This window comes from Pseudorhizobium xiangyangii (assembly GCF_020531965.1).
In the GTDB taxonomy this organism is placed as follows: domain Bacteria; phylum Pseudomonadota; class Alphaproteobacteria; order Rhizobiales; family Rhizobiaceae; genus Neorhizobium; species Neorhizobium xiangyangii.
Genome location: NZ_JAJAWH010000032.1, coordinates 1 through 41,602, shown reverse-complemented (window position 1 = coordinate 41,602; position 41,602 = coordinate 1). Strand labels below are relative to the sequence as shown.

Annotated in this window: 62 protein-coding genes and 2 pseudogenes; 47 read left to right on the top strand and 17 right to left on the bottom strand. The window is 58.9% G+C overall.

The window, feature by feature from the left end; genetic code table 11:
- The 7 genes and pseudogenes from LH464_RS21510 to LH464_RS21480 all read right to left on the bottom strand — a co-directional run.
- Positions 1–477: pseudogene (locus LH464_RS21510) on the bottom strand (hypothetical protein); the annotation flags it as partial.
- A complete protein-coding gene (locus tag LH464_RS21505; protein WP_226788468.1) occupies positions 474–686 on the bottom strand; it encodes a helix-turn-helix domain-containing protein in 213 nt (70 codons plus the stop codon). The pseudogene LH464_RS21510 and the gene LH464_RS21505, both read right to left, overlap by 4 nt.
- Positions 683–1,090: an HNH endonuclease signature motif containing protein gene (locus LH464_RS21500; RefSeq protein ID WP_226788467.1), complete on the bottom strand. Its 408-nt coding sequence runs from the start codon at positions 1,088–1,090 to the stop codon at positions 683–685. The genes LH464_RS21505 and LH464_RS21500 overlap by 4 nt, the downstream gene beginning before the upstream one ends.
- Before the next feature lie 100 nt (positions 1,091–1,190).
- A complete protein-coding gene (locus tag LH464_RS21495; RefSeq protein WP_226788466.1) occupies positions 1,191–1,595 on the bottom strand; it encodes a hypothetical protein in 405 nt (134 codons plus the stop codon).
- The gene (locus LH464_RS21490) at positions 1,588–2,694 is read right to left on the bottom strand and encodes a recombinase RecT (protein ID WP_226788465.1); all 1,107 of its coding nucleotides are present in this window, start codon (positions 2,692–2,694) and stop codon (positions 1,588–1,590) included. The genes LH464_RS21495 and LH464_RS21490 overlap by 8 nt, the downstream gene beginning before the upstream one ends.
- A gap of 2 nt (positions 2,695–2,696) precedes the next feature.
- Entirely contained in the window at positions 2,697–3,692 is a 996-nt protein-coding gene (locus LH464_RS21485; protein ID WP_226788464.1) for a PD-(D/E)XK nuclease-like domain-containing protein, read from the bottom strand.
- A complete protein-coding gene (locus tag LH464_RS21480) occupies positions 3,679–3,936 on the bottom strand; it encodes a hypothetical protein (RefSeq protein ID WP_226788463.1) in 258 nt (85 codons plus the stop codon). Before LH464_RS21480 ends, LH464_RS21485 begins: the two co-directional genes overlap by 14 nt.
- A 94-nt stretch (positions 3,937–4,030) precedes the next feature.
- On the opposite strand from LH464_RS21480, the gene LH464_RS21475 reads away from it, so the two are divergent.
- The gene (locus tag LH464_RS21475; RefSeq protein ID WP_226788462.1) at positions 4,031–4,279 is read left to right on the top strand and encodes a hypothetical protein; all 249 of its coding nucleotides are present in this window, start codon (positions 4,031–4,033) and stop codon (positions 4,277–4,279) included.
- Between the two features lie 50 nt (positions 4,280–4,329).
- On the opposite strand, the gene LH464_RS21470 is transcribed toward LH464_RS21475, so the two are convergent.
- Both LH464_RS21470 and LH464_RS21465 read right to left on the bottom strand, forming a co-directional pair.
- The gene (locus tag LH464_RS21470; protein WP_226788461.1) at positions 4,330–4,677 is read right to left on the bottom strand and encodes a hypothetical protein; all 348 of its coding nucleotides are present in this window, start codon (positions 4,675–4,677) and stop codon (positions 4,330–4,332) included.
- A gap of 63 nt (positions 4,678–4,740) precedes the next feature.
- A complete protein-coding gene (locus tag LH464_RS21465) occupies positions 4,741–5,034 on the bottom strand; it encodes a hypothetical protein (protein WP_226788460.1) in 294 nt (97 codons plus the stop codon).
- Between the two features lie 156 nt (positions 5,035–5,190).
- Between LH464_RS21465 and LH464_RS21460 the strand changes: the two genes are divergently transcribed.
- Positions 5,191–5,613 (top strand): hypothetical protein, encoded by a 423-nt coding sequence (locus tag LH464_RS21460; protein ID WP_226788459.1) that lies wholly within the window; start codon positions 5,191–5,193, stop codon positions 5,611–5,613.
- Positions 5,614–5,845: 232 nt separating this feature from the next.
- Here LH464_RS21460 and LH464_RS21455 read toward each other — a convergent pair whose 3' ends face one another.
- A complete protein-coding gene (locus LH464_RS21455) occupies positions 5,846–6,553 on the bottom strand; it encodes a LexA family protein (RefSeq protein WP_226788458.1) in 708 nt (235 codons plus the stop codon).
- 48 nt (positions 6,554–6,601) lie between these two features.
- Between LH464_RS21455 and LH464_RS21450 the strand changes: the two genes are divergently transcribed.
- From LH464_RS21450 to LH464_RS21395, 12 genes and pseudogenes are all read left to right on the top strand, one after another.
- Complete coding sequence (locus tag LH464_RS21450; RefSeq protein ID WP_226788457.1) at positions 6,602–6,844, top strand: hypothetical protein; 243 nt, start codon at positions 6,602–6,604, stop codon at positions 6,842–6,844.
- A complete protein-coding gene (locus LH464_RS21445) occupies positions 6,841–7,311 on the top strand; it encodes a hypothetical protein (RefSeq protein ID WP_226788456.1) in 471 nt (156 codons plus the stop codon). Before LH464_RS21450 ends, LH464_RS21445 begins: the two co-directional genes overlap by 4 nt.
- A gap of 309 nt (positions 7,312–7,620) precedes the next feature.
- On the top strand, positions 7,621–7,866 hold the full coding sequence (locus tag LH464_RS21440) for a hypothetical protein (RefSeq protein WP_226788455.1): 246 nt from the start codon (positions 7,621–7,623) through the stop codon (positions 7,864–7,866).
- 150 nt (positions 7,867–8,016) lie between these two features.
- Positions 8,017–8,457 carry a hypothetical protein gene (locus LH464_RS21435; protein WP_226788454.1) on the top strand — a complete coding sequence of 147 codons (441 nt, stop codon included), beginning with the start codon at positions 8,017–8,019 and terminating at the stop codon, positions 8,455–8,457.
- Between the two features lie 5 nt (positions 8,458–8,462).
- A complete protein-coding gene (locus LH464_RS21430; RefSeq protein ID WP_226788453.1) occupies positions 8,463–9,014 on the top strand; it encodes a hypothetical protein in 552 nt (183 codons plus the stop codon).
- An 85-nt stretch (positions 9,015–9,099) separates the two neighbouring features.
- Positions 9,100–9,435 carry a hypothetical protein gene (locus LH464_RS21425; protein WP_226788452.1) on the top strand — a complete coding sequence of 112 codons (336 nt, stop codon included), beginning with the start codon at positions 9,100–9,102 and terminating at the stop codon, positions 9,433–9,435.
- Positions 9,432–10,085 (top strand): hypothetical protein, encoded by a 654-nt coding sequence (locus LH464_RS21420; protein ID WP_226788451.1) that lies wholly within the window; start codon positions 9,432–9,434, stop codon positions 10,083–10,085. The genes LH464_RS21425 and LH464_RS21420 overlap by 4 nt, the downstream gene beginning before the upstream one ends.
- On the top strand, positions 10,085–10,606 hold the full coding sequence (locus tag LH464_RS21415; RefSeq protein WP_226788450.1) for a hypothetical protein: 522 nt from the start codon (positions 10,085–10,087) through the stop codon (positions 10,604–10,606). The genes LH464_RS21420 and LH464_RS21415 overlap by 1 nt, the downstream gene beginning before the upstream one ends.
- Positions 10,603–12,075 (top strand): replicative DNA helicase, encoded by a 1,473-nt coding sequence (locus LH464_RS21410; protein ID WP_226788449.1) that lies wholly within the window; start codon positions 10,603–10,605, stop codon positions 12,073–12,075. Before LH464_RS21415 ends, LH464_RS21410 begins: the two co-directional genes overlap by 4 nt.
- A gap of 2 nt (positions 12,076–12,077) precedes the next feature.
- Positions 12,078–12,548 (top strand): annotated as a pseudogene (locus LH464_RS24905) (DNA cytosine methyltransferase); the annotation flags it as partial.
- Positions 12,549–12,582: 34 nt separating this feature from the next.
- Positions 12,583–13,341: a hypothetical protein gene (locus LH464_RS21400; protein ID WP_226788470.1), complete on the top strand. Its 759-nt coding sequence runs from the start codon at positions 12,583–12,585 to the stop codon at positions 13,339–13,341.
- 16 nt (positions 13,342–13,357) lie between these two features.
- Positions 13,358–13,552 carry a hypothetical protein gene (locus LH464_RS21395; RefSeq protein WP_226788448.1) on the top strand — a complete coding sequence of 65 codons (195 nt, stop codon included), beginning with the start codon at positions 13,358–13,360 and terminating at the stop codon, positions 13,550–13,552.
- A 182-nt stretch (positions 13,553–13,734) separates the two neighbouring features.
- On the opposite strand, the gene LH464_RS21390 is transcribed toward LH464_RS21395, so the two are convergent.
- Positions 13,735–13,944: a hypothetical protein gene (locus tag LH464_RS21390; protein ID WP_226788447.1), complete on the bottom strand. Its 210-nt coding sequence runs from the start codon at positions 13,942–13,944 to the stop codon at positions 13,735–13,737.
- Positions 13,945–14,015: 71 nt separating this feature from the next.
- Here LH464_RS21390 and LH464_RS21385 point away from each other — a divergent pair, with 71 nt between their 5' ends.
- The 6 genes from LH464_RS21385 (at position 14,016) to LH464_RS21360 (ending at position 17,335) form a co-directional block, all read left to right on the top strand.
- Complete coding sequence (locus LH464_RS21385; protein ID WP_226788446.1) at positions 14,016–14,318, top strand: hypothetical protein; 303 nt, start codon at positions 14,016–14,018, stop codon at positions 14,316–14,318.
- A complete protein-coding gene (locus LH464_RS21380) occupies positions 14,315–14,806 on the top strand; it encodes a hypothetical protein (RefSeq protein WP_226788445.1) in 492 nt (163 codons plus the stop codon). Before LH464_RS21385 ends, LH464_RS21380 begins: the two co-directional genes overlap by 4 nt.
- Complete coding sequence (locus LH464_RS21375) at positions 14,803–15,348, top strand: GcrA family cell cycle regulator (RefSeq protein WP_226788444.1); 546 nt, start codon at positions 14,803–14,805, stop codon at positions 15,346–15,348. Before LH464_RS21380 ends, LH464_RS21375 begins: the two co-directional genes overlap by 4 nt.
- A complete protein-coding gene (locus tag LH464_RS21370) occupies positions 15,345–15,794 on the top strand; it encodes a hypothetical protein (RefSeq protein ID WP_226788443.1) in 450 nt (149 codons plus the stop codon). Before LH464_RS21375 ends, LH464_RS21370 begins: the two co-directional genes overlap by 4 nt.
- Positions 15,791–16,417, top strand: coding sequence for a hypothetical protein (locus LH464_RS21365; protein ID WP_226788442.1), 627 nt, complete (start codon positions 15,791–15,793; stop codon positions 16,415–16,417). The genes LH464_RS21370 and LH464_RS21365 overlap by 4 nt, the downstream gene beginning before the upstream one ends.
- 606 nt (positions 16,418–17,023) lie before the next feature.
- The gene (locus LH464_RS21360; RefSeq protein ID WP_226788441.1) at positions 17,024–17,335 is read left to right on the top strand and encodes a hypothetical protein; all 312 of its coding nucleotides are present in this window, start codon (positions 17,024–17,026) and stop codon (positions 17,333–17,335) included.
- Positions 17,336–17,369: 34 nt separating this feature from the next.
- Here LH464_RS21360 and LH464_RS21355 read toward each other — a convergent pair whose 3' ends face one another.
- On the bottom strand, positions 17,370–17,546 hold the full coding sequence (locus LH464_RS21355; protein WP_226788440.1) for a helix-turn-helix transcriptional regulator: 177 nt from the start codon (positions 17,544–17,546) through the stop codon (positions 17,370–17,372).
- 211 nt (positions 17,547–17,757) lie between these two features.
- Here LH464_RS21355 and LH464_RS21350 point away from each other — a divergent pair, with 211 nt between their 5' ends.
- The 20 genes from LH464_RS21350 (at position 17,758) to LH464_RS21260 (ending at position 34,627) form a co-directional block, all read left to right on the top strand.
- Complete coding sequence (locus LH464_RS21350) at positions 17,758–18,096, top strand: hypothetical protein (RefSeq protein WP_226788439.1); 339 nt, start codon at positions 17,758–17,760, stop codon at positions 18,094–18,096.
- A 25-nt stretch (positions 18,097–18,121) separates the two neighbouring features.
- Positions 18,122–18,244 (top strand): hypothetical protein, encoded by a 123-nt coding sequence (locus LH464_RS24660; protein WP_255648564.1) that lies wholly within the window; start codon positions 18,122–18,124, stop codon positions 18,242–18,244.
- A complete protein-coding gene (locus LH464_RS21345; protein WP_226788438.1) occupies positions 18,244–18,447 on the top strand; it encodes a hypothetical protein in 204 nt (67 codons plus the stop codon). The genes LH464_RS24660 and LH464_RS21345 overlap by 1 nt, the downstream gene beginning before the upstream one ends.
- A 2-nt stretch (positions 18,448–18,449) precedes the next feature.
- Positions 18,450–18,941 carry a terminase small subunit gene (locus tag LH464_RS21340; protein WP_226788437.1) on the top strand — a complete coding sequence of 164 codons (492 nt, stop codon included), beginning with the start codon at positions 18,450–18,452 and terminating at the stop codon, positions 18,939–18,941.
- Entirely contained in the window at positions 18,889–20,430 is a 1,542-nt protein-coding gene (locus LH464_RS21335; RefSeq protein WP_226788436.1) for a terminase, read from the top strand. Before LH464_RS21340 ends, LH464_RS21335 begins: the two co-directional genes overlap by 53 nt.
- Positions 20,430–22,430, top strand: a complete 2,001-nt coding sequence (locus LH464_RS21330; RefSeq protein ID WP_226788435.1) for a portal protein — start codon at positions 20,430–20,432, stop codon at positions 22,428–22,430. Before LH464_RS21335 ends, LH464_RS21330 begins: the two co-directional genes overlap by 1 nt.
- A gap of 315 nt (positions 22,431–22,745) precedes the next feature.
- Entirely contained in the window at positions 22,746–23,636 is an 891-nt protein-coding gene (locus tag LH464_RS21325; protein ID WP_226788434.1) for a hypothetical protein, read from the top strand.
- A 38-nt stretch (positions 23,637–23,674) separates the two neighbouring features.
- The gene (locus tag LH464_RS21320) at positions 23,675–24,832 is read left to right on the top strand and encodes a phage capsid family protein (RefSeq protein WP_226788433.1); all 1,158 of its coding nucleotides are present in this window, start codon (positions 23,675–23,677) and stop codon (positions 24,830–24,832) included.
- A 63-nt stretch (positions 24,833–24,895) separates the two neighbouring features.
- On the top strand, positions 24,896–25,288 hold the full coding sequence (locus tag LH464_RS21315) for a hypothetical protein (RefSeq protein WP_226788432.1): 393 nt from the start codon (positions 24,896–24,898) through the stop codon (positions 25,286–25,288).
- 13 nt (positions 25,289–25,301) lie between these two features.
- On the top strand, positions 25,302–25,490 hold the full coding sequence (locus LH464_RS21310; RefSeq protein WP_226788431.1) for a hypothetical protein: 189 nt from the start codon (positions 25,302–25,304) through the stop codon (positions 25,488–25,490).
- Positions 25,491–25,505: 15 nt separating this feature from the next.
- Positions 25,506–25,760, top strand: coding sequence for a hypothetical protein (locus LH464_RS21305; protein ID WP_226788430.1), 255 nt, complete (start codon positions 25,506–25,508; stop codon positions 25,758–25,760).
- The gene (locus tag LH464_RS21300) at positions 25,747–26,088 is read left to right on the top strand and encodes a hypothetical protein (RefSeq protein ID WP_226788429.1); all 342 of its coding nucleotides are present in this window, start codon (positions 25,747–25,749) and stop codon (positions 26,086–26,088) included. The genes LH464_RS21305 and LH464_RS21300 overlap by 14 nt, the downstream gene beginning before the upstream one ends.
- A gap of 3 nt (positions 26,089–26,091) precedes the next feature.
- Positions 26,092–27,516 (top strand): hypothetical protein, encoded by a 1,425-nt coding sequence (locus tag LH464_RS21295; protein ID WP_226788428.1) that lies wholly within the window; start codon positions 26,092–26,094, stop codon positions 27,514–27,516.
- A gap of 153 nt (positions 27,517–27,669) precedes the next feature.
- Entirely contained in the window at positions 27,670–28,359 is a 690-nt protein-coding gene (locus tag LH464_RS21290; RefSeq protein ID WP_226788427.1) for a hypothetical protein, read from the top strand.
- The gene (locus LH464_RS21285) at positions 28,359–30,194 is read left to right on the top strand and encodes a hypothetical protein (RefSeq protein ID WP_226788426.1); all 1,836 of its coding nucleotides are present in this window, start codon (positions 28,359–28,361) and stop codon (positions 30,192–30,194) included. The genes LH464_RS21290 and LH464_RS21285 overlap by 1 nt, the downstream gene beginning before the upstream one ends.
- A gap of 2 nt (positions 30,195–30,196) precedes the next feature.
- On the top strand, positions 30,197–32,017 hold the full coding sequence (locus tag LH464_RS21280) for a hypothetical protein (protein WP_226788425.1): 1,821 nt from the start codon (positions 30,197–30,199) through the stop codon (positions 32,015–32,017).
- Between the two features lie 42 nt (positions 32,018–32,059).
- Positions 32,060–32,998: a hypothetical protein gene (locus LH464_RS21275; protein WP_226788424.1), complete on the top strand. Its 939-nt coding sequence runs from the start codon at positions 32,060–32,062 to the stop codon at positions 32,996–32,998.
- Between the two features lie 2 nt (positions 32,999–33,000).
- A complete protein-coding gene (locus tag LH464_RS21270) occupies positions 33,001–33,345 on the top strand; it encodes a hypothetical protein (RefSeq protein WP_226788423.1) in 345 nt (114 codons plus the stop codon).
- Positions 33,342–34,316: a hypothetical protein gene (locus tag LH464_RS21265; RefSeq protein ID WP_226788422.1), complete on the top strand. Its 975-nt coding sequence runs from the start codon at positions 33,342–33,344 to the stop codon at positions 34,314–34,316. Before LH464_RS21270 ends, LH464_RS21265 begins: the two co-directional genes overlap by 4 nt.
- Positions 34,313–34,627: a hypothetical protein gene (locus tag LH464_RS21260; protein ID WP_226788421.1), complete on the top strand. Its 315-nt coding sequence runs from the start codon at positions 34,313–34,315 to the stop codon at positions 34,625–34,627. The genes LH464_RS21265 and LH464_RS21260 overlap by 4 nt, the downstream gene beginning before the upstream one ends.
- A gap of 67 nt (positions 34,628–34,694) precedes the next feature.
- Here LH464_RS21260 and LH464_RS21255 read toward each other — a convergent pair whose 3' ends face one another.
- Both LH464_RS21255 and LH464_RS21250 read right to left on the bottom strand, forming a co-directional pair.
- Positions 34,695–35,591: a class I SAM-dependent methyltransferase gene (locus LH464_RS21255; protein WP_226788420.1), complete on the bottom strand. Its 897-nt coding sequence runs from the start codon at positions 35,589–35,591 to the stop codon at positions 34,695–34,697.
- Positions 35,591–35,905 carry a hypothetical protein gene (locus LH464_RS21250; RefSeq protein WP_226788419.1) on the bottom strand — a complete coding sequence of 105 codons (315 nt, stop codon included), beginning with the start codon at positions 35,903–35,905 and terminating at the stop codon, positions 35,591–35,593. The genes LH464_RS21255 and LH464_RS21250 overlap by 1 nt, the downstream gene beginning before the upstream one ends.
- Before the next feature lie 149 nt (positions 35,906–36,054).
- Between LH464_RS21250 and LH464_RS21245 the strand changes: the two genes are divergently transcribed.
- The 6 genes from LH464_RS21245 (at position 36,055) to LH464_RS21220 (ending at position 38,524) form a co-directional block, all read left to right on the top strand.
- Positions 36,055–36,765 carry a peptidoglycan recognition protein family protein gene (locus LH464_RS21245; protein ID WP_226788418.1) on the top strand — a complete coding sequence of 237 codons (711 nt, stop codon included), beginning with the start codon at positions 36,055–36,057 and terminating at the stop codon, positions 36,763–36,765.
- A gap of 22 nt (positions 36,766–36,787) precedes the next feature.
- Positions 36,788–37,111, top strand: a complete 324-nt coding sequence (locus LH464_RS21240) for a cell wall anchor protein (RefSeq protein ID WP_226788417.1) — start codon at positions 36,788–36,790, stop codon at positions 37,109–37,111.
- A complete protein-coding gene (locus LH464_RS21235) occupies positions 37,098–37,454 on the top strand; it encodes a hypothetical protein (RefSeq protein WP_226788416.1) in 357 nt (118 codons plus the stop codon). The genes LH464_RS21240 and LH464_RS21235 overlap by 14 nt, the downstream gene beginning before the upstream one ends.
- Positions 37,451–37,633, top strand: a complete 183-nt coding sequence (locus tag LH464_RS21230; protein WP_226788415.1) for a hypothetical protein — start codon at positions 37,451–37,453, stop codon at positions 37,631–37,633. Before LH464_RS21235 ends, LH464_RS21230 begins: the two co-directional genes overlap by 4 nt.
- Positions 37,633–37,872 (top strand): hypothetical protein, encoded by a 240-nt coding sequence (locus LH464_RS21225; protein ID WP_226788414.1) that lies wholly within the window; start codon positions 37,633–37,635, stop codon positions 37,870–37,872. The genes LH464_RS21230 and LH464_RS21225 overlap by 1 nt, the downstream gene beginning before the upstream one ends.
- Before the next feature lie 184 nt (positions 37,873–38,056).
- Positions 38,057–38,524, top strand: coding sequence for a hypothetical protein (locus LH464_RS21220; protein ID WP_226788413.1), 468 nt, complete (start codon positions 38,057–38,059; stop codon positions 38,522–38,524).
- Between the two features lie 603 nt (positions 38,525–39,127).
- On the opposite strand, the gene LH464_RS21215 is transcribed toward LH464_RS21220, so the two are convergent.
- Positions 39,128–39,361 (bottom strand): hypothetical protein, encoded by a 234-nt coding sequence (locus tag LH464_RS21215; RefSeq protein ID WP_226788412.1) that lies wholly within the window; start codon positions 39,359–39,361, stop codon positions 39,128–39,130.
- A gap of 543 nt (positions 39,362–39,904) precedes the next feature.
- On the opposite strand from LH464_RS21215, the gene modA reads away from it, so the two are divergent.
- Positions 39,905–40,681, top strand: coding sequence for a molybdate ABC transporter substrate-binding protein (gene modA / locus LH464_RS21210; protein WP_226788469.1), 777 nt, complete (start codon positions 39,905–39,907; stop codon positions 40,679–40,681).
- A gap of 36 nt (positions 40,682–40,717) precedes the next feature.
- Here modA and LH464_RS21205 read toward each other — a convergent pair whose 3' ends face one another.
- Positions 40,718–41,107, bottom strand: coding sequence for a winged helix-turn-helix domain-containing protein (locus LH464_RS21205; RefSeq protein WP_226788411.1), 390 nt, complete (start codon positions 41,105–41,107; stop codon positions 40,718–40,720).
- Positions 41,108–41,132: 25 nt separating this feature from the next.
- On the bottom strand, positions 41,133–41,393 hold the full coding sequence (locus LH464_RS21200; protein ID WP_226788410.1) for a hypothetical protein: 261 nt from the start codon (positions 41,391–41,393) through the stop codon (positions 41,133–41,135).
- Positions 41,394–41,602: the final 209 nt, after the last annotated feature.

The following is a 41,602-nucleotide window of genomic DNA, read 5'->3' as shown; positions in this document are numbered from 1 at the left end:
CCTGTCCGGTCCCACCAAATGCTGCACGGGCGATGGGTGGTCGAGCAATTCAAGGATTGCGTCACTCTGCATCTTCGCTGGCGTCTCCTCCGCTTCCCCTCGCTTGGAGAGGGTGGAGAGGATGCGGGTCTCGTAGTCGGATTGGGCGGCGGCTTTTGCGTCTTCTAGTGATGACCCAGAGAGTTTCCCGCAGTGCATCTCAGGAGCGCGGTAATAGGCATGCCCCGAGATTTCCCACGTGGACCATTGGCCAAGAAGGCTCTGGGCATAATCCGTGTAGTGCCCTTGGGGACCCTCAACCCACTCCAGCGGCTTCACCGCCACCGGCTCCGCTTCCCCTCGCTCTAGGGTGAGAGCTGCGAAGATGGTCGAAGCCATCTCTAGGCGATCATCTTCAGAAAATGTCGAGCCGCCACCAATCTTGCTGGCGATCAGGGAAATTCTCGCGTCCGTCACCATTGCCTTGTCTGTGTTCATGGCTGAACTCCCAGCTTTTCGCCGCAGCACAGGCATTCACCAACCCACGGGCCAATCTTCCGAGCCACGTCGAGCGAGATAGGCTTGTAGCTCTCGATGCGGGAAAGCGTTGCTGGTGAAATGCCGAGTTCGCCGGCCATCTGCCGAACGCCGATCTTTCGCACCTTGCGGATTCGGCGAAGTTCGTTGCATGCGTCTTGGTAGCTCATGGCTTTGCCTCGTAGAGTGAGCGATTGGGGAGCGGAGGAAGGCCCTTGTTCGGGTCTCGCGGCTCGCGGGTGCGGAGTGTGCTGTTGGCTGGGATCGGCTGCGACTTCTTCTTCACGCCGCGAGCCTTGTCCTGCATGCGTACTGTTCGCGCCGCCATCGGGATATCGTGGTTGGCCGTCTTCCAGCGATGACACTTGATGCAAACGGACGCGCAGTTCTCCAGGCTGTTATCCTTGGAGTTGGCATCGAGAACGATGTGATCGAACTCCACGCCGTAAGCCAGATCCGAATTGCATCGGCGCCCCGGCTCAAGTCCGTACATCGCGCCGACGGCCTCGCATTTATAGCCCGAGCGGGAAAGAGCCTCGCGCATGGTCTTCTTGGTGAACTCACGACGACTCATGACCGCACCCCCTTCCGCTGCCGTGCGATGTACCGAGAGTTGGACTGGGCACCTTTCCAAGCGCACCAGCCGCGGATTGCGCGGAGCACGCATGAGAGATTCATGTCGCACCGCCTTTCGGAGCGTCCGGGAGAGGATGCCACATGACAGGGGTGACGATGAGTTCTCGCATCTCGTATGGCGGGTCTTTGTGATGCCGGCTGTAATACGTCGCCACCACTACCCACTTACCGTCCCGGTAGAATCCTTCGCCAGTTGTCCAATCTTCTGGGTTCCATGCGAGGTAGACCGGAAGACCATTCTTCTCGGCGGTTTCTATCGGTTGCCACTGGTCGCGCTGGCGGTCGGCAACGATGGCCCTCGCAATCTCGGTGACATAGACATCACGGATCATCTTCTGGCCGTCCACAGCCCGCTCAATCTTCTCGATTGTGATCTGAGACTGAGCGGACGCAATTATATCCTCTGCCGCCTGCATGATGTCTTCGGGTATCTGCTCAGCCATTGGCCTTGCCTCCCAGATCCTCGACGGTGCATCCGAGACCTTCGGCATGGAATTGGATCGCCGCGTCCATGTCTGCTTGACCGTTGAAAATTGCCCGCATCGATCTGGAGATGCCCTTGGCCTTCTCCTGGTTGGCGGCGGACATGGCCTTGATCTCGGCAGCCCATTCCTTCTCGATCACGGACAGAGCCGCGCCGTTCGTGTCTGGATCGCCAGCCATGGGCAGAACGTCCTTGGCGTACTGGATCAGCCGTTCGATCTCTGGATCGCGTGACGTGGTCGAGGAGGCGGATGGGACGGGATCACCCTCCTCCTCACTGTCTGGCAACGCAGGGGAGTCGTTGCCAGTGTCCGACGTGCTGGGGGTCTCGTCGTCGTCGGAATTGGGGTCCAGAATTTCGCCCGTGAGAGCGTCGTGGGGCTGGTCGGCGCTGATGTCACCCGTCCACGTCCGATTGCCGCCCTGAGGCTCCTGTGGGGGCGTATAGACGTCATCAGAGAACGGATCGAATGCCGGTGTGACGTCCTTAGCCTTATCGGGTCCGCGGAAGTCTTCAGCTTCGTCTCGGTCATACACGCCAAGCAGAACTTCCGGCGTGTAACGGCGCGCCCATGACCTGGCCGAGTAGTACCCGAGTTGCTGCTGTGGGTCCGTCTTCCAAAGCGGAGAATTCTTCGTGGTGATCGAGCCGACCGACGGCGAGGTGTAGGCGTATTCCTCGCCCTCCAGAATGCCTGTCACGGTGCAGGTGAGGGTGTTTCCCTCGCCGTCATAGGTGTACTTGAGCCGGCCCTTGATGCCCGATCGTGTGTTGACCACGGCGGCGATCAGCTGCGCTTCATAGGCGAGAACGTCCTTCACCTTGTAGGACTTCTGAGCGACCGAGAATGGGTCGAAATTCCACTTGAGCGCCTGCATGGTGATAGCGGCGCAGTCCGGCGCGTTCCCGCGCAGATACTGAGGGATGCCCGCGTTCGACTGGCACATGAACTTGGCGAACTCGACAATGTCGCTGAGGGTTTGAGGCGTGACGGCGAATCCGTTGTCGCCTCCTGTGATGGCGACCTGAGCGCCCAGCTTCGGTGTGATCTGGTTCATTCTCATTCTCCCGTCATGAGGCGCTGCTGGTACCAAACCGGCAAGTCGGTATCGGTGAGTTCGTCCAGCTGTGTGGTGGGTACCCAAGCGGCGTCAGTCCCGAACTCGGTCATGTATCGGGTGTAGTTGCCGATCGCTTTGGTGATCATCTGGCGCGCATAGCCGAACAGCGGATTTTCAGGCGACAGCTTGATGCCGTGCGAAATCGGTGCGCCGTCCTTCTGGTAGAAGACGAACACAAACCAGAATGTCCTGTTGCCGGCGACGTTGATCAGCCACGGCATTTGCTCATCCGGGACGTTGTAGACTTTGCCCTCGCGGATGAGGTGGGCCATCTGCATCCTACCGTGACGGTAATGCTCGGCCGATACGATGTAATCGTAGCTGGCGATGGCATCACGGCATGCCTTGCCGAATTCCTTGCCGTGCATATTGGCGAGGGACTTCAAGTCGGTGATGACGTTGGTCTTCAGGTAGTCGAACCGGCACTTGTAGCGAACGCCGTCTTCGGTCCAGAAAACCGAGACCTCAGGCACACCGCCCTCAAAGGCATTGGCGAGTGTCTTGTTCGCCTTGATGAAGGCTGCAGCTGCCAGGATCTTCGACCAGTCCTTGAACTTGACCGGCACCTTGCCGTCGGCCTTGATCTTCGCAATCTCCTCCATGCCGTCCTTCCGGTTGCCGGGAAGGTGCTGTGGAGCGTGGTGGGCCTTGAACTTGTCGACGCCTTCCAGAACACACTGGTGGAACTGACGGCCGAAGATTTTCGCGGGTGTATCGTCGTCTTCCGGTCGCGCCGGGTTGAGCGGGGAATCCCACCAGTAGTCGGGGGCGTTGTCGATCAGCTTCTTGATGCCGGTCGATCCAAGAGCTGGGTCCGAATGGTAGACGTGATCCGCCATCCCGAAGTAGACCCCATCAGGGATAAATTTGAACCGCTCCTTGAGAGCCTCGACGTGCGGGTTGAGCGTGATGCCGGATGTGTTATCGGCTGGCATGAATATGCTCCTGGTTGGCGCGGTCCTGCCCCGCGTAGTGTTTGTTGAGGTAGACCGGCACGAATACGGCGGCGGCTATAGCGCCCATGCCGATTGCGACGGTGAGGATGTGACGGAATCCGGGGGTGAATACGCCGGTCATGTCCGAGGACTTTGCGAACCGGCCGAGCGGTTGAGCCTTGGACTTGCAGACGCCGTCTTCGCATGTCTCGGCAAAGGCGTTCATTGGGCAGCAGTCAGCCATGGGAGCCTCCTGCTAGGGCGGCACTGGCTGCGCGGAGGTTGCCCACCGTAAGACGCGGAGCGCGGTTGTGGCGGTCCATCGGACGGAAGATGTCTTGATCTGTCTCGTCTTCACCAATGTCGTTTTCGGCAACATCAGCGAACGGCGCCAGCGCAGCCTTCAGCCGCTCTATCTCGGCATCCTTGGCGGCGAGGGCGGACCTGTGGGCGACAATGGTTTCTTTGTGCGCATCCGTGGCAGCCTTAAGGATGGCGTTGCGGACATACCACTCAGGCTGCTCGGTCTCTTTTATGAAGGGAGCACAGTCGCTGTTGCGGACTATGAACCTCTCGCCGTTGGATAGCTCTGTGTCCAAGAAGGAAAGGTAGATATCTCTGGGGTTAACGCCTTTCATCACGCGATCCCCTGAATACGGTGGGAAAGCGTGGAGTGCTCTCGAGCGGCGTTGTAGACGGGCCGGTCGGATTGCTCGTTGAACGTCCAACGGTTGGCCGCATCAACGACCTCTTCCGTGATGCACTCGACAGACCCGTCAGACATGCAGACCCGAAGAACCTTCATGATGCTGCAGTCGGCGGTATCGCGAATGCACTTCGCGACGTCGTCGTAGGTCTGGAACGTCTGGCGCTCGATCTCCAAGCTGCCTCTCCAGATTTCGCGGAGGTGATTTAGCTCCTGCTCAACGATGACGATAAGCTGCTCGTCTTGGCGAATGACTGGGCCTTGCTTGAAATGTCGCATGTGCATTCTCCTGAGATTGATCGCTGTCAGGTGGATGGGGGTCATTGCACTTCCCCTGATGGTTCAGGCTTCGAAACCGGTCGCGTCATAGAAGTGATGCTCATGGACCATCAGCATCACGAGGCGCGTCTGGCCGTCCCGATAGTCGGGGATGCGGGTTTGGACATGGGTGGTATTGACCGCGACCACCTCGTGGATTTCGCCGGTGTAAGAGCGGTCGTGGATCATAAGATTTGGCGAGATCGTGACCTTCATTCCGATTTTCAGGTCTGCCGGATCAATGCCGGGGATAAACCCGGTCTTGGCAAACAACTGCCACTCGACTTTCCGACGCTCCATTGCTTCGAAATCTATCATTCCCGTTCCCTTCGTTTCCTTGAGGCGGAAGATCTGGCTGGGCCGTCTTCGTTCCGCTTTCGATAGGGACAACATACGCGGGACAAATCCCGAATGCAAGGGAATAATCCCGAAATTATCTTGCTTCTTCGGGAAACGTCCCGTATGTGTTTGGGAATGAAGCCGGAAAATTTTCAAGCAGGACTGTCTGGAAAGCATCGCGAACTGCCGCGCGTGCAAGCGATTCGCTACCCGTATCGCTGGGAAGATTCCGGGATCAAAAGGGTCCAGCAATTCAAAGACTGGCGGCACATCGCCATGCAGGTTCTGCAGCGGTCAAAGGGATCGTTCCGCGTCGTCGCGATCATGGACGAAGCGTTCGATTTTGAGACATGCGAGTGCCTGAAGACCGACGAAGAAATTGCTCTGGAAGCTGGTAACTGCACCGTGAAAACCATCCAGCGCGACCTGCGGGCGCTGCGCCAGGCAGGCTTGATTCTCTCGGAAACACACTGGATCAATAAGGGCGGCAAAAAGGTGAAGGGCAGGCGAGTACGCCTCGCTGTGCCGAGCGACTTGACCGGCATCAACGTCCGCTGACTTCCGACAACCCCTCTCAAAAGAAGAAGCGTTAACCTAACCTCGAGATTTGACGTTCAATCGGGGTTACGGCAGGCGCGATAGCGACTGCGCTGGGTCAAGGGACGAAGTTCCTTGCGGGGTATGGGGTAGAACCCCATGAGTATTAGGGCGCGCGCGCACGCGTAAGGAGGGACCACGGTTGTCCGTATGAATCGGTCAAATCATACGGACCACGGTTGTCCATACGAATTTAGATGATCGTTCGCTTATAGCTGCCGGTCACGATGCCTCGCACAAGGATCTCCGTACCGACGTCGCCCTCGATCTTGATGGGCTTGTGTTTCGGATTGGAACTGCGAGGGGCGAGCATCTGGACGCCGTTAATAGTCTCAACAGCCTTCAGGGTCATTTCCACCAGTGGGCCGTTATGCCGCTCCACATGCAGGATATGCCCGTCCTTGATCGTGACGCCGCTGTCCCAGAAATCCACGCATGTCACATAGCTGCCATCGGGATATTCGAGATCCATCGAATCGCCCTCGACATGCAGCGCGTACTGGCGAGCGTGCGGGAATCGTGCGTCTCGGGCTACGGGAATTATTTCGTGCTCTGCATGTTCATCGATGATGCTTCGGTCCACCCAATTTCCTGCCTGGATCTTACCAATAACGTCCAGACCGATAACGGTACTCGCCCGTTTCACGGTCTGCTCCTCCGAGCTATCAGTAAAAAACCAATCCGGCGTGGTGTCCAGAGCGGAGGCTAATTTAGCAATGTTCTCGACGTTGGGGCTGCGTGTCTTCCCGCGGAGGATATCGCGAACGTAGCTGTCCCCGAGGCCAGCCTTTTTCGCGGTCTGAAGCGCGTTCAAACCGAGCATATCCATACGGGTGCGGAGGCGTTTCTGTAGGGATGTTTCCATGCTGCATTTTCTCATTTCGGGAAATATCACGTCCATCGGGAAGTATCCCTTGACAATTAGGGACAAATCCCGAATATGGAGGACATGACAAAGCAACCCGACATCACTGAAAACGATATCCGCCAGGCTCTTATAGTCCGCGCGACGGCATATGCAGCCAAGGCCAAGACAAGCTTCTCGGCAATGAGCATTTCTGCCGTGAACGACAGCAAGTTCCTGAGCCGCGTCGAGAACAAGGATCTCGGGTTCAACATCAAGACATACCAGCGAATGGTTGAGTGGTTGGACGAGGCCGAGCGCAAGCTGCGGGTCGAGGAGGCGGCATGACCGAGTGGAAGAATTATCCCGAGGTCACGCTGGATATGAGTTCGGATTTTTCCGCAGCTCGGATCATGACCAAGAGCGGCGACGTTCTGATCTACGACACAAGCTGCGACACTGACACGCTCGAGCGTTCTGTTGTTTGCTGGAACGCCTGCCGCAAGATCGCTTTCCCTGATGCCCACATCACCGCGCAGGACGACTACTGCAAGCGCCTTGAGCAGCTCCGCAAGGATGCCGTTGCTATGGCCGGTGCAGGTGAGGGCGGATGGAATTTCGATATGTCCACCGCGCCCCGTGACGGCACGGACATCATCGCTACCAGCAAGTGCGGCAAGGTCATCAAAACCTACATCGTCAAGGTGAAGGGTTCCACCGACCGCTGGGCTGGCTTTGCTACTGGCGAGGAGCCAGTCGCTTGGATGCCGTGGCCTGTGGCTGCTGTGGGGCCGTTGGCAGAGGTGGCGGCATGACCCGCTCTCCTGTTGGCGTCGATTGGCTCGCGACCTTCCGCGAACAGTTCCCCGAAGAATTTCCGTCTGCATCAGCAACCTCAGTTCACACGCCCGACGGCACGGTGATCGTCACCGATAGCGCCGGGAACTCTGCTTCGGGACGGAATGTGGAAGAGGCTGCGGCCAATCTCAGGAGGGAGTCAGCATGTTCACCTTGAACCCGGGAATTGCTTCGGCCGTCCTACTCCTCGCGCTCGTTGTCTTTGGCTCTAGGCCTACTGTCCAGGGTGTCTGCGACGTCATTCGGTACTTCCGGGAGGCGGGGCGATGAACGAACTCGGATGGATTGCTTTGGGATTGGCTGCTTTGACCGTCATCGCTTTCATCTCCGGCAGTATCGCCGGCCAGACGAGCGAGGGGACTGCCTACGATGATCTCACAGACGAGGAGATCGAGGCCGATCTAGCCGAAAAGCTTGAGCGTGAACTCGGTACCGGCACTGAAGCTCCGGTTCCTAACCCCAAACTCCGGGATCTGATCATCCGTGATCGGTACGAGCGGGAGTGCGCGTGATGTCTATCAACCTGAAAATCGAGAGTGAGGCGCAAACGGTTTGGCGACTGCGCGCCTGTCTCTCTCCACGGTCTTCGTCTTCGGGCGGCGGCTGAAACTCCTTTCGAGTGCGCCTCTGTCGATGGAGGCAACCTAGCAGAGGCGCACACCATGGCACGGACGAAAACTCACCAATCGGTGGAAACGAAACAACAAGCAGGGGCGAAAGCAATGTCAGCAGTAGATGCATTCAGCCTGGACGATGAGGCCCGGGCGTACGCGAGAAAGCTCTTTGAGCGTCGTGTGAAGGGATGGAGTGACGAGGCGAGGGCGCTGGAAGATTGCGCCAACTGGACCGGCACATCCCCGCGCAGCTTCAAGCGCGTCATGACGGGCGAAACGAAGAACGCCGGCACGTTCTTCTCCCGCATGCGCAAGGGATACCTCGACTATTGCGCTCGGGCAGCGGCGGAACTGCAGAACGAAATGGCGGCGGAAAAAGCGAGGTACGGAAATGTTCGCATTGGCGATCTGGATCAAGAAATTGAGGCTCTGGTGGCGAAGATTGAACGCGCCAGAGCCGTCAAAATTCTCCAACACACAGAAGGATGAGGCGAATGACGACAGCAGGCCATAACGGCAAACTGAGCCCCGCGGACAGGCAGAAGCACTTTGCTCTCCACTTCCGCACGATCCTCCAGGCGGAGCAGGAGCGGCGGGCGGCGGCGGCAAAGGTCGCCTCTGCCAAGAAACTGGCGAAGTCCGAAGACCCAACGTTCACGGCCCAGAAGATCGACCACTACCTGAAGTCGCATTTCGGGGAAGATGACCAGAAGCCCGTCGATCGGCTGAAATCGGATCGCGAAAACCTCGAATGGCTCGGCCTGATCCCATCGACCAGCGGCGGCGATTTACTCTCTCAGATCGACCGCGTCGACAAGGAACAGATGATCCAGGCCAAGGGATACAAGGCCGGTCTGCTGAACCTCGATCGCGTCTCTGGATATGACGCTGGCAGTTCCGACGACAAGCTCTGGCTGGAGTCCTACGACGCCGGAAAGACCGAATACGAAACCGAGATCCCCGACATCATGGCGCGGATCGGAGCTGCAGCTTCCAAGGAAGAGCCTCCCGCTGACGGCGACCCATTCCCAGACACCAAACACTGACCTCCCTGACCGGGCCGTGGTCCTCCCAAGCGCGGCCCCACCTACCGAGCGCGAATGCTCGGATCTCTTTTTCAACGGTGTGACGATGAATGTACATTCGAGAATAAGCGCCTACACGTGCCCTTGCTGCGGCGGCTCGATCGGAGAAGCGGCACCGCTCGATCAGGTCCGCCGATTTGTGACCTCATCTCACAAGGTCAAAATCTTTGACATGCTGGCAGCCGAGCCCGGCGCTCCTGTTTACCGCAGGGATGTTTCGGCCGCGCTCTATGACGGCAAGGTGGTCGGCAACGTGTTGGCCTCGAACGTTTCCCAACTCCGCCGAGAGATCGAGCCCTATGGCTGGACAATCACCTATGGGAAGGGCGGCAACACCCCCCTTGCTCAATGGCGTCTTATCCCAACGGAGGCAGGCCAATGAGCAAGCCCGTCATCATGGCGCTAGATACGTCAAAGACCGCAGGATTCGCCGTTTGGGATACCGCCAGACATGTCACGGCGATGAAAACCGGCGTGCTAGAGTTCGAGCCTGACCATTCCGTTGAATACTGCGCTGGGCAGATGGGGCTGAAGATCGTTCGCCTCATTCGCGAGAACAACCCGGACTTCATCGTCATGGAGTCGGCAATCAAAACCACCATGAACGGTGCGGCCGCTACCATCATCAGCAACCAGCTTCACGGCGCGGTCATAGCCACCTGCACGAACATGGGTGTCTTGTGGGGGACGCTCGCGGTGCAGACTTGGCGGGCGATGTTCTTCGGCTCAGGATTCAAGCCGGCGTTCAAGGTCCACAAGCTCAAGAAGCCCGATAGGAAAACAGGGAAGCTGGAGCGGATCGAATACCTCTGGAAGGACGCTGCGGTAGAGGCTTGCGAGCGGGACGGCATATCCCTCCCTTCGAAGAAGACAATCGCGCACAACGCGGCCGAAGCCGCCGCCATGTGCTTCTGCTGGCGAAATGCGATCATTCACACCGATCGAGATAAGCTCCGGTTTGAGGAGCTTATGAAGCGCCGTCCAGACCGCAAGCAAGAGCCAGGCAACGACAGACCGGGAGCCGCGGCATAATGGGCAAGCGTTCAGATTTCGAGCGTCGGAAGAACGACGCATACCAAACCCCGGCTGCCGCCGTGACGCCGTTGATCGGTTATCTCCGAGGCATCAAGACTTTCGCAGAGCCGTGCGTGGGCGAGGGGAAGCTTGTTCGGTCGCTGGAGTCCTTCGGACTGGAATGCGTGTGGTCCGGAGATATCGAGACAGGGCAGGACGCCTTGACCGATGAAACCCTTTCCTCGACGCGCTTCGACGCGATTATCACCAACCCCCCTTGGACTCGGCAGATCCTTCACCCGATGATCCAGCGGTTCCAATCGATCGCGCCGACCTGGCTCCTGTTCGATGCTGATTGGGTCCATACCCGACAGGCCGCGCCCTTCCTCGACCAGTGCAGCCACATCGTCAGCGTCGGCCGCGTCAAGTGGATCGAGGACTCGGCCTTCAGCGGGAAGGACAATGCCGCATGGCATCGCTTCCACGCTCAACACACAGGTGGTCCGCGCTTCTTCTGGCGGGAGGAAGTTGCAGCATGAACATGGCTCAGCGCGACTTCTCCACAGACGACATGAGCCGCCACTTCGGCCAGACGAGAGAGCTTCCGAACGCGATCGAGATGGAGCAGCAACTGCTGGGCCTTCTGATCATGCGCAATGAGCTGATCGATGATCTCCCCGTGAGCTTCGAGCTAGGACACTTCGAGGAAAAGCTGCACCGGCAGATATTCGAAGCCATGCAGAGCCGCCGGAAAGATGGCCGAACATGGAACGCAATCACACTGCGGGCAGACCTTCCTCAGATCGAGATCGGCGGCTTGACCGTGGCGCAGTATCTGGCGCGGCTGGCCAGCGAGGTTGTCAACTTCGTGGACTACGCCGAATGGTGCGCAGGTATCACCACAGCGGCAGCGCGGCGCTCCATGGTCGCGCTCTCCGAAGACCTGATGCAAGCGGCCTTTGATGACGAGCTTCGCCTGTCCGATGACATCCAGGACGTGCGCAATCGCCTTGCAGAGGTCACACAGACGCTTACGAGCGAGACGGCGACCTTCTCCATCTCCGACGCTCTAGATCGCGCTCTGGACACTGCCAGCGGCCGACGTGCCGTTCCTCTCGGTGTTGATCCCGGCTTGTCCGAAGTGATGCACCTGACGGGACCGTGGCAGAACGGCCAGCTCATCATAATCGGCGGCGGCGTGAAGCAAGGTAAAACGGCCTTGGCCATGCAATGCATGTTCGAGATCGCCAAGGATACGCCGGTCTTCCTCTACAGCGGCGAGATGACTGCCAGCCAGATCATGATGCGCGAGCTTGCCCGTCGCACCGGGATTTCCGAGCGTCGACAGAAGCGCAAGCAGGTTTCCGAATCCGAGATCGAAAAGCTGATGCTTGCCGGCGAGGACATGAAGCGCCTCAAGCATATCGAGATCGATTGCCGGAAGATGACGCTGGAGAAAATCTCCCAGAAGGCCCGGGCGATGAAGAAGACCCACGGCATCGGCGCGGTCTTTGTCGACCACATCGGCAAGATCCAGTGGGAAGGCAAGATGCAGTACGAAGACGAGTTCCGGCAGGGGCAGATCGCCACGTCAAAGCTGAAGGATCTCGCGCTCGAGCTGGACATTCCGGTCATCGCGCTCACCCACCTGAAGAAGGCGACGTTTCAGGACTACCAGGGCCGCAGCGCAGCCGATCGCCTGAAGGCTGTACCGCACCGCCGGCCGTCATATCGCGACCTCGTCGGCAACATGGACAAGGACGCGGATCAAGTTCTGATCGCCTTCCAGCCTCGCCCAATCCTCGCCGGCATGGAGCCGGGAGAAGACACCGGCGAATACGCCGTCTGGGAAGACCTGATGAAGGAGTGGGAGGGCAGGGCTGAAATCCACCTCGTGCTTTCCCGCGAGAGCGAGTTTCCACGACGCAAGGATGTCATCTGGACCGGTGAAACCACCAGCTACGGGCCAGCCTACCAGCATGCACAAAACCGGAGGGAGTTGTTTTGAATGTGGCTCTACGTACCGAACGTCTCAACCTCATCAGCATCTGCTCAGGCGGAGGCGGACTTGATATCGGCGTCGAGCTGGCAATTCCAAGCGCTCGAAGCGTCTGTATGGTGGAGAGGGAAGCCTTCGCAGTCTCGACACTGGTTTCAGCGATGGAACAAGGCCTCCTTCATCAAGCTCCTGTGTGGTCGGATGCCACAACCTTCGACGGCCGCGCATGGCGTGGCGCAGTGGACGGCCTCATTGGTGGCATCCCCTGTCAGCCTCACAGCCTCGCCGGCAGAAAGCAGGGAAGCAATGACGCTCGCGACCTCTGGTCTACGGCTCGCCGCATCATCGTCCAGTCTGGCGCCTGGTTCGTCCTCATTGAAAACGTCGGCGGCATGCTCTCAGCGGGGTCTGACGAAATCGCTGGCGCGCAGCGAGTATTCCGAGACCTTTCAAAGCTTGGTTTTGAGGTTGAGGGAGGATTGTTCACGGCGGCAGAAGTCGGCGCGAGCCATCAGCGTGAACGCATCTTCATCCTCGCTGTGGCCGACCGCATCGGCCGGAGACGGGACGAAAGGCGCGGACGCCGTGCGCAGGGACACGGGAGCGCCCAACAGTACCTTGCCAACAGCGGTGGCCACCTTCCAGTCGGCCTGGCCGACACCCACGGCGAACGACTGGAAGGGCTCAGGACCGACGCTGGAGCGCAAGGACGGCCAGATGCGCGGCGATCGGCTGGACTATGCGACGGAGCAGTTGTGGACGACGCCTTCAGCGGGAGACGGGCAGAGGGGCGGGACCATCACGGAGAACATGAGCGGCACGAGCCTTGTGCAGCAAGTGAACACGCTCTGGTCGCCGAGAGCATCGGATGCGGAAAAGGGTGGCCCGAACCAAGCGTTCGGAGCGGGCGGGCAGCCACTTCCTTCGCAAGCGGTTCAATGGATGACGCCTCGATCGCACGAGGTAGGCGAGTATCAGTACAGCCGCGGCGACAAGTCGAAGCCGGTCCAGACCTTGACCGGACAGGCATCTTCCCACCCGGACCTAACGACGTCGATAGTTGGCGAAGCGCACTCTCGGCCGCGCCGGAGCTTGAACCCGCTTTTCGTAGAGTGGCTGATGGGCTGGCCTCCCGGCTGGACATTGGTCGCGTGGACCGACTTCGCATGCTCGGCAACGGAGTTGTCCCACTTCAAGCAGCGTATGCGATCCGCACTCTTGTCACTCGGCTTGCCTCGCGAGGCTCCGCCGGCGCAGCTCGCCTTGTTCGGATGATGGAGGCTTTGGAAGCATGACCTATCGTTTTCAACGCCTCGGGCTCTCGACAGATGGCCGAACCAACCGTTGGAGGCTGGCGCTGCCGTGCGCCCATACAATCGAGCCGATGACAACCATGTACGCCCAGCAGCAGGTGGGGTGCGAGCGCTGCGGCAGGACGTTCCTTGTCGACTACAACGACCAGACGATGAAGGAGGTGGAAGAGTGACTACCGCTCGTCCTCATGGCGCTCAAGAACGCCAATGGCCCATTCGATCCAGTCTGGGATTTCACGATCGCCAGCCTTCCAGCGCCGCACGGTTCGAGCATCCACGCGAATGCGTCTGGCAAGAGGAGACTGCCAATCCTGCCCGTATAAGGCAGATGCTCTCGCCTCAAGGTCGGCAGGTGTCATTGGATGACCTCGACAGACAAAGCGGTCATGCCGTCACGGCCACGCTTGCCGATAGAAGCGACAGCAAGGGCGTAGTTCTCATCGAAGGTAGCCTTGTCGACATAGTAGCCGTTGAACGGGGCGCGCTTGTCGAAGGTAATGCGGAAAGCAAAGCCCTTAGCTGTACGTTCGGCTTTCTTGGCGGCGATGAGAGCTTCGATGTTCATGGCAACGTCTCCTGTGTTGGTGATCGATATATAGGACCAATGGCCCTAGCTAGTCAAGAGGGTTTTTCACGATGAACGAGTTCAGCGGTTATGCGACGAAGCGCGGCGGGCAATGGTGGGCCATGGTGAGGTTCGCCCGCGATGCGAAGCCTAAGCCCATCATGGACAAGGGCGAGAAGCCGCGGACATACCCCGACGAGCTGTCGGCCACTAAGGCGGCGCTGTCTCATGTCCTGGCATATTTCAACGGCCATCTGGTCTGCTCGGGCGAGATCAAGGGCGGCTCGATCAAGGAGGCCAAGCGGGCGAGGGCAGAGCGCCTTTTCATGGGTGGCGGGAAGACGGTCGAGATTGAGCGGAGGGAGATCGCATGATGCACGCCCAGACATACGAAGCCTCCCCAACTGCAGTCATGCTGCGCGAGGCATACAAGGCCCGCAGAGCGCGAGAGGCCGCAGCCGCCCGTGGCGTCAGGCAGGATCCTAAAGTCACCCTCCGACGTCCTGTGGTCGAACCTATCTATGCGCCGCCGATGTGGCGCCGGGAGGAGATGCACTTCGATTGGCATGTGGAAGCCTACCGCACATCAAAGGAAGTCCTACGGATCGGGCGCCTTTCCACCATGCGCGCCCACGTTCGGAGCCGGTCGATGGAGTTGGGCTTCAGCTACTCGGTCATCGCCAGCGGAAAGCGCGAATCCCGCGCAGTATCCAAGGTGCGGCATCAACTCATATGGGAGATCAAAACGAGCATCGACCCCAGCATTTCGTGGTGCGATATCGGCCGGCTGTTCGGGCTCGATCACTCGTCAGCGATCAATGCTTTCCGCAGATACAAGCAGAGACTGGAGGCAGCCCAATGAACGTCCATGTGAAGACGCCGTTCAAATGGACGGAGGAGGTCATGTCCCAGGCTGCCGAAATGTGGAACGACGGGCAATCCGCAACGCAGATTGGGCGGGCACTCGGGGTAAGCCGGAACGCCGTGATTGGCAAAGCCCATCGCAATCCATCGGTGTTCATCAGCAAGGAAGGTATGGGCAGAGATTGGCGCAGCGGCGTGACCGGAGCTCGACCCGTGCAACGAGCACCGGAACCACTCGTGAGGCGATCGAAAGAGGCGATCGAAAGGGCAAAGCTGAAGAGGGAGGCAGAGACAGCAGAGGCCACAGCTATGCGGCTCGCCATTCGGGATGCAAAGGCCGGTTCAGAAGCTTACGACACGGAACGCCTCGTCCACGCCAAGCTTCTTGTCGATCTAGACCGAGGCGAATGCCACTGGCCGCTCAATGATGGTGGTCCCTTCCTCTTCTGCGCCTCAGAGACGGCCAAGGGGAGTTACTGCGAGTGCCACAGGCTGCGGATGCTCCCATCGCGTTACACGAGCGATCTGGAGGGTATATGAGCCAACACCCCGACGCAGAGGCGATATTCGAGGAGTTCGGCGTAACGATCGTCCCCAAGAACGTTGTCCCGGCCGTCGGGCAAACGAGAGCTGTTGCGACCCTGCATCGCATCATCAAGCGATACGGCGAGGATCATGCGCGGTTCGTGATCATGGTTCTAGCCGATGCAGCCAACAACAAGGCGGCGCTGGATGAGACGGGGATCTGGGCGACCAGCGACATCATCCTGGCATTCAAGAAGAACTTCCCCGACATGATGGAGAACGAGGTGACGCGGTTTATGGAGTTCTTCGACCGTGTGCCGGTCGGTATGCTACAATATTGGTGCTTCGGGCTGGATGGCATCACCAACAAGCGAGCGGCCCTTGTAGGGCTGATATGGGAACGTGCTTGCCGGTCGTTCGGAGATCCGCAGGGGCAGCTTTTTGACGGGAGAGCAGCGTGACAGAAGACCAGATCATCGAAATCTTCGTAAAGGCCGCTCAGGTCGATAGGAAGCTTCCAGACACGGCGCGACCGGCGAGCCTCAAAGCCATCAACCACGGGTACGTCCACGACACAGCCGACATCAACGGATGGGATGAAGCGACGAAGAACGCCGAATGGCGATGGAAGTGGCTGAACCCGGATAACCTGCGCAACACCACCAATGACATCGGTATATGGGAAGCTGCGATGGAGATCATCAAGCTCATCCCCGATCCGGCCAAGCGTCGTGCTCTCTGGGCATGGGCCAAATCTGAAGGTGGCGGCAAGTCCTTCGCCAAGTGGTGCAAGAACGAGGAAGGCATCAGCAGACAGCTCGGAGATTGGAGAAGAAAGTCGGCTATCGCATGTGTCGTGGCAACTTTCCAAGGCAAGCCATTGCAGCATAACGAATATGAGCAATCGGACGACTTGCCAAATCAGCCTGAAAACGAGCATATTAAGCCCATGATCGAAGTATGGCGCGCCGATGATGCCAAGCCGATCTGCGGATTTGATGAAGACCTTCGGGACTTCTCCTGGGCAGACGCTCAGAATGCAAGACGCCGCCAGCGCGAAGCCAAACGACGCGAGGCAGCATAGAGGCCAAGGCCGTGTAGAGCGGTCCACGGGGTGAGAGCCCCGACCAGTACGGTGGGACTTAGCGGGCGGATCGAAGCCAGTCATAGCCACCAAGCCCGGCCTTAGACGCCGGGCAGCTATCGGGAAGGCGAGTGCCGTTAGGGCCTATCAACACCGCATGCGGGTTGGTGACGGATCATGCCCCGGCCTTCCTGACACTCATCCCGTAGGGGATAGGGCGCCTGATCAGCGCTATCACTGAGGTAGCCCCTTGTGGGCGGTCAAGCTCCCAGCCTCGAGAAAGAAACGGGAGTGGCCTGCCGGTAAGGCCTCACTAGGAGCCGGCACTTATCCTTAAGCCTGTAGGCAGGCATGTATCCAGCCCCGCCCCAGACCGTCATCTGGTGGCGGGGTTTTCTATATAGACAGCTTGCCGCTCAAGCTTGGCCAGCGCGGTTAGGTGGAACCAGAAGCGTGCCTGATATGTTGGCGTAGGTTTCGCGGACGTAGACGTCTTGGCCGTCAATTCGAAGCATCGAGCTTCCATCCGCTTGTTCCCATATGCCTCCTATGCGGTCGCTATGAGCTAGCATTTTGGTTCCTGTAACTGTTGTCAGCGAAAGCCACATGGCCGTCTCCTTGTTGGTCGGAATTTCAAGGAACCAAATCGCAGCCTTTGACGCAAGCGGTGGGCAGATCGGAGCATCGATCATGAGTTGGCAGGCGGTACGAGATGCTCAAGACGAATACAACGCCAGCCTGGCAGAGCTAGAGCGCGTCAAGCGTGAGGTCGAGCCGAAGATAGCCGCAAGCCGGGAACGGAAGCGCATCCTCAGAGAGCGTTCCGAATTCTGCATGATGGTGGCGATGATGTGCTTTGCAGCGCCCATGCTCGGCGTGATTGTTCTAAAAGTGGTGCGGTTCGCAGCGGGTTCTTAGAACTTATTTGCGAGCGGCCGCGTGGCGGGATTCATTACTTCCACGGCTCAAGACGATGATAGAGCGCAGCGCAGGCAAGAGCTACGTGCTGCGGCGCTCCCTCGTTCTTGTACTTCGTCATTGTGTTGGCATGGACGCCGAGAAGACGGGCGCCCTCAGCGGAGCTGATCTTCATCGCGGCAAGCCAGGACCGCATAGATTGGGGTGTCATGATCACATTCCTTGTGATGTTTGTTGATAGGGGTAAGTATCACTGATATTGTGAAATCGACCGGGACGGAAGAGGGTTTCACAACTAGATGAATAGCAACGTTCGCATCAAGGGCCTCCAAAGCTATCACTACGCATGGCTATCCTCCCATCCAGAACGGACGGAAGCGTGGATGAGGGAGCGCCTACGCGACGGGTTCCATGTCCATCACATGGACGGCAACCATTCGAACGACGAACCGACGAACTTGGTTTTGATCGACGGCATAGACCACATGCGCATCCACGGTATGAGTGTTGAGCGCAATATCGATAGATGGAACAGCCTGGCGGGAAAGAGGGCCGAAGCTGATGCCGAGTGCCAACGCGCTTATGATCTAAAGGCTGAAAGCGGCCTTCCGTGGGTTGAAGTGGCAAAGATCGTTTACGGCAATCAGAAACCCAGAGACGACCGCCCTTGGCACGACATCGCGCAGCCGCTTGCCAATCGGACGAGGAAGTACGCAAAGCGCAAGGGGATAGCGTGGCCCCCAATAGGCGCCCCCAAGTAGGAATGATTTTGCTCAGGAGCCTCAAATGATCGGCATGAAGACGAAACTCGGCACGGTAGGCGCAGAGCGCGGATCGCCAGACGGACGGCTTATGGTTCGGATCTCGGACCGGTGGGTGTTCGCGGATGAGATTGAGGCAGTGGCCTGATGATGTTCCGCGCCAACAGCCAGCAATGGTTCAATCTGGATAGCGTCGAGAGGGTCGATGACTTCGGCCACAACGTGGGCGTGGTGCTCAAGAGCGGGCAGACCTACACCCTCCTTGGCGGAACAGAGACAAAGGCGGCTTTCATGGCTGCAATCACCCCAAAGCATATCGACATGCCATGGGGAACAAGGGTGGCTGTGTAATCATGCCAGTCCTCCGCAACGCCAAACACGAGGCATTCGCTCAGGCTCTTGCAAAGGGCATGAACCAAGACGATGCATACGCGGCTGCAGGCTATCAGCCACACCGCGGGAACGCCTCAACCCTTAGAACAAATCAGAACATTTCAGATCGGGTTGTCGAGATCCAGTCCAAGGCCGTTAAGCGCGCCGAGATCACCGTACAGAGCCTCGCAGACGAGCTTGAGGAGGCTCGGGCTATAGCTCTAGCCGAAAAGCAGTCAAGCGCTGCTGTGAGCGCCACAATGGGAAAGGCGAAGCTCTTCGGTTTGGGGAGTGAACACCGCCGCATAACCGGCACCATTCAAGTGGTGCAGATCACCGCAAAGCAATTGGAAGCGCTGACCGACGATGAGCTTGCATCTCTCGAAGCAGCATATCCCGTTCTCCAGAAGCTCGGGCTTATTGGAGGCGATAGCCCAGCAGCGCCAGACGCGGGAAGCGCAGAGGAACCTTGACAGGGACATAGAGCGGTCTAGCGTATCCCTGTCATCCTTCACCAAGGCGGCGTGGCACGTGCTGGAGCCTGGGCAGCAGTATCGCCATGGCTGGCATCTGGACGCCATCAGCGACCATCTGGAGGCTGTCAGCACCGGGGATATCCTCCGGCTTCTGATCAACATCCCGCCTGGCACGATGAAGTCCATGTCCGTTGGCGTGATGTGGCCTGCATGGGAGTGGGGTCCGAAGGGGATGCCGTTCATGCGGTATCTCGGGACATCGCACAGTCTGCCGCTGGCGATTCGCGATAACCTGAAGATGCGCCGGCTGATCACCTCGGAGTGGTACCAGGAGCGCTGGGGTCGACAGGTCGAGCTCACCAGCGACCAGAACGCCAAGACGAAGTTCGAGAACACGGCGACCGGGTTTCGCGAGGCAATGGCCTTCACGGGCCTGACCGGCTCCCGTGGTGACCGAGTACTGATCGATGACCCGTTGTCGGTGGATAGTGCCAATTCGGATGCAGAGCGCGAGAGCGTTAATTCGACCTTCCGTGAATCCGTCCCAACCCGACTGAACAACCCGGATCGATCGGCCATCGTCGTGGTCATGCAGCGACTGCATGAGGAGGATGTGTCCGGCCTGATCATGGCGAATGACTTCGGTTACGAGCACCTGATGCTCCCGATGGAGTTCGAGCCAGAGCGCAAGTGCTATACCTCTATTGGCTTTGAAGACCCTCGCAAGTCCGATGGTGAGCTTCTGTTTCCCGAGCGCTTCCCTCGTGAAGTGGTCGAGCGGGACAAGAAGGTCATGGATGCCTATGCGGTTGCTGGTCAGTTCCAGCAACGGCCGGCGCCCCGTGAAGGCGGTCTGTTCAAGGCCGCGTGGCTTCGGCCGTGCCTGCTCAAGGATCTGCCGGCGAAGGAAACGCTATCCATCTATGGGGGCTCTGACTACGCGGTAACGGCCAACGGTGGAGACTACACGGTTCACGGTGTTATCGGACTCGATAGTCTGGGCCGCATGTGGCTGCTCGATCTGTGGCGCAAGCAAGCGTCTTCAGATCAGTGGATTGAGGCCTTCTGCGACATGGTCCTGCACTGGAAACCGTCTGGATGGGCAGAGGAAACCGGACAGATCAAATCAGGCGTGGGTCCCTTCCGTGATCGCCGGATGAGAGAGCGCAAGTCTTGGGTGGTCACTGAGGCCTTCCCGACCAGAGGCGACAAGGCAATCCGCGCTCAGTCGATCCGCGGTCGCATGGCTCTGGACGGGCTGTACGTTCCAACGGACGCGACTTGGTACGAGCAGTTCGTATCGGAACTACTGACGTTCCCCGCCGGCAAGAACGATGACCAGGTGGATATGCTCGGGCTTATCGGGCAGCTCCTCGACAGGATGTGGCAGCCAAACGCGGCATCCCCGCCTGATGGACCGAAGAAGCCAGACGATTACCGCTCACACCGGCCTGTTGAGGCCGACAATGATTGGATGACCTACTGATGCTGGCAAATCATTCAGGCTATGCGCAAGGCAGCGGGCCGGCACAGGCTCCGGCAGCCAGCACGGGCGATGCTCACGCCACGCGCAAGAAGGAGTATCTCGCCTACCTCGAACAGAAGAACGAGGAAATCAAGGAACAGCAGGAAGCCCGCCGGTACTATCACGGCGCCCAGCTGACCGACGAGCAGATCAAGAAGCTTCGCCAGCGCCGTCAGCCCCCGGTGATCTACAATCGCATCGGTCGCAAGATCAACGCGGTTGTGGGCCTTCTGGAGCGGCAGAGGCAGGATCCCCGCGGCTTCCCCCGCACCCCGAAGCATGAGGAAGGCGCAGAGATTGCCACTGCTGTCCTGCGCTTTGTCTGCGACGAACAGGAATGGCCGACGAAGTCTTCCGTCTCCGGCATGAATGGCGCGGTTGATGGCCTTGCAGGCGTTGAGATTACGCTTGTGCAGGGGAGGGATGGCGTGGACGTTGGCCTGCAGGACGTTGACCCGTCGTCGTTCTTCTACGACCCGCGCTCTCTCAAGTGGGATTTCTCAGATGCCCGCTACATGGGTGTCGGCAAGTGGTCTGATATTGACGCGGCTATCGAGATGTTCCCGGACAGCGAGCAAGCCCTTCGGGAATCGCTTCAGTCTGGCTCTGACCTAACCAGCAACCCGGATACTGACAACAAGTGGATCAGCACGGGCGACAAGGGCACTCGGGTTCGCATCATCGATCACTGGTTCATCAAGGGCGGCAACTGGCACTACTGCATCTACACGGGCGCTGTGACACTTGCTGAGGGCATCTCTCCGTTCAAGGATGAGAAGGGCCGCACGATCTGTAAATACATCATGTACTCGGCCAACATCGACCACGAGGGCGATCGGTACGGGTTCGTTCGCAACATGCGCTCCAGCCAGGACGAGATCAATCAGCGTCGGTCCAAGGGGCTGCACGTCCTCAATAGCCGCCGGATGATTATCCAAAAGGGGACAGGCGAAGATACAGAGAAACTACGCAGGGAAGCGGCCCGACCAGACGGCGTGATTGAATACGTCGGGGATAATCCTCCATCGTTCGATGACGGCGCCAAGGGGCAGGAGCTGCAGGGCCAGCTTGCGTTCCTTGAAGACGCCAAGAACGAGATCGAGAACTACGGATTCAACCCGGCACTGATCGGACAGGGCGTCGATAAGATGTCAGGCCGTGCGATGCAGATCCAGCAGCAGGCGGGTATTGCCGAGCTTGGGCCGTACCTACTCGCCTTCCGCGGCTGGAAGCTTCGCGTCTACCGGGCACTCTGGAACGCCGTGCAGGAGTTCTGGACCGGTGAAAAGTGGATCCGCGTCACCGACGATGAGGGGTTGGCTCAGTTCTTCGCCGTGAACCAGTTGGCCGTTGACCCGATGACGGGCCAGCCAACGCTTGTGAACGCTCTTGGTGCTCTTGACGTTGATATCATCATTGATGAAGGCCCAGACACCATCAACATGCAGCAGGACGCGTACGACACGCTCTCGATCATGGCAACGAAGGGACAGAACGTCCCGCCTCAACTGCTGATCGAGCTTTCCCCACTACAGGGCAAGGTCAAGAAGCGGGCCATGGACATCCTCAATGAGGCGCAGCAGCAGGCAGCGCAGCCTAACCCGCTGGCAATGGCCGGCGCAGAGGCAGAGGTGGCCGATAAGCGCGCATCCGCCATGCTGAAGGAAGCTCAGGCGCAAAAGGCTCTGGCGGACGCTGGAGCGGCCGGCATGGGCCAACCCCAGCAAGGTCCGAGCGAGATCGAGATTGCTACGGCGTTGGCTGATCTCCGCAACAAGAACGCAGCCACGGACAAGACGGTAGCCGAGACGGACAAGATCCGCACGGAAACCTCGCTGAAACCCGTGGAGGTGAGGAATAGCCAGATCGAGGCAGAGCGCAGCCGCGATGAACGTTTCGCCTTCAAGCAGGCCGACATGACCCAGCGCCGGGAAATGTCACGCCAGAATGCAGGGGCTTAATCCGATTGGCCTGCAAAGGTGGGGATGCCTCGCTTCGGTACTTTTCGATCAACCCCGGTGAAAATTGGGTAGATGAATCCCGCAATTCATCGAAAACGTCATCCGGCACAAGCCGCTGAGCGTAGTCGATGTTTGAATATGGCTTCATAGCGGCCTCCGGGTTGCCTGAAGCCATAGCATAGGAGCCGCCATCCTCAAAGGGCGACTATCGGCAGCTTGACCGTCATTCAAGCAAGAGTGCCGCCGACTAGACGGGCGAACAGCCGCCGCCGGGCACCGGGCGATCCGTGACTCCCACGATATCTGGAGATTGAAATGGCCGATGTAAATTCGGAACTGGATGATCTGTTGTCTGACGACACCGGCTCGACCGGACCAGCAGACATTACCGTGACGCAGCCTGCAGAAGTCCTGCCGGTTGTCGAAGCCACCACCACACAGCCGCGAGATGAGACCGGCAAGTTCGCACCAAGGCAGGAAACTGCCGCGGTACCCGAGCCTGTCATCGACCCCGCTCAGCCTGCCCACCACGACAAGCCGAACAATGGTGTTCCGGTACGTGCGGTTCAGGAAGAGCGGCAGAAGCGCCAGGAAGCCGAGTCAACCAACGAAGCTCTCCGTCGCGAACTCGCGGAAATGCGCGGTCAACTGCAAACGCTCACACAGCAGCGCCAGCAGCCCGCACAGCAGCAGCAGGAAGAGAAGCCGGCAACCCTTTGGGATGACCCGGATAGCTACCTGAGAAACCAGATCACGCCCGTGCAGAGCCAGATCATGGAGATGAAGGAATTCATGTCCGAGAACATGGCAATCCAGACATACGGCGCTGAAAAGGTCGAAGCTGCAAAGCAAGCACTCGAACAAGCAGCCCGCACGCCCGAAGGTCAGCAGGTGATCCAGAAGGTGTTGCAGTCGCGGCATCCGTTCGAGGAAGTGGTGAAGTGGCACCAGCAGTCGGAAGCCATTCGACGGGTCGGCAATGACCCGGATGCATGGTTCCAGGCTGAGTACGAACGACGCCTCGCTGATCCAGCCGAACAGGCGAAGATCCTTGAGCGCATCCGTGGCACGGCGACATCCAATACGAACCGATCGGCACCAGCAGTCAGCCTGCCGCCGTCTCTCAGCGGTCTACCGGCCGGTGGAAACACCGCCGCCGACAATGACGTGAGCGATGCGGCTTTGTTCAGCCAAGCACTGCGGTGACCTGACAGGCGCCGCCCGTCTCAGAAGGAATACCACCAATGGCCGTCACTACGGTTCAGGACAACAACAAGCTCGTTCGCTATACGCGCGAGATCAACCGCGAATTCGTTCGCGAGAACATGTTCTCCCCCTACATGGGGCAGGACTTGAACGCCATCATCCGCATTCGGCAGGAGCTGAAGCAGGGCGGCGATCAGATGAACATCCCGCTCGTCACTAAGCTTCGCGGCCGTGGCACGGGCACCGGGACTCTCGTCGGCAACGAAGAGAAGATCGACAACTACGGCATGCGCCTCTGGATCGATTGGGCGCGTCATGCCGTCGTCACCAAGAAGAGCGAAACGCACAAGGACTCTGCCGATATCTTCGGTGAAGCCCGTCCGCTTCTCTCGGATTGGGGCAAGGAGCGCCAGCGCGACGATATCGTGGAGGCCTTTATGGCTCTCCCCGCCGAAGTCGCACCGGTTGGCCTTGGCGCTGACGAAGGCAACACCGTCAACGGCATCAAGTACGAGAACGCCACCACGGCCCAGAAGAACACCTGGAACGCGGACAACCAAGACCGAGTCCTCTACGGTTCGGCGGTATCGAACTACAATGCCACCCACGCTACGGCTCTCGGCAACATCGACACCACGGACGACAAGATGTCCGCCAAGGTCGTGTCGCTCGCAAAGTCGCAGGCGGAACTAGCCGACCCGGCAATCAAGCCGTACAAGACCCGTGACGGGTACGAATACTACGTCATGTTCGTCGGCTCGAATGCCTTCCGCGATCTGAAGGCTGACCCAACCATCGTCGCAGCAAACCGCGATGCCCGCGCCCGTGAAGGCAACGGCATGGATAAGAACCCTCTCTTCCAGGATGGGGATCTGATCTGGGACGGCGTGATCATCCGCAAGGTGCCGGAAATCTCCAAGTACGTCACCAGCGTGTGGACCACGCTTCTGACGGCCGGCGCCTCGTCGTCCCGCGTCGAGCCGTATTTCCTCTGCGGTCAGCAGGCCCTTGTCCTCGGCTGGGGTCAGATGGCGAAGCCCACCTTCCGTAAGGAAGATGACTACGGCTTCATCACTGGCGTTGGCACGGAAATGGCCTACGGCGTCGGCAAGATGTTCAAGCGCATCCAGGACGGCACTGCAATGAAGCAGTGGGGCGTATTCACCGGATTCGTCTCGGCGGCATCCAACGCCTGATCAGGGTATGGGGCGGCTTAGGTCGCCCCTTTCTCGTTTCATTCAACAGGAAAGGGCAGAACCATGCCTCTGAATAACAGGAAGCCTGCACGGAACGATCTGTACCAGGACATCCAGTATATCCGAAAGGATATCGTCTTCGGTGACAACGGCAAGGTGATCCAGGTCGGCACTCTTCCGGCTCACGCGGTCATCATGAAGGCAATCTCGGGCGTCAACGTCTCGACCGTCTTTAATGCCGCCACCACGAACGCGCTCAAGATCGGCACGGCTGCCGACGATGACCTGTTCGGCACCGATCTTGCTCTCGGCGTTGCCGGTCTCATCCCTCTGGACGAGGCCGTCAGCGAATACGTCGCCGTCGATACCGAAATCACCGCCACGGTCGCCCTGTCAGGCACGGCCGCAACAACCGGTGTCGGCCAGATCATCATCGCGTACTGCACGCGCAACTGAGGAGAATGGACCAATGGCAAAGGTCAAATATCTCGGTGAGCCGGGCGGCGTGAAGGAGACTTCACAGTTCGGCTACGACTTCAAGGACGGCAAGGCGGTTGAGGTCGACAACCCCGATCACCTCACCAAGTTTCGCGGCAATCCGTTCTTTGAAGTGGACGAGGACGCTGTGAAGATGCCCGTCAAGGGCGGCAAAGACTGAGCAAGAGGACGGCAGATGGAAAACGAAACGCCTGCCGTCCTCTCCCTTGGTGATGAGGTATCCGCTGGTATCACGGTTCGCGGCCCCGGGCTCACCGATGCCCAAGCCATATCGATGGCAAAGCCAAGTCTGGACGAGTGGCAAGGGCAGCAAATCGGGCGTCTACCCGAAGGCTGCCATTTCCAGTCATCCGATCGCGTATTGCCCCCGGTCTCGCGGCAATACAGCGCTTCCCGGACATTGAAGGTGGTTAGAGATGAAGACGCGTGAAGATCTGATCCTCGCAACCCTGAAACTGTTGCAGGCGGATGGCGGGGCAGGGCAGCAGCCCGAAGCCGAAGACGTACAGGAAATTGACAGCGTCATCGACGGCAAGCTGGCCGAGTTGAATGCTCGCGAGGTCTACTATGCGCAGGACAAGAACGCTTTCGATGATGAGGTGGTCCCGCCGCTCTCTATCGTGATTGCCAACGAGGTGGCGCCAGTGTTCGGACAGCCTCGCAATCCTGAGTCCCGGCGCGAAGCGGAAGCCATTCTGCGGTCGTTCAAGCCGTCAACCTACGTCGTCGGCTCTATCCTCGCTGTGGATTACTTCTAAGTCATGGCCCCGATCATCTTCCCGACCTCAACCGCGCCAGGCGCCCGCCCCGGTGAGGGCTCCGGCCGCCTGATCAACTGCTATGCCGAGAAGCTTGACGCTGGCGCTCGACAAGAATTTGCCCGCCGTCGCGTTCCCGGTCTCACGAAGCTTGAAAACACGGGGTTCAACGGATGCAGGGGTCTGCACTTCCACAATGGCAATCTCTACGTGGCGCAAGCCGAAAGGCTTCTGCGCGTCAACCAGTCAGGGGCGGACTTCATCGTTACGAACGTCGGAAGCCTCCCCGGCACTGGCCGCGTCACCTTCGCCAGAAACAACAAGGCTCCTGTCCCCGATATCCTCTGCACCACAGAGGACGACACATTCATCATCACGCCCGACGTGGCACCAGACAGTCTTGACGACGGGGATCTGCCCCAGGCGCTGACTGTCGACTTCATCGACGGATATTTCGTCTGGGCCATACGAGACGGGCGTGTGTTCTTCTCGGCCATCAACGACAAGACCGTCAATGCGCTCGATTTCGCCAAGGCCGAGAGCCGAACCGGAGGGCTGTTGCGGGCCGTTGGCTTTGGGGAACAGCTTGTTCTCTTCGGACCATCGGTGATCGAGTTCTGGCAGAACGTCGGTAACCCTACAGGCTCGCCGTTCTCCCGCGCATCGACTTTTCCCATCGGCCTTGCGTCTACCTTTGCTGTCGCAGGGAATGAATTGGGATTTCAAAGCCTTGTGTTTGTTGGCTCAGACAATGGTGTATACCGCCTAGATGGCGGTTATCAGCCGCAGAAGATATCGACGCCGGATATCGACCGCCTGATTGAAAAGGTGGCCGACAAGAACACGCTGGACGTGACGGTCAGCATTACATCGGGCCATCGCTGGGCCACGGTGAGCGGTCCTAATTTCTCGTGGACATACGAGCTAGGTACCGGCCTGTGGCATGAGCGTGCAAGCTATCTGGATGACCACTGGCGCGGTGTTTGTTCCGTGCAGGCATTCGGTGGCTGGGTTATCGGGGATCGCACCACAGGCGATGTCTGGCTGCTGGACGCTAACGCTCACCAAGAGGGCGACGATCCTCTGGTGATGACGGTCTATTCCCTGCCAGGCGCTTCTTTCCCCAACCGTGTTGCCATTCCTCGCGCCGACTTCGACATCATCGTGGGGCAGGGACTGGTTGCCGGCCGTGAGCCTATCGATACCGACCCTGTGTGCTTCATCTCGTGGTCCGATGATGGCGGGAATTCATTCGGTGTTCCACTCAAGCGACTTTTGGGGCGGCAGGCCAAGTACAAATCCACGGTTGCCATCAATCGAGCCGGCACATCAGGTCGATACGGACGGGTGTGGAAGATCGATATTTCCGATCCTGTCTACGTCTCCATCCTTGGAGGCGAGCAGCAGGGTGACGTGAGGTCTCGTTGATGGCTGCGCCCCTTCCTCCGCTTCCTATACCGACAGAGCCCGTCATTGATCCGCGGACAGGGCTGATGAACCGCAATTGGTACCAATATTTCCGCGCCCTCGATGGCATCCTTCGCGAGCTGACCGCGCCTTGAACGATCTGGAGACACCGTAATGGGATTTTTGAGCGGCCTGATGGGCGCCGATGTTGGGAAAAACCAACTTAAGTCGCTGAAAAAGAACCAGGGATTGATCGATACGTTTCGTGGCCAAGGCAACGAGATCATCAACACGGGCGAAGGGCAGTCCGCGGGCGCTATCAACTCAGCGATCGGCGGCTATCAGCCGTGGGTAGATGCGGGCGAGGGGGCGCTTGGCACGTATCAAGACGCGCTTGGGCTCAACGGGGCCGAAGGCAACGCACGAGCTACGGGCGCCTTTCAGGTTGGCCCCGGCTATCAGTTCGCGATGGGTCAGGGCGAGCAGGCTGCTCTACGCGGTGCAAGTGCTGCCGGCATGCTCAGCAGCGGCAACACGCTCACGGCTCTCACCGAGTACGGGCAGGGCATGGCCAACCAGGAATACGGCGGCTGGCTCGACCGGCTCAATGGTTTGTCCGGACAGGGCATGCAGGGTGCGGCCGGTCAGGCGCAGGGCTATGGTGGCCTTGCTGACCTCTACCAGACGGGCACCGGCAACCGGCTCAGTCTCGAAAGCGAGGTTCTCGGCGGCACGATGGACATCAACAACAACACGGCCCAGATCAAAGACCAGCAGGCAGCCAACAAGAGCAGCTTCTTCGGCGGTCTCATTGGCAAGGGGCTTGGGCTTGCAACCAAGGCGGCGACGGGAGGCCTCTTCTAATGGTCGGATATATCGCCAGCCTGCGCCAGGGCTCCCCTCGCATTCCGCAGGTCGATACGTCATGGGTGGGCGGTCTAGCCGATACCATAGGCGGGGCTATGGATCAGTTCGGAGACACTAAGCTCGCACGCGAGGCGTTAGGGGCTACATCGGCTGCAGCGCCCCAGCAGGGCGGCTTCTTCGGTCGGCTCATGACAGGCCAGCAGCAGGCTCAGCCAACGCAGGCCGGGCCACCTGTGGTGCCTGTGCAGCGCGGCAACTTGGCCTCGACTGATCAGATGGGGCAGTACCGAAACGCCATCGCCTCCATCGAGAGCAAGGGCAGCGGTGACTATGCCGCCGTTGGTCCGACGCACCCGAAGATGGGCCGCGCTCTCGGCCGGTACCAGATCATGGAAACGAACATCGGCCCATGGTCTCAGGAGGTTCTTGGCCGCCAGGTGACGCCGGATGAGTTCATGGCAAACCCGCAGCTTCAAGACGCAATCTTCGACGGCAAATTCGGAAGCTATGTCTCCAAATACGGGCCGGAAGGCGCTGCGCAAGCGTGGCTCGGCGGTGAGGGTGGCGTCGGCAAGACTGGCCGCAGGGATTCCCTTGGAACCTCCATTGGGGAATACGGCAACCGGTTCACAGCCGCTGTTGGCGGTAGTGGAGGCGCTGTGGATGCTGTGAACACGATGGCCGCGGGTGGTCAGACAGCGGCTTATGTAGATCCTGCTGTTTCCGCTCCAGCCTCTCGCGATCCCGCTTCTACAGCAAACGCGCAGCCCTTTTCAGCCGATGCCGTGCCGCTGCCGAATTCTGGTTCCGGCTCCATCATCGCCCCCGGCGTCACGCCCGTGCAGCGCGGCAGTGTGGATACAGACATTCTTGCTCGCATGATCGGCAATCCTCGCCTTCGCGAGATGGGCATCGCCCTCTGGAAACAGAACTCGGGACAGGCTGCAGGAGAGCCTTGGCAGTTCGTCAACCTCCCAGACGGGACGCTTGCACGCGCCAACCAGCAGACGGGCGCTGTGGAGCGGCTGGGGACTTTTGCTAAAGCCCCGGAACCGAAAGGGCTCGTTAATGCTGGCGACGGTCAACTCTACGACCAGGACAGCAAGGAGTGGCTGAGCGCTCCCAATCGTGGGCAGAAAAAGCCTGACATCGTTGAACTGTTCGATGAGGCGACCGGACTTCCCTACAAGGCCCGCTGGGATGATCAGACCGGCGAGTTCGTCCGTGAGGGCGGCGTAAAGGCACAGAACGGCATGGCGATCACGACCAATCCAGACGGGACGGTGAGCATCACCCAAGGCGCCGGCCGTCCACCGAAACTGACAGAGGCAGAAGGAAAGAACTCCGGTTTCCTCGTTCGCGCCAACGACTCTCAGAAGATACTCAATACCCTTGAGGGACAGGGTACCAGCCTATGGAACAAGACCGTTGGTGCCGTTCCAGTAATCGGCAACTTTGCAAGGTCTGAAGACGCCCAGAAGTACGATCAGGCAAAGCGGGATTTCATCAACGCCCAGCTTCGCCGTGAATCCGGTGCCGTCATCTCGCCTGAGGAATTCGCAAACGCCGAGCAGCAGTATTTTCCGCAGCCAGGCGATGGCCCACAGGTGATCGAGCAGAAGCGAGCAAACCGGCAGAACGCCATTCGTGGACTTGAGATCGGCGCGGGTGCGGGCTTGGATGCGGCCAGCCAGCCGAGCGTTACGCAGCCTAGCGGTCAAGACGCCGCGGCACCTCTGCAGTCAGCTCGTGATGCAATCGCCCGTGGGGCCGATCGGGAGGCTGTCATCAGGCGCCTACGGGAAGCCGGCATTGAAGCATCGGGGCTTTAACAATGGCTAATATCTCGTTCGATGATCTGATCCCAAAGGGCAACAAACACACGTCTGGGCCGGCATTGTCGTTTGACGATCTGATACCGGCAGAAGGTGCGGCGGCTTCTCCTGAACCAAAGACCTATCGCGGCCTTGTGGTGCCTTATGAGCAGAACGAGGAAACCGGAGACTGGAACTTTGCGGTGCCTCGCCTTGTGGAAAACCTCTACGAGGCGGCGAAGGGTGCTATAACCGCCCCAGGTCGGGCCATGAGCGGCGAACTGAAGGTGACAGGTCCAGACGGGAGGGCATCCCCGGAAGCGATTGCAGAGGCCGCTAACGTGGCGACCATATTCGCCCCGATCTCGCCGGCCGCAGGGACAGGCAAGGCCGTTGCAGCCAATGCAGCGCCCGCCGCTACGCAAGGCATGGAAAGTGCTGCCGCGGCTAATCGGATTGGGGTTGATCTTCCCCGAGCAGTTGCGAGCGAATCCCCGGTCGTGCAGCAGACCGGCAAGCTTCTGACGAACGTTCCGATTGGGGGCACGCCTTTGCGCGTGGCATCGCAGAAGGCTATCGACCAGCTTGGCGGGGCTGCTAACCGTGTCCAGGAAGGGTACGGCTCTGGCAACGTCGCAAACGCTGGCGCTGCGGCTCGTCAAGGTATGACGGATTACGCCACCAAGACGCTGTCGGGGCGCGTGACAGACGCCTACAACGCCGTTGACGGACTGATCACCCAGAACGTGACCACGCCCTTGTCCAATACGGCAAAGACGGCCCTTGAGATCGGCACCAGCCGCAAGAATGCCACGCTTCCCGATAGCCGCGCTGTCGGAGTCGTGCGTCGGGCGCTCGAAAGCACGGACGGTCTCAACTATCAGGGCATCAAGGATCTTCGCTCATCCGTCCGCGAGATGATGGATAATCCAAGCCTTGCCCCGGCAGAGACATCACAGGCAGAACTCAAGCGCATCTATGGCGCGTTGACTGAAGACCTGAAGGCGTCTGTCGCTCGGTCGGGCGGTGAAAAAGCAAGCACTGCCTTTGAGCAGGCTAACCAGCTTGCAGCTCGGACGGCTCGCGAGCGCGAATCTCTCAGCAAGGTTCTTGGCCGAGACGCCTCCGACGAGAAAGTCTTTGACCGGATCACCACCATGGCCGGTTCTGGCAGCCGTGCCGATCGGGTAAACCTTGCCCGGGTCCGGTCTTCTGTGAGCGATGAGACATGGAATGATCTGGCTTCCGGCGTTATCTCGCGCCTTGGCCGGGATGCGGATGGCAACTTCTCGCCCAATCGTTTCATCACGGGGTATGGGCGTCTTTCGTCGGAGGGCAAGAGCGCATTGTTCGGTGGGCAGAAACAGCTTGCCTCAGCTCTCGATGACATCGCGACAGTATCAAGGCAGTTCAAGACGTTGGACCAGTACGCTAACCCATCGGGAACGGGGCAGGCGGCGACCGGTGCAGCATACCTGAGCGGTGTTTTCCTAGATCCCGTTACGGTGGTCGGGTCGGTTGCTGGCGCTCGCGTCATGTCTTCCTTGATGGCTAAGCCAGCAAGCGCGAAAGCCCTTGCCGCCTATGCGAAGGCATATGAGCGCAATGCCACGAAACCTAGCGAGGCATCAACCCAGGCTCTTGCGAATACGGCCAGAGCAGTGGCGGGCTTTATTGGACACGAAACCGGTCAAGCTGGCGTAGCGTCTCAGGTATTCCCCTCGATATCGCGGGTGCGTCAAGTGCCAGCAGAGGATGGGGGCGAACACTATCGGGTGCCAGAAGCTCAAAACGGCAGCGTAGACGACAAGCTTCGTATGCTTCCTGCGAACGAGATCTGAAATCATCCCCGCACCATGCCCTAAACCTCAAAGGAAATCCATATGGCCGGTTTCTGGAACCAGTCCAATACCCAGATCCACGATCAGAACGGTAAGCCGTTGATTGGGGCGAAGGCGTACTTCTACCTCGGCGGCACTTCCACGCCCATCACTGTCTACAAGGCGTTCTCGCTGGGTGAGGTGAACGAGCATCCGAACCCCGTGCAGACGAATGGGGCAGGGTTCTTTCCCCCGGTTTATCTGGATGAGGCAGACGAGTTCTTCCGTGTTCGCATCACGACGGCCTCGGGCGTTATCCTCTTCGACGTGGACGGGTTGCCGATCATCGGTCCTGCAGGAGGCGGAGGCGGCGGAGGCGGGGATAACCCGGTTGATCCTGACGCGGTCTCCAAAACCGGCGACATGAAACCTCGATATGGCACTGGGCTCCATTCGGGATGGGTTCGAGGAAACGGCCGAACGATTGGTTCCGCCACGTCTGGCGCCTCGGAGCGAGCCAACAGCGACACGCAGCCCTTGTTCGAGTGGCTTTGGAATGAGGATAACGCACTAGTCATCGTTGGGGGGCGGGGGGCGTCCGCGCTTGCTGACTGGAGCGCCAACAAGCAATTGACGCTCCCAGACTTTCGAGGGGCAACCTTCGTCGGTTTGGACACGATGGGCAATATAGCTGCGAATGCCATTCCCGCGGCTACCTCGCTGGGGTGGAAGGGGGGCGCAGCAACCCACACCATGACAATCGCAGAAATGCCGTTCCACGATCATGACGTCTTAGATCCTGGCCACGCACATATGCAACATGACCGAAGCTCGCCCAACGCAGCTGGGGGTGGCACTGATCTGCCTGTGGCTGCGCCAAACGATAATCCGACATTGACCGAACCCAACTTCACGGGGATTGGGATTTTTGGCCGAGGCGGTGGCCTCCCGCACAACAACGTTCAACCGTCCGTCGCCGTCACAATCTATATCAGGCTCTGATCATGTATGAAGCACAACTCAACCCGATTTCGAACCGTGCCGACTGGATCGAGACTATCGAGCTTGTCGATGACGATACTGGTGAGGTCATCACCGATCTTACGGGTGTGACGGCGGTGGTGGAGGTTCGTTCTCGGGCGCCCTGCTACCGCCACCTCGGAGGTACGACCGAAGATGGCCGGATCATTATCGCAGACGGCGGAATAATCCAGTGGCGGTTTACGGCTCAAGAGATGCGAGGGCTATCCCCTGGCCCGTATGAGATCGGATTCACAATCACTCGTGACGGTATCACTGAACAGGAATTGATCGGCTCGCTGCCGGTAGTTGATGGAGTTGTGCGATGACCCTTCGTATGCGGGTGTTACCCCGCTACCCAGCGCGCATCTATGGCGCAAACGGCATTATGGCTGAACGGGCTGGGCCAGATGTGACTATATCGATGGAATACGGCTCTTTAATCCGTATTCCATCTGTTGATAACCCGAATACCGTTTTCTTCGCAGTCTGGAACGAGGACTTCAACAGCTACTCGATTATGTCCTTCACCGACACTTTCAACGCGGTGATCGATACAACCGGCTTGATGACGGAGACGGTCTATGACCCTCAGGGTATCGGTGGTGACGCCTTCGACAGATCTCTGCAGACTGGTGAGCAGCCGGTATCATCCATAACCGGACTCGCCACGGCGCTGGCTTCTATTGGTGACGATCTCGACTCCATCGATGATGCCCTCGCGCTGCGAGTACGTGCCGACGCGGCGCAGTCATTCACCCCAACCCAAAAGGCACAGGCGCTTTCCAACATCGGCTCGGCCTGGCAGCAGATCGGGGGCGTGATTGTCGCTGCCGGGGGGGCGACGCAGGTAACTTGGACTGACCTAAGCGCGTACAATCTCCTTCGTATCCGGTACTACATGACTGCAGCGAACATGACGGGCGGTGCTATTCTTCGCTCCAGCAGAGATAACGGCGCGACGTGGGACGTTGGAGCTACAGATTACCGCTACCATGGGTTCTTCGAAGTGAACGGCGCCGTTTCGCCAATCGTAGACACGGCAGCGGGGCTGTTCGCACTTGTCTCTACTGGCATTAACAACGGGTCAGACCTCGATGGCTTCATAGACGTATCCCGCTTCAATAAGCCTGGTGCGGCTACGGTATTCACCGAAGCGCACCATATTTCATCGGCCCCCGCTCTTCGCTTTGAAAAAATACACGGCTTCCTGAACCAAGGCGCCCGTAGCGCGATCGGTATATTCGCCCCTTCTGGCTCGTTCTCAGGGGTGTTCGTTCTTGAGGGGGTACGCGGATGAAACTTTCTCGCATCGAAAATGGCGTTATCTTTGATCTGACGCCTGAGGAAGTAGCAGAGCATGGTAGCGCTGCCCCGCCGCATGTCTTGCCAGTTACCATCTTGTACCCGGTAGACCTATGGTCGCGCCTAACCGAAACGGAAGCCGATCAGGTGGAAGCGGTTATGCTGACCCAATCTATTCGCGTACAGAACATTTTCAGATCTGCATCGTCATACCGGAGCGATCATGAACTATGGCCACTGCTTGAAAGCGTGGCCGTAAGCCTGTTTGGCGAGGCGCGGGCGGCGGAGATATTGTCGCCTTCCTGAATCCTCGGATGATCCTCGTCGTGTTTGGGCCGAACTTCTAGCGAGAGGTCATCATCTCGTGAAGACGTTAATGCTCGTCCATGTACTTGCGGAACCTATCGTTACATTCATGAAATGCTTTGCTGGCGTGTTCGACGCTCTTCGTGAGTTTCTTGATTGTTTCTTTGTCCGGGTTGGCGATTTCGTCCTGCTTTATGCGGGGTTCGCCTCTCTTTGTGATGAAGACTACGAATTCATCAGTGCCAGGGAGGATGGGATCCGACACGTCGATGTTCATTAGGCCTAAATCGGTAACCTTGCGAAAGGTCTCGACAAAGCTGTCAGGCGTCCAGACGGTGCAGTGGACGTCGAGATACTTTTGGTGGACGAACGTCTCTATCGAGAGATTGATCGCGTCTTGGTCTGTATATGCGCGATCCCAGTCTTCAAACTTGGTGCCCTCCAACGGGGTCTCAGTGTTTTTCCGGTACACTATGGAACGGCTGACGAAGTCGAAAACTTGAGAAGGTGTTGGAATGCTGCGGCGTTCAACGTATGCGCCGACGAGGTCGCTTAGTGAGGTTTCCCGGCGGAAGTGGTCAAAGCTATTCTGCTTGTTGGGTACGTAAAGGCAAAGCTGCCCGCCGTCCTTCACCACTGACAGAATGTCGTTGAGCCAACCTATCGTATCAGGAACATGTTCAACCACATGCGCCGCCAGAGCGTAGTCGAATAGTAAGTTCGCAGGAGCGCACTGCTTAAGGGGTGTTCCGGGTGTCCATACGAAATCGATTAGAGGCACTTCGCCAAACATGGTGCGGTCTGGATTTGCCGCAGCTTTCGCCTGGATCTCGTCGTTTCCAATCATGTCCGTGTACATGACGTTGTGTTCGGATTTTAGGAGCCGCGGGAAAAAGTATGGGGCTATCTCCAGACCTAGACCTTTATGGGCCATGTCTGTCAGGAACTGCGGTGCAACGGACATCAATTCACGTTCCTTTTGGAAGTTTTCCGGATTCGCTCAATTAGTTCGAGAGTCTGCTCTAGCTCAACGTTTAGTGCGTCAACCGTTCTGGTGCGGAGCCAATGGTCGACTGAGGGGTGGAGCCCCCAATCTCTTTTTTTCTCGTTCTCGATAAGATGAGGGAATATGCCCGACTTCAGTTTGTCGCTAAGCTCTGGATCGTTGTCATAAGAGCATAGGATTGCAAACGCAGCACGACTGATTTGCTCGTTGGCCGCCACCCTCGCCATCATGTTGAATAGCAGCTTGCGAAGGTCTTCGATATCGTCAGCCATGGCGTCCTCGTCTCGCGTGTCGCACGTAACTTCCCTAAGACATTGGGTAAGTCAAGCCACGCCAAGCGCAACCCTTCTCCGCACGGCATAATTACCCACTCCCACTAGAGCCCCATAAGCCTACCCTCCCCACAATCTGGAGAACCATCATGTCCGTGCAGTCTCTGCAGCGGCGCTTGATCGCGCTTGGATTCCCGCTTCCTAAGTTCGGCCCAGACGGCGACTTCGGCGGCGAGACACAGACGGCCGTTGGAAAGGCTCTGGATGAACTGGAGGGCTTGCGCGGCCCGAAGGTGCCGGAAGCGGCGAAACCCGCTCCTGCGGCCCCTGTAGCCTCTGGCGCAACCATCCCCGCCGACTGGATGCCCATGGCTAAGATGGAGCGGATCATCTGCCACTGGACGGCCGGCGCTCACAAGGCGTCCGAGTTCGATCGGGGTCACTACCACATCCTGATCGAGGCCGACGGCAAGCTGATCCGGGGTATCCCGTCGATCAAGCTCAACGAAGCACCGGCGAAGAATGGCTATGCCGCCCACACGTTGAACTGCAACAGCGGATCGATCGGCGTCTCGCTTTGCTGCATGGGCGGTTCTAGCGAAATCCCCTTCAATCCCGGCAAGTATCCCATGACCGAAAAGCAATGGACGGCGCTGACGTCGGTCGTTGCTGAACTCTGCCGGCGCTACGGCATCCTGGTCACGGCAAAGACCGTTCTTTCCCATGCCGAGGTGCAGAACAATCTCGGGATAGCCCAGAGAGGCAAGTGGGATTTCACTCGTCTTGCCTTCGAGCCTTCCATCAAGGGCGCCAAGGCCTGCGGCGACAAGCTGCGATCTGAAGTCAAAGCCAAGCTCTAACCCACCACAAGGAACCGAACCTATGAAGTCTCTGCTTATCCTGGCAGCGGCAGCCATTGGCTTGTCCGCTTGCACCCACACCGGCTCGATCGATACCGCGATCCGCCAAAGCCTTCCGCAGATCTGTTCTGCTGCTGATACCGGCCATGCGGTTTTCGTCGCCATTGCTGCCACCGGCAAAATCAAGCCCAGCACCGTTGCGAAGGAAGAGGCAGCTTACGGCCAGCTCGTCGTCGTCTGCGCCAACAAGGACACGGCCACGCTCGCGTCTACACTCGTGAGCGCCGCGACCGCCTATGCCGTCATCACCGCGGCTCTGAAGGAGGCTCAGAATGTCGAAGGTTGAAACCGCTGTTCGTGACGCCATCGTCAAGGGCGTCTTCGAAGCCGCAGCAAGACCGCTGACGGCGACTGAGGGCAGGGACGTGAACGTGGTCACGTCGAAGGTGCTGGCAGAGGTCGCGCCGGTCGTGGCTCACGCGACAAATTCCGAGCCATGGTATCGCAGCCGCGTGACCTGGGGCGCCATTGCTTCCATCGTCCTACCTCTTCTGGGGGCGTTCGGCGTGTCATCTGACATCATCGATGCGGATCAGTTCGTGGCTCTCGGCCTCGCGCTCGGCACGGCTGCCGGCGGTGTTCTCAGCCTCTACGGGCGCTGGAAAGCCAAGACACCCATAGGTCAGTGATGGACGGTTCGCTGCTCGAAACCGGCTGTCGGTACATCAACAACTTCGGAACTACCTACGTCGTCCACGCCATTGAGGGCGACGTAGTCATCTACACGATCGAGGGCCTGCGCATGAAGCCGTTGAGAATGCACCGGGAAGCTTTCGCGCATGGACTCGTCAGAGAGATACCAGGCTGATGGAGTTCTCTACCAAAGACATCATTGCTCTCCTCGCCAACAAGGAGACGGTCGTTGTCGGGTTCGCGCTCGTGTTCCTAGCTTGGGCTCTGCTTGAGCGACGAGACAGGCGATCTGCCGAGGCGGAAATCCTGAAAACCTACCAGATCCTCACGGCGGTGGTCCAAAAGTTTGATGACAACACCGCGTTCTGGCGGGACACGATCATCCGCCTCACAGAAAAGAGCCTCGGGAAATGAAGATATTTTCGTCTCTTTGGCCCGTGTGGAAGGAAAGCAAGCGCCGGGCTGCCCGACAGGGTGAGCCGAAGAACCGGGCGCGAACAGAATTCTCCGAGGCTGTTGTCCAGCTCACGCGCAGGACCAGTGACGTCACGAAGATTGCCAACGACGCGATTGCGAGCATGCACAGGGGTAAGGGACATTGAAGAGGCTAAAGTCATCAATAGCCGCATGGTCGGCTGTATTCGCCGTTCTAGCTTTCACAGCTGCATCTGCAGCGCTATCCGAGGATGGGGTCAGAAACGTAGCCTATGCCCTCGTGACGGGCTTCACGTCAGCTGGCGTTGTCCGGTGGGTTCCCGACGCTCTCCGATCCTTTCGAAACGGAAGGGCAGGGGCTGAGTTCCTGATCGTGGGCGTGGCATCGCTCCTGACGATCCTATTCTTTCACCGCGTATGGGTGATGACGATCACCTACTATCCCGGCCTCGACGTCGCCATGGTGACTTACTTCGTCGTCTGGATGCTCGCGTGGGCCTGTGGGTTGATCCTTGTGGCGCCCGACGTAGAAGACGGAGTGATAGCCAACCGCAGCCTCATGCTCGTCGGGGCTGCTCTATTCATCGCCGGACTCATGTCTGGGGTGAGCATAGCGCTATCGCTGGGGTAGTCCGTTCCGCTCTCTCATCCTATCGTACCAGTCCTCTACAGCCTTGGCGGCCTGCCAGTGCTCTTGCTCCCATCCTTGGTGGGGCATGACACGTTGCGGGAAGCCTTCGTGCTGCGCTGCGCTTCCGCTCCACATGAACATTCCCTTGCGGCTGTGTGTGGTCTTGTCCAACATGATTCGGCCGACGCAGATCCTGCCATCGTAGGCGACCCAGTCTTCGTGCCCTTCTCCGGGCCACGTCTGCGTCCAGCGGTATTTCTTCTGCCAGGTCATGGGCAAGGATTTGCTCGGATGACCGGGAACGTCAACAGAACATATCGTGTCTCCGGTTCAAGTTCGGAGATGAACGACACGGAAACAGAGTGACACGAGGGCATAGAAACCATTGAAGGTTTTGAAAGCCTTCCAAGCTGAATACACGGGTTCGATTCCCGTTACCCGCTCCAGAGCTTTCATCCATTTAGCTATTCTGCGTCTCGTGGCCCGCCTTTGCGGCGAGCTGTTGATCCGTCGTGTCGACTCTTGCGGCGTTCATCCTGCGCGTTGTGTGCTTGGCCATTCCACGATCTGGAGAATCACGAACGCGCCCATCTCTTCTGCGGATTATTCCTCCAGGGGAGGTATGTCCCCGAAGGAAATGATCAGGGCAGGGGATGTCATGTCGCCGGTTTCGCTATCCACCATCACGGAATAGGCAGCCACGCCGGGATGACGATCGGCCATCGCGGTCGCTATGCGCTCGGCCGACGCGGCGCTTGTCGCCTGCCTCATCTCACCGGCCGTCAGTCCGCCCCTGCTTTTCTTGTAGGGGATGATGATGAATTTTTGCGAGATCATGTGGGGGTTCCTTTTGCATGGCCATGACTGCATCGCCCCTTAATAGCAAGCAGTAAGTCACGGGCGCTCGTCCCCGTCTTAACAGGCATATCTATTCCACAATCCGGAGATCCATCATGAATGGGGTCGCCCATCACGGCGTAGCAACTTCGCGGGGTGCACTGTTGATGTAAGAGCGAGAGGACGGCCAGCGTAATCTCGCGGCAGCAACGTGACGTCAATCGGTTGCCCGACCCCGTTCTAAAGCTAACGGCAGTCGCGTCCTGACTGGCTTTTGACAGAGCGGACGCAATTCGTCCATCCATTTCAATAGCGGAGAACCATCATCGGCAAGAGGGCTGGTCGCCCGGCTGAAGCGGCGGGTGGTCTTGTGTGCGATGTCAGATCACGAGGCAGTCTTACCGAAAGCGACGGCTGTGGCCGCATGCGTTCCATTCATCCAAACTTTGTGGCGATCTATTCTGCCGAACATATCGGTGGACGCCGCCTCCAGCATCGATATATTCTTTGAAACATATCGATGCTGGAGGGATTTAAATGATGATGAAGCAAGTGCGCCAAGCCGCGAGCGTCGTGGCGTTGGGATTGAGCCTGTTCGTGTCGGCACCGTCGGTCTCGGTCGCGCAGGAGACGGTGACGGTATTTGCGGCCGCGAGCATGAAGAACGCACTCGACGCGGCGAGCGCTGCCTGGACGGAGAAGGGCGGGGCCAAGACGTCCATCTCCTATGCGGCAAGTTCCGCGCTCGCCAAGCAGATCGAGGCGGGAGCCCCTGCGGATGTCTTCATTTCGGCGGATCTTGCCTGGATGGATTACCTGACGGAGCGAAAGCTGATCGACGAAGCGAGTCGAACGAACCTTCTCGGTAACCGCATCGTTCTCGTCGGCGCGAAAGATGCCCCCGTCGTCGAGATCAAGCCTGGCTTCAATCTTGCAGGCCTGCTCGCCGGCGGCAAGCTGGCCATGGGAGCGCCCGATTCGGTTCCGGCCGGCAAGTATGGCAAGGCTGCACTCGAGGCGTTGGGTGTCTGGTCATCTGTCGAGACCAGTGTAGCGGGAGCGGAGAACGTGCGTGCGGCTCTCCTTCTGGTTTCCCGCGGGGAAGCTCCCTATGGCATCGTCTACCAGACGGATGCCATTGCCGACCCGGAAGTCTCAGTGGTTGGCACTTTCCCGGCCGACAGCCATCCGCCCGTCATCTATCCGGTCGCCCTGCTGGCCGAATCCGACAACCCTCAGGCGGCAGACTATCTTGCGTTCCTGAAGTCGGAAGAGGCCCGGCCTTTCTTTGAAGCTGAAGGGTTCGAGGTTCTTCGCTGAATCCATTACCTCAAACGGGATGGCGCGATGTCGCGTCTACGCGCCATCCTCTGTCGGTGGCGGTTCGTTTCGCAAAGCGGCCAGCAGCCATTCGACGTCCGGCTGGATGGCTGCACGGCACTGCCGCTCCATGGCGCGAAACCGCAATATAAGATCGTTGCCGAAGGGGGTCACGACGGCGCGTCCACCCTGGCTTCCACCGCGCTGCGTCACGACGACGGGCTCGGCGAACATCCGGTTCATCTCGTCCACCAGCATCCAGGCACGGCGATAGGACATGTCCATTGCCCGCCCACCTGCCGAAATTGAACCATGATTCCGGATGTTGTCCAGAAGCTGGATCTTCCCGCGTCCCAGCCGGCGGCCGTCGGGGAAATCGAGGCGCATCACAAGGGCAGGGTGGGTGTCGTCGGATCGATAAATCATTTTGCTGCCGCAGTAGGGGAATGGTTCACCTGTTGGGAAACTCCACCCTCTGCCGGCTGACCAGCTTCAGGCTTCGGTCCGGCTGTATGATATAAGTCTCCTCGTACCCTTGGCCAAACTGATCTCTCAGGCGATTCGTGACCGCGCTGCCCACGGGAGCCTTGGTCAGGCGGCTCTGCGGCTGCCCGCCATAGGTGATGCTTCCCGGGATCGGCTCGATGCCGGACGTCGACTGGGAACATCCGGCAAGGGCGATGACGCACAATAGACTTGCGATCTGTTTCATGGCTTGCTCCTCCATGATTGTTGGTGACGGCTTTGCCACGTCTTGCATCTTCGTATCGGCATAAAATGACCTGCTGCGGCAGTCGCGGATCTCCAGACATTTATGTCTTGCGCATTGTCTGGGAAAGCCTTAAACGGCCACACCAAACCCGCGTGCCGGGTTCGCAACCCATGTCCACAGGAAGCATTCAATGGCAAAGAGCAAGTTTG

Coding starts and splice junctions, on each gene's coding strand:
- LH464_RS21340 (WP_226788437.1), top strand. CDS start 18,450: ATGCCAGTCCTCCGCAACGCCAAACACGAGGCATTCGCTCAGGCTCTT.
- LH464_RS21395 (WP_226788448.1), top strand. CDS start 13,358: ATGACCTATCGTTTTCAACGCCTCGGGCTCTCGACAGATGGCCGAACC.
- LH464_RS21250 (WP_226788419.1), bottom strand. CDS start 35,905: ATGGCTGACGATATCGAAGACCTTCGCAAGCTGCTATTCAACATGATG.
- LH464_RS21245 (WP_226788418.1), top strand. CDS start 36,055: ATGTCCGTGCAGTCTCTGCAGCGGCGCTTGATCGCGCTTGGATTCCCG.
- LH464_RS21310 (WP_226788431.1), top strand. CDS start 25,302: ATGGCAAAGGTCAAATATCTCGGTGAGCCGGGCGGCGTGAAGGAGACT.
- LH464_RS21320 (WP_226788433.1), top strand. CDS start 23,675: ATGGCCGTCACTACGGTTCAGGACAACAACAAGCTCGTTCGCTATACG.
- LH464_RS21265 (WP_226788422.1), top strand. CDS start 33,342: ATGACCCTTCGTATGCGGGTGTTACCCCGCTACCCAGCGCGCATCTAT.
- LH464_RS21205 (WP_226788411.1), bottom strand. CDS start 41,107: ATGATTTATCGATCCGACGACACCCACCCTGCCCTTGTGATGCGCCTC.
- LH464_RS21290 (WP_226788427.1), top strand. CDS start 27,670: ATGGGATTTTTGAGCGGCCTGATGGGCGCCGATGTTGGGAAAAACCAA.
- LH464_RS21275 (WP_226788424.1), top strand. CDS start 32,060: ATGGCCGGTTTCTGGAACCAGTCCAATACCCAGATCCACGATCAGAAC.
- LH464_RS21425 (WP_226788452.1), top strand. CDS start 9,100: ATGAATGTACATTCGAGAATAAGCGCCTACACGTGCCCTTGCTGCGGC.
- LH464_RS21375 (WP_226788444.1), top strand. CDS start 14,803: ATGAACGTCCATGTGAAGACGCCGTTCAAATGGACGGAGGAGGTCATG.
- LH464_RS21390 (WP_226788447.1), bottom strand. CDS start 13,944: ATGAACATCGAAGCTCTCATCGCCGCCAAGAAAGCCGAACGTACAGCT.
- LH464_RS21300 (WP_226788429.1), top strand. CDS start 25,747: ATGAAGACGCGTGAAGATCTGATCCTCGCAACCCTGAAACTGTTGCAG.
- LH464_RS21490 (WP_226788465.1), bottom strand. CDS start 2,694: ATGAACCAGATCACACCGAAGCTGGGCGCTCAGGTCGCCATCACAGGA.
- LH464_RS21430 (WP_226788453.1), top strand. CDS start 8,463: ATGACGACAGCAGGCCATAACGGCAAACTGAGCCCCGCGGACAGGCAG.
- LH464_RS21385 (WP_226788446.1), top strand. CDS start 14,016: ATGAACGAGTTCAGCGGTTATGCGACGAAGCGCGGCGGGCAATGGTGG.
- LH464_RS21225 (WP_226788414.1), top strand. CDS start 37,633: ATGGAGTTCTCTACCAAAGACATCATTGCTCTCCTCGCCAACAAGGAG.
- LH464_RS21305 (WP_226788430.1), top strand. CDS start 25,506: ATGGAAAACGAAACGCCTGCCGTCCTCTCCCTTGGTGATGAGGTATCC.
- LH464_RS21355 (WP_226788440.1), bottom strand. CDS start 17,546: ATGACACCCCAATCTATGCGGTCCTGGCTTGCCGCGATGAAGATCAGC.
- LH464_RS21345 (WP_226788438.1), top strand. CDS start 18,244: ATGATGTTCCGCGCCAACAGCCAGCAATGGTTCAATCTGGATAGCGTC.
- LH464_RS21280 (WP_226788425.1), top strand. CDS start 30,197: ATGGCTAATATCTCGTTCGATGATCTGATCCCAAAGGGCAACAAACAC.
- LH464_RS21370 (WP_226788443.1), top strand. CDS start 15,345: ATGAGCCAACACCCCGACGCAGAGGCGATATTCGAGGAGTTCGGCGTA.
- LH464_RS21465 (WP_226788460.1), bottom strand. CDS start 5,034: ATGATAGATTTCGAAGCAATGGAGCGTCGGAAAGTCGAGTGGCAGTTG.
- LH464_RS21445 (WP_226788456.1), top strand. CDS start 6,841: ATGACCGAGTGGAAGAATTATCCCGAGGTCACGCTGGATATGAGTTCG.
- LH464_RS21240 (WP_226788417.1), top strand. CDS start 36,788: ATGAAGTCTCTGCTTATCCTGGCAGCGGCAGCCATTGGCTTGTCCGCT.
- LH464_RS21410 (WP_226788449.1), top strand. CDS start 10,603: ATGAACATGGCTCAGCGCGACTTCTCCACAGACGACATGAGCCGCCAC.
- LH464_RS21260 (WP_226788421.1), top strand. CDS start 34,313: ATGAAACTTTCTCGCATCGAAAATGGCGTTATCTTTGATCTGACGCCT.
- modA (WP_226788469.1), top strand. CDS start 39,905: ATGAAGCAAGTGCGCCAAGCCGCGAGCGTCGTGGCGTTGGGATTGAGC.
- LH464_RS21455 (WP_226788458.1), bottom strand. CDS start 6,553: ATGGACGTGATATTTCCCGAAATGAGAAAATGCAGCATGGAAACATCC.
- LH464_RS21495 (WP_226788466.1), bottom strand. CDS start 1,595: ATGGCTGAGCAGATACCCGAAGACATCATGCAGGCGGCAGAGGATATA.
- LH464_RS21505 (WP_226788468.1), bottom strand. CDS start 686: ATGAGCTACCAAGACGCATGCAACGAACTTCGCCGAATCCGCAAGGTG.
- LH464_RS21480 (WP_226788463.1), bottom strand. CDS start 3,936: ATGGCTGACTGCTGCCCAATGAACGCCTTTGCCGAGACATGCGAAGAC.
- LH464_RS21350 (WP_226788439.1), top strand. CDS start 17,758: ATGGACGGCAACCATTCGAACGACGAACCGACGAACTTGGTTTTGATC.
- LH464_RS21435 (WP_226788454.1), top strand. CDS start 8,017: ATGGCACGGACGAAAACTCACCAATCGGTGGAAACGAAACAACAAGCA.
- LH464_RS21380 (WP_226788445.1), top strand. CDS start 14,315: ATGATGCACGCCCAGACATACGAAGCCTCCCCAACTGCAGTCATGCTG.
- LH464_RS21460 (WP_226788459.1), top strand. CDS start 5,191: ATGAAGCCGGAAAATTTTCAAGCAGGACTGTCTGGAAAGCATCGCGAA.
- LH464_RS21270 (WP_226788423.1), top strand. CDS start 33,001: ATGTATGAAGCACAACTCAACCCGATTTCGAACCGTGCCGACTGGATC.
- LH464_RS21450 (WP_226788457.1), top strand. CDS start 6,602: ATGACAAAGCAACCCGACATCACTGAAAACGATATCCGCCAGGCTCTT.
- LH464_RS21315 (WP_226788432.1), top strand. CDS start 24,896: ATGCCTCTGAATAACAGGAAGCCTGCACGGAACGATCTGTACCAGGAC.
- LH464_RS21360 (WP_226788441.1), top strand. CDS start 17,024: ATGGCCGTCTCCTTGTTGGTCGGAATTTCAAGGAACCAAATCGCAGCC.
- LH464_RS21440 (WP_226788455.1), top strand. CDS start 7,621: ATGAACGAACTCGGATGGATTGCTTTGGGATTGGCTGCTTTGACCGTC.
- LH464_RS21415 (WP_226788450.1), top strand. CDS start 10,085: ATGGGCAAGCGTTCAGATTTCGAGCGTCGGAAGAACGACGCATACCAA.
- LH464_RS21235 (WP_226788416.1), top strand. CDS start 37,098: ATGTCGAAGGTTGAAACCGCTGTTCGTGACGCCATCGTCAAGGGCGTC.
- LH464_RS21285 (WP_226788426.1), top strand. CDS start 28,359: ATGGTCGGATATATCGCCAGCCTGCGCCAGGGCTCCCCTCGCATTCCG.
- LH464_RS21295 (WP_226788428.1), top strand. CDS start 26,092: ATGGCCCCGATCATCTTCCCGACCTCAACCGCGCCAGGCGCCCGCCCC.
- LH464_RS24660 (WP_255648564.1), top strand. CDS start 18,122: ATGATCGGCATGAAGACGAAACTCGGCACGGTAGGCGCAGAGCGCGGA.
- LH464_RS21330 (WP_226788435.1), top strand. CDS start 20,430: ATGCTGGCAAATCATTCAGGCTATGCGCAAGGCAGCGGGCCGGCACAG.
- LH464_RS21420 (WP_226788451.1), top strand. CDS start 9,432: ATGAGCAAGCCCGTCATCATGGCGCTAGATACGTCAAAGACCGCAGGA.
- LH464_RS21470 (WP_226788461.1), bottom strand. CDS start 4,677: ATGCGACATTTCAAGCAAGGCCCAGTCATTCGCCAAGACGAGCAGCTT.
- LH464_RS21215 (WP_226788412.1), bottom strand. CDS start 39,361: ATGATCTCGCAAAAATTCATCATCATCCCCTACAAGAAAAGCAGGGGC.
- LH464_RS21255 (WP_226788420.1), bottom strand. CDS start 35,591: ATGTCCGTTGCACCGCAGTTCCTGACAGACATGGCCCATAAAGGTCTA.
- LH464_RS21200 (WP_226788410.1), bottom strand. CDS start 41,393: ATGAAACAGATCGCAAGTCTATTGTGCGTCATCGCCCTTGCCGGATGT.
- LH464_RS21485 (WP_226788464.1), bottom strand. CDS start 3,692: ATGCCAGCCGATAACACATCCGGCATCACGCTCAACCCGCACGTCGAG.
- LH464_RS21325 (WP_226788434.1), top strand. CDS start 22,746: ATGGCCGATGTAAATTCGGAACTGGATGATCTGTTGTCTGACGACACC.
- LH464_RS21500 (WP_226788467.1), bottom strand. CDS start 1,090: ATGAGTCGTCGTGAGTTCACCAAGAAGACCATGCGCGAGGCTCTTTCC.